Origin of the sequence: Rikenella microfusus DSM 15922 (assembly GCF_000427365.1) — a bacterium.
In the GTDB taxonomy this organism is placed as follows: domain Bacteria; phylum Bacteroidota; class Bacteroidia; order Bacteroidales; family Rikenellaceae; genus Rikenella; species Rikenella microfusus.
In genome coordinates this window covers 1,856,925-1,914,595 of the sequence record NZ_KE386488.1, presented here as the reverse complement: position 1 = coordinate 1,914,595, position 57,671 = coordinate 1,856,925, and the positions used below count along the sequence as shown (strand labels likewise).

General features: G+C 58.9%; 40 protein-coding genes and 1 tRNA gene (2 of these 41 cut by a window edge). 19 read left to right on the top strand and 22 right to left on the bottom strand.

Annotated elements, in window-relative coordinates:
- The 5 genes from RIKMI_RS0108995 to RIKMI_RS0108975 form a co-directional block, all read right to left on the bottom strand.
- Positions 1 to 312, bottom strand: partial view of a hypothetical protein gene (locus RIKMI_RS0108995; protein ID WP_027291343.1) — the start only. The gene continues 432 nt to the left of window position 1, outside the view; only the first 312 of its 744 coding nucleotides appear in the window; it begins with the start codon at positions 310 to 312; the stop codon falls past the left edge of the window.
- A gap of 138 nt (positions 313 to 450) precedes the next feature.
- Positions 451 to 2,745 carry a PCMD domain-containing protein gene (locus RIKMI_RS0108990; protein WP_084135245.1) on the bottom strand — a complete coding sequence of 765 codons (2,295 nt, stop codon included), beginning with the start codon at positions 2,743 to 2,745 and terminating at the stop codon, positions 451 to 453.
- A 52-nt stretch (positions 2,746 to 2,797) separates the two neighbouring features.
- Positions 2,798 to 4,231, bottom strand: coding sequence for a DUF4493 domain-containing protein (locus RIKMI_RS0108985; protein WP_027291341.1), 1,434 nt, complete (start codon positions 4,229 to 4,231; stop codon positions 2,798 to 2,800).
- 43 nt (positions 4,232 to 4,274) lie between these two features.
- Positions 4,275 to 6,746, bottom strand: coding sequence for a DUF4493 domain-containing protein (locus RIKMI_RS0108980; RefSeq protein WP_027291340.1), 2,472 nt, complete (start codon positions 6,744 to 6,746; stop codon positions 4,275 to 4,277).
- A 190-nt stretch (positions 6,747 to 6,936) separates the two neighbouring features.
- Positions 6,937 to 7,200 (bottom strand): hypothetical protein, encoded by a 264-nt coding sequence (locus RIKMI_RS0108975; protein WP_027291339.1) that lies wholly within the window; start codon positions 7,198 to 7,200, stop codon positions 6,937 to 6,939.
- Between the two features lie 89 nt (positions 7,201 to 7,289).
- Between RIKMI_RS0108975 and trkA the strand changes: the two genes are divergently transcribed.
- From trkA to RIKMI_RS0108955, 4 genes are all read left to right on the top strand, one after another.
- Positions 7,290 to 8,630, top strand: a complete 1,341-nt coding sequence (gene trkA / locus RIKMI_RS0108970; RefSeq protein WP_027291338.1) for a Trk system potassium transporter TrkA — start codon at positions 7,290 to 7,292, stop codon at positions 8,628 to 8,630.
- A 17-nt stretch (positions 8,631 to 8,647) separates the two neighbouring features.
- A complete protein-coding gene (locus RIKMI_RS13600) occupies positions 8,648 to 9,745 on the top strand; it encodes an SGNH/GDSL hydrolase family protein (protein ID WP_037291772.1) in 1,098 nt (365 codons plus the stop codon).
- A gap of 9 nt (positions 9,746 to 9,754) precedes the next feature.
- Positions 9,755 to 10,768 (top strand): FAD:protein FMN transferase, encoded by a 1,014-nt coding sequence (locus RIKMI_RS0108960; protein WP_027291337.1) that lies wholly within the window; start codon positions 9,755 to 9,757, stop codon positions 10,766 to 10,768.
- Between the two features lie 423 nt (positions 10,769 to 11,191).
- Positions 11,192 to 12,088, top strand: coding sequence for a YegS/Rv2252/BmrU family lipid kinase (locus tag RIKMI_RS0108955; protein WP_027291336.1), 897 nt, complete (start codon positions 11,192 to 11,194; stop codon positions 12,086 to 12,088).
- A gap of 536 nt (positions 12,089 to 12,624) precedes the next feature.
- Here the strand turns inward: RIKMI_RS0108955 and RIKMI_RS0108950 are convergent.
- The 7 genes from RIKMI_RS0108950 to RIKMI_RS13595 form a co-directional block, all read right to left on the bottom strand.
- On the bottom strand, positions 12,625 to 13,863 hold the full coding sequence (locus RIKMI_RS0108950) for a YeiH family protein (RefSeq protein WP_027291335.1): 1,239 nt from the start codon (positions 13,861 to 13,863) through the stop codon (positions 12,625 to 12,627).
- Positions 13,864 to 14,219: 356 nt separating this feature from the next.
- The gene (smpB, locus tag RIKMI_RS0108945) at positions 14,220 to 14,675 is read right to left on the bottom strand and encodes an SsrA-binding protein SmpB (protein WP_027291334.1); all 456 of its coding nucleotides are present in this window, start codon (positions 14,673 to 14,675) and stop codon (positions 14,220 to 14,222) included.
- Positions 14,676 to 14,813: 138 nt separating this feature from the next.
- The gene (locus RIKMI_RS0108940; RefSeq protein WP_051214451.1) at positions 14,814 to 16,550 is read right to left on the bottom strand and encodes a tetratricopeptide repeat protein; all 1,737 of its coding nucleotides are present in this window, start codon (positions 16,548 to 16,550) and stop codon (positions 14,814 to 14,816) included.
- Between the two features lie 187 nt (positions 16,551 to 16,737).
- Positions 16,738 to 18,879: a polyribonucleotide nucleotidyltransferase gene (pnp, locus tag RIKMI_RS0108935; RefSeq protein ID WP_027291332.1), complete on the bottom strand. Its 2,142-nt coding sequence runs from the start codon at positions 18,877 to 18,879 to the stop codon at positions 16,738 to 16,740.
- A 147-nt stretch (positions 18,880 to 19,026) separates the two neighbouring features.
- A complete protein-coding gene (rpsO, locus tag RIKMI_RS0108930) occupies positions 19,027 to 19,302 on the bottom strand; it encodes a 30S ribosomal protein S15 (protein ID WP_027291331.1) in 276 nt (91 codons plus the stop codon).
- A 123-nt stretch (positions 19,303 to 19,425) separates the two neighbouring features.
- Entirely contained in the window at positions 19,426 to 22,074 is a 2,649-nt protein-coding gene (locus RIKMI_RS0108925; protein WP_027291330.1) for a cytochrome c biogenesis protein CcsA, read from the bottom strand.
- A 7-nt stretch (positions 22,075 to 22,081) separates the two neighbouring features.
- The gene (locus RIKMI_RS13595) at positions 22,082 to 22,834 is read right to left on the bottom strand and encodes a DAHP synthetase I family protein (RefSeq protein WP_051214450.1); all 753 of its coding nucleotides are present in this window, start codon (positions 22,832 to 22,834) and stop codon (positions 22,082 to 22,084) included.
- A 536-nt stretch (positions 22,835 to 23,370) separates the two neighbouring features.
- Here RIKMI_RS13595 and metH point away from each other — a divergent pair.
- The 4 genes from metH to RIKMI_RS0108895 all read left to right on the top strand — a co-directional run bounded on the left by metH (position 23,371) and on the right by RIKMI_RS0108895 (position 29,582).
- Positions 23,371 to 26,958 (top strand): methionine synthase, encoded by a 3,588-nt coding sequence (gene metH, locus RIKMI_RS0108915; protein ID WP_027291329.1) that lies wholly within the window; start codon positions 23,371 to 23,373, stop codon positions 26,956 to 26,958.
- A gap of 431 nt (positions 26,959 to 27,389) precedes the next feature.
- Entirely contained in the window at positions 27,390 to 28,397 is a 1,008-nt protein-coding gene (locus RIKMI_RS0108905) for a 2-hydroxyacid dehydrogenase (RefSeq protein WP_027291328.1), read from the top strand.
- A gap of 312 nt (positions 28,398 to 28,709) precedes the next feature.
- Positions 28,710 to 28,782 (top strand) — tRNA-Phe (locus tag RIKMI_RS0108900).
- Positions 28,783 to 28,880: 98 nt separating this feature from the next.
- Complete coding sequence (locus RIKMI_RS0108895) at positions 28,881 to 29,582, top strand: SMUG2 DNA glycosylase family protein (RefSeq protein WP_027291327.1); 702 nt, start codon at positions 28,881 to 28,883, stop codon at positions 29,580 to 29,582.
- Between the two features lie 1,117 nt (positions 29,583 to 30,699).
- Here the strand turns inward: RIKMI_RS0108895 and ppk1 are convergent.
- A complete protein-coding gene (gene ppk1 / locus RIKMI_RS0108890; RefSeq protein WP_027291326.1) occupies positions 30,700 to 32,760 on the bottom strand; it encodes a polyphosphate kinase 1 in 2,061 nt (686 codons plus the stop codon).
- Positions 32,761 to 33,033: 273 nt separating this feature from the next.
- On the opposite strand from ppk1, the gene feoB reads away from it, so the two are divergent.
- From feoB to RIKMI_RS13590, 3 genes are all read left to right on the top strand, one after another.
- Complete coding sequence (gene feoB / locus RIKMI_RS0108885; RefSeq protein WP_027291325.1) at positions 33,034 to 35,559, top strand: ferrous iron transport protein B; 2,526 nt, start codon at positions 33,034 to 33,036, stop codon at positions 35,557 to 35,559.
- 6 nt (positions 35,560 to 35,565) lie between these two features.
- Positions 35,566 to 35,751, top strand: coding sequence for a FeoB-associated Cys-rich membrane protein (locus RIKMI_RS14645; protein ID WP_084135242.1), 186 nt, complete (start codon positions 35,566 to 35,568; stop codon positions 35,749 to 35,751).
- A gap of 334 nt (positions 35,752 to 36,085) precedes the next feature.
- Entirely contained in the window at positions 36,086 to 37,198 is a 1,113-nt protein-coding gene (locus RIKMI_RS13590; RefSeq protein WP_037291769.1) for a GTPase, read from the top strand.
- 274 nt (positions 37,199 to 37,472) lie between these two features.
- Here RIKMI_RS13590 and RIKMI_RS0108870 read toward each other — a convergent pair whose 3' ends face one another.
- Positions 37,473 to 38,339: a nitroreductase family protein gene (locus RIKMI_RS0108870; RefSeq protein ID WP_027291324.1), complete on the bottom strand. Its 867-nt coding sequence runs from the start codon at positions 38,337 to 38,339 to the stop codon at positions 37,473 to 37,475.
- A gap of 86 nt (positions 38,340 to 38,425) precedes the next feature.
- On the opposite strand from RIKMI_RS0108870, the gene RIKMI_RS13585 reads away from it, so the two are divergent.
- Positions 38,426 to 39,457 carry a DUF1848 domain-containing protein gene (locus RIKMI_RS13585; protein WP_051214449.1) on the top strand — a complete coding sequence of 344 codons (1,032 nt, stop codon included), beginning with the start codon at positions 38,426 to 38,428 and terminating at the stop codon, positions 39,455 to 39,457.
- Between the two features lie 633 nt (positions 39,458 to 40,090).
- A complete protein-coding gene (locus RIKMI_RS0108860; protein ID WP_027291323.1) occupies positions 40,091 to 41,524 on the top strand; it encodes a carbon starvation CstA family protein in 1,434 nt (477 codons plus the stop codon).
- 621 nt (positions 41,525 to 42,145) lie between these two features.
- On the opposite strand, the gene RIKMI_RS0108855 is transcribed toward RIKMI_RS0108860, so the two are convergent.
- The 6 genes from RIKMI_RS0108855 to RIKMI_RS0108830 all read right to left on the bottom strand — a co-directional run bounded on the left by RIKMI_RS0108855 (position 42,146) and on the right by RIKMI_RS0108830 (position 48,907).
- Positions 42,146 to 43,222 carry an NADH:flavin oxidoreductase/NADH oxidase gene (locus RIKMI_RS0108855; RefSeq protein WP_027291322.1) on the bottom strand — a complete coding sequence of 359 codons (1,077 nt, stop codon included), beginning with the start codon at positions 43,220 to 43,222 and terminating at the stop codon, positions 42,146 to 42,148.
- A gap of 59 nt (positions 43,223 to 43,281) precedes the next feature.
- A complete protein-coding gene (locus RIKMI_RS0108850; RefSeq protein WP_027291321.1) occupies positions 43,282 to 44,457 on the bottom strand; it encodes a glycosyltransferase family 4 protein in 1,176 nt (391 codons plus the stop codon).
- An 811-nt stretch (positions 44,458 to 45,268) separates the two neighbouring features.
- Positions 45,269 to 45,784: a SixA phosphatase family protein gene (locus tag RIKMI_RS13580; RefSeq protein WP_051214448.1), complete on the bottom strand. Its 516-nt coding sequence runs from the start codon at positions 45,782 to 45,784 to the stop codon at positions 45,269 to 45,271.
- An 83-nt stretch (positions 45,785 to 45,867) separates the two neighbouring features.
- Positions 45,868 to 47,040, bottom strand: a complete 1,173-nt coding sequence (locus RIKMI_RS0108840; RefSeq protein ID WP_027291320.1) for a M20 metallopeptidase family protein — start codon at positions 47,038 to 47,040, stop codon at positions 45,868 to 45,870.
- A 31-nt stretch (positions 47,041 to 47,071) separates the two neighbouring features.
- Positions 47,072 to 47,809, bottom strand: a complete 738-nt coding sequence (locus tag RIKMI_RS0108835) for an MIP/aquaporin family protein (protein WP_027291319.1) — start codon at positions 47,807 to 47,809, stop codon at positions 47,072 to 47,074.
- 84 nt (positions 47,810 to 47,893) lie between these two features.
- Positions 47,894 to 48,907 carry a 4-phosphoerythronate dehydrogenase gene (locus tag RIKMI_RS0108830; protein ID WP_027291318.1) on the bottom strand — a complete coding sequence of 338 codons (1,014 nt, stop codon included), beginning with the start codon at positions 48,905 to 48,907 and terminating at the stop codon, positions 47,894 to 47,896.
- A 95-nt stretch (positions 48,908 to 49,002) separates the two neighbouring features.
- Here RIKMI_RS0108830 and RIKMI_RS0108825 point away from each other — a divergent pair, with 95 nt between their 5' ends.
- The 6 genes from RIKMI_RS0108825 to RIKMI_RS0108795 all read left to right on the top strand — a co-directional run bounded on the left by RIKMI_RS0108825 (position 49,003) and on the right by RIKMI_RS0108795 (position 55,607).
- Positions 49,003 to 50,568: a glycerol-3-phosphate dehydrogenase/oxidase gene (locus tag RIKMI_RS0108825; RefSeq protein WP_027291317.1), complete on the top strand. Its 1,566-nt coding sequence runs from the start codon at positions 49,003 to 49,005 to the stop codon at positions 50,566 to 50,568.
- 84 nt (positions 50,569 to 50,652) lie between these two features.
- Complete coding sequence (glpK, locus tag RIKMI_RS0108820; RefSeq protein ID WP_027291316.1) at positions 50,653 to 52,164, top strand: glycerol kinase GlpK; 1,512 nt, start codon at positions 50,653 to 50,655, stop codon at positions 52,162 to 52,164.
- A gap of 449 nt (positions 52,165 to 52,613) precedes the next feature.
- A complete protein-coding gene (locus tag RIKMI_RS0108810; protein ID WP_147288488.1) occupies positions 52,614 to 53,279 on the top strand; it encodes a hypothetical protein in 666 nt (221 codons plus the stop codon).
- A complete protein-coding gene (locus tag RIKMI_RS0108805) occupies positions 53,263 to 53,799 on the top strand; it encodes an RNA polymerase sigma factor (RefSeq protein WP_027291314.1) in 537 nt (178 codons plus the stop codon). The genes RIKMI_RS0108810 and RIKMI_RS0108805 overlap by 17 nt, the downstream gene beginning before the upstream one ends.
- Positions 53,796 to 54,134 (top strand): hypothetical protein, encoded by a 339-nt coding sequence (locus tag RIKMI_RS0108800; RefSeq protein ID WP_027291313.1) that lies wholly within the window; start codon positions 53,796 to 53,798, stop codon positions 54,132 to 54,134. The genes RIKMI_RS0108805 and RIKMI_RS0108800 overlap by 4 nt, the downstream gene beginning before the upstream one ends.
- 3 nt (positions 54,135 to 54,137) lie before the next feature.
- Positions 54,138 to 55,607, top strand: a complete 1,470-nt coding sequence (locus RIKMI_RS0108795) for a TlpA family protein disulfide reductase (protein WP_037291762.1) — start codon at positions 54,138 to 54,140, stop codon at positions 55,605 to 55,607.
- 605 nt (positions 55,608 to 56,212) lie between these two features.
- Here the strand turns inward: RIKMI_RS0108795 and dnaJ are convergent.
- Both dnaJ and RIKMI_RS0108785 read right to left on the bottom strand, forming a co-directional pair.
- Positions 56,213 to 57,397 (bottom strand): molecular chaperone DnaJ, encoded by a 1,185-nt coding sequence (gene dnaJ, locus RIKMI_RS0108790; RefSeq protein ID WP_027291311.1) that lies wholly within the window; start codon positions 57,395 to 57,397, stop codon positions 56,213 to 56,215.
- A 158-nt stretch (positions 57,398 to 57,555) separates the two neighbouring features.
- Positions 57,556 to 57,671 carry the 3' portion of a nucleotide exchange factor GrpE gene (locus RIKMI_RS0108785; protein WP_027291310.1) on the bottom strand. 466 nt of this gene lie beyond the right edge of the window, so only the last 116 of its 582 coding nucleotides appear in the window; the start codon falls outside the window, past its right edge; the stop codon is at positions 57,556 to 57,558.

Below are 57,671 nucleotides of genomic sequence, written 5' to 3'. Positions count from 1 at the left end.
GATCTGGAGCATGGTGCGTTCGTAGGTGAACGAAAGGCCCGCCGCAAGGTTGTTGGAAAACGCATAGCCGGCCAGCGGACGGACGGCGAACGTGTATCCCCGGCTGGAAAAATCTTTCAGCAGGCCGAACATCGTGTAATCGTCGTTATCGTGCTGCGTATAGGAGATGTTGCCGCCGAAGAACCACACGCCTTTGGGCATGAAGGTCTGCACGGTGATGCCGCGGTCGAATTTTTCGCGGGCCGCAGCCCCGCCGGTCGTCCCGCAGGCTGCGAGGACGGCCAGGAGCAACGCATATACGGTTTTTCTCATCGGTTTACTCGGTTCGTTTTTCGGTAATTTCGGTTTTCTGTCGGCACACGAAAAAGGCTCTCCTCCCTTCCAGCCCCGCCGCATTTCCCGGCGGAACGGATCCCGGAAAGCCTCGTTTCCGCTCGGTTAGTCATGTTGTCATCGACCGGCGGACAATCGCTCCGGCTCCCAAATCAATTCGAAATCGTCGATATACAGCGAGCTTCCCGCCCCTCCGCAGAAATCGTCGCTCAGGTAGCTGCACGTCGCACACATCACGATATGGTCCGGAACATCCGCCGAAGTATAGGTAATCTTGAATTCGAACGGTACGTATCCGTTCTGATCCGCACTGCCGGAAGTCGCCCCCGACATCAACTCGCCGTAACCGACCACCGTCGGCTTGTCCGGCCGTTTGGTCACGCCGCTCCCCCATTTTTCGAGACTGATGTAAATCTTGCACTGATCCATCTGCCCGATCAGTCCGGGATATTTGTTGTCGATATCAGTATCGATAGCCTGTGGAATGTATTTGTACCACCCTTTCAGGCCGAGGGGCCGCGCCGTATAAGGCTGCCCGTAATGGACAAAAGCACGCTGATCGTCTGAAGTAGTCGGAATACCGCTCACGGGGCCGAACGTACCGCTGTAAATCGTACCGGAAGCCAGACTATTGACCCCCATCTTAGAAACGGTATACGAAGTCATCCACAAAGAGGTGCCCGTGCGTGCCTCGTCACCCGTCACCGGCAATGTCACGTTTTTATTGAGTCCCATACTGCCCATGTACTTCCCGCCGGGATTCCCGGTCGCCCAGAAACGGGATTCGCCGGGAATATTCGGGTCGTACACATCGCTGGCCCCGTCGAACGAGCCGTAGGATCCTCCTTCGAAATCGAGATTGGGCAGTCCGGTCAGCGCATCCGTAGCGAACGCGGCCGTCGTGCCGGGCGTCAGGTCGTCGCCGACGGGCCGGAATTCGTAAAGCGTTTCCGGCGCCAGACCGCTCAGCAAAGCGCGGAAACTCTTTTCCGCCTCCTGAATATCAGCCTCGCCGACTGAGACGGTTTTCCACGCATTGTCTCCGGCACCCAGCTCGCGGTACTGGAAACCCAATCCCGTCGGAGTCTGATCCCCCATCCATTTGGCCGTCACATAAGCGTATCTGGCCCCCACGCCCGGCATGCCGTTCACCAGTTGGCCCGACATCGCCCCTCCCGTGGCGAAATCGCGCGCCACGGCCAATGTAACGGTCTGCGTCACCATCTGGTTATCGAAATCATAGACCTCGACATCGACGGCATAATTTCCCTCCGGCAACAATTCGCCGCCCGACTGCGCGGTATTCATCAGTCCGGAAAAGTCGAGCCACGTGTCGGTTTCGCCCACTACGGAGCCTTCGTCCCAGGTCATGATCCCCGCCAGCTGCCCGCGCTGCGCCTCGTCGGTCGCCATATCGTTGTCTCCGCCCAGCGTAACCTGCGCGGGCAGACCCCATTTGAGCAGCACATCCGCGCTTTCGTGGCGGACGCGGAGCCGCTGTATACCCGCATCGGCATGTACGTTCAGCCGTATCTGTCCGTTCCGGGTATCCACATTGGTCATCAGCGGTTCCCGGATATCGCCCCCGTCCGCACGGGTAACCGTCGGTACGGGCCGCGTCTGGTCTTTCACCCCGAACGGGAATTCGTACTCTTTCGTATCGGTCTTCACCGAAAGACGGAACATCGCCCCGCCGTCCGAAGGGTCGCCCGCCGTGTTCAGCTTCACCGTGAAACGGTAAAAATCGGCCGGCTCCGCGTCGGTTATCGTCCGGATATAGATCTGGCGCTTTTCGGGACTCTGCCGATTGACCGCCCGGAATATCAGCACGAACCGCCCTTTCTCGGTCTGGTCGATCCATCCGGTCTGCTGCGCATCGACTTCGGTCTGGGTGAAAGTCAGCGTGTCGCGGCCCGCGTAATCCTCGGTCGGCTTGACGACCAGGCTGTATTCCTGAAAATTTTCCCTGATTTCCTGAGCGAACTCGACGACCTGGACTTTGACGTTGAGCAGTTTGCAGACCATCAGCACCGGCGTATTCCGCCCCGCTTCGATCGTTACGGTTTCCGTACCGCCGTACCGGGGTTCGCCGAAAAGGGACGTTTCGGACGCCTCGGTATTGTCTTTGGCATGGACCGTATATACCCCTTCCCGGAGTTTGATCGTCCTCACGGTCCGGTGGTCGCCGTAATGAGCCACCGTATCGCCTTTCTGATCGACGATATCCAGCGTGTACCCCACGTCGTTGCGCACGGCCCCTTTCACCGTTACGGCGTCGTCCTCCCGAAACGAGAAAGAGATCGTCCCCTCTCCGCTGTCCAGGCCGCTGCGGGCACAGCCGACCATTCCGGCGAGCAACGCCAGACAGGCTATCCGCCCCATCGCATATGTCATATACCTCAAGTGCTTCATACCGGCTATTTCGTAATGAATCCGCCCCCTCCCGGAGGACGCCGACGCGGGGTTATTCGGTCAGGTAGATCGACAGGGTGGCCTCTTTCTCCGCCCCCGACGCATCGACCACCTTCAACCCGAACTCGTGCACAGCCGGTCCGTTGGTCGCCGGATCGGCTACTCCGCCCAGCAATTCCATCAGGCCGCCCACTCTGAACGTGTGCGTCGTTTTGCCTTTGATCGGCACGGCCGGATCGAGAATCCCGATCTCGGAATTGGCGAACATATTGACCCACCACATCTCTTCGCTGACGCCGTCCGGCTTTTCGGAAGCCGCCGGCGGGTTGGCGATGTCGAACGCCACGCCGCCCTCCAGCCCCAATCCGGGCAGCAACGACGCCAGAGCGTCCGATTCGATGGTCACATACAGCCGATCGATCCCTTTCGGGGCGTCGAAACGCACGTCGATTTCATTTTTGTCCGCCACCGACACCGTCAGCCTCTGGGATATATCGAACGCCGAACCGTTGAAATCGGCCCCCACGATCGCCAGGTCTCCCGTCTGGTCCCCGCCCCCTTCGTTCTCCCAATTGTCGTTGTTCGAACCTCCGTCGATCACTCCGTCCCCGTCCGGAATCTCGACCGTATGTTCCGAATCGACGGTGCTGTAATCCACCGTCACCGACGCCGACAGCTGGCCGCTCTGCTGGTAACCGATCCTGACTTTATGCCACTGCATGGCCTGCACGCCGGAGATAATCTCGGTCTGCCCCTCTCCGTTGCCGAGCGGCTGTCCGTCTTCTTTGCGGGTGCCGGTCACCTTGACGTACAGTTTCCCGTCCTCGGGCACTTTGAAATATCCGGCCCGGGTCTCCGAGGAAGACCAGATCAGATCCGCGCTCACTTTCTGGGCTGTCTCGTCGGTATAATCGAAATAGACCTGCACCTGCGGATTGTCCACCTTGTCGAGGAACTCCTGGTCGTACTCCACGGTCACTTTGACGTTGGCGAGTTTGCACACCAGCGAGACGTTGGTCAGTTCGGAGATACGCACGGTGAAATCCTGCACGCCGTAATAGTAGGGGGTCTCCCAGGCGGCCTGCGGCTCGTCCGTCAGGCTGGCCGCTTCGAGCTTGTATTTGCCCGAGGGGATCGTCACCAGCTGCCCTTCCACTTCGGCGAAGGTATTCCACCGGTAATCCTTGTCGTTGATATTGTCGTGCACGACGTTTTCGCCCTTGCTGTCGAGCACGGCCACCCGGAATGTCCCGACATCCGGTACCGCCGCGCCGTCGGCCTTGGTCTTCCCGTCGGATTCCACCACGATGAAATCGCCCTCGCGACCGAGCGACGAAACGCTCATCGTCCCGTAACGGTTTTCGTTCCCGCCCGTCGGGTTATACGGGTCTTTCGCCTCGACGCAGGAGGCCAGCAGGCCTCCTGCCGCCATAGCTATGGCGGCGAGCCGTATCCGGTTATATTTAGCGTATGTTTTCATGGCCATACCGTGATTTATCGTTGAAAAAGATACCCGGTCTGCGGGTTCCCTATTTAAATTCGTATCCTAATTCCACATTGTCGATCACCAGGACGTTTCCTACATGCGGTTTCCCGTCCGTCTGCTTCACGACAAGAGGGCTTGCCGGAACATCTTTCCCGCCGGAAGTCCCGACCGAGAGGTCGGCATCGGAGCTGAACAGCAGGCATAGCTCGGCTGCGGATTTGGAAGTGTCGTTATAGTCGAGCGTCAATGTCCGGGTCGTCATATTGTCCTGCTGCGCCGCCTCCTGCACCGAACCGGTGGCGATCACGGTTCCGTCGGCTGCCCGGACTTCCGCACGTACCAGAAATCCCGCCGTCCCCGACACGGGCGTAAACTGATACTGGAAATGCACGGTTGCGGGCCGCGAAACGAAAGCCGCCCCTTCGGCCATCGTCTCACCGGCAAATGCATCGTAGGCATACGCCTGGGTATGCTCGCCCGTGATACCCCAACTGACGCTAGTCCACCAATATGTCCATGTTTCGGTAGCGGCCGTCGGTTGGGTAAAGCTGTAATCTCCCAAAAACAGAATTGCCGCACTGGTATTCCTCGCACGCGATCCCACCTCCTTAGAACCGTTCGCACCGGTTCCCAATAACAATGATCCGGATTTACCCGCGTCGTCCCCTCCCGTTTTGGAATAGCATCCGCGCCCCCAGCCGGTCGTCCGGAGCTGCACGGCCTTACGATTGTAATTTCCCGGATTGTAAACCAATGTAGTTCCATTATTGGAGGATACGTCCGACACGGCGACATCGTTGCCCTCTCCGGCCGGATTCGGCGAAAGGGCCGTCTGCGAGGTGGTGAGCGGATTGCGCGTCGCCCACCCGGCCGGCGGCGCCTGTACCGTCACGCCCAAAGCCGTCGTAGCCGCCGCCTCGCTCCACCCCGACGCAAAACCGCCGTCCACGAGGCCCGGAACCGGCAGCGCCTCTTCCGTCCGCCAGGTATCGCTCCCCGTTTCCGGAACGATCTCTTTTCCGTTGGCGCTAATCCGGAACTGATATTCCGTATTCGCCTGCAACCCTTTCAATTCATATCGGGCGGCATAAAAACCGTCGCCTCCGACGGCCGCTTCGGTAACGGTCAGGTCGTCGCCTTCGACGGCGTCGTTCCAGTTTTCAGAGGCGGTTTTCCGATATTGCAACACGGGATGCGTGCCCGCGGACAAATCATAGTTGGCCCTGACCGTAAAGAAAGCGCGGGTAGCCCAGATGTCGGCAGCGGCTATACCGGCGAACCGGACCGTCGGCGCTTTGACTTCGGCTTTCACCACGCACGGCCCCGCTTCGGGCGACTGGCCGTAATTGTCGGTCACCTCGAACTGGAAATCGTAGGCCGCGGAACCGCTCTCCGCCGCTTTCATCGCGTCCGTGAAGTCGATAAACACGCTGGTGGAGATAGCGGCGTCTTCGGGCGAGTTCAACCCTTCGCTCCAGACGAAACCGGCCGCTTTGAGCTTGTCCCGCAACGGGTCGTCGCCGCCCAGTCCCGCCAGGTCGATCTCCGTAGCCCCCCCCAGTTCAGAAGCCAGCACGCCGCCCGCCCCGTCGTTCAACCGGATGACGAACGACGAAATCCCGCCCGGCGTCCGGGCGCTCAGGCTCCATTTCGGCACCTCGCCCTCGAACACGCTCTGCGCCGTACCGCTTACGAAGCCTACGGGTTCGACAGCAGGTTTATCCTTGGGCAGGAAATACCGCGGCACTTCGACCGTAATGTCTTTTTCCGGATTCAGTGTGGAGTCGGTACCGATCACGATCACCTGCGTGCTGCCCTGATCGGACGAGACCTTGAGTTTGAGCTTGTACCAGTCCGCCGCATCCGCTTTCGCCAACGGTTCCGGCGAAAAGACCAGCCGCTGCCCTTCTGCCGTCACGAGGTTGAAACGCATGCGCACGCTGCCGGGTTCAAAGAAACCGCAGCGGGTCTCGCCTTTTCCGAAACGCAACGAATCCGTACCCACGGTACGGATATCGACGGAATAACTCTGGTAATAGAAATCGAAATTATCGTCGAACTCGACCGAGATTTTGGCGGCGGCCAGTTTGGCCACCAGGTCGATATGCAGTTTGTCTTTGGATTTGACGACGAATTTCTCCTCTGCCCTGTATGCATAGGACTCGAACGCGGGAAAATCGATCCCTTCGGGTTTGTATTCGGCCACGATCTTATAGGCTCCGGGCGTGAATTTCAGCGTGGACGGCACGGACTCGAACGAAGCCCACCGCGCCAGGGTGTCCTCATGCGTATTGATGACATAAACCGCCAGGTCTTTGTCGGGATCGAGCGTCGGCTGCCCCGCTTTGGAGATCGCCTGCTCGTTTTCGGTATTGTCCAGCCCTACGGACAGGTACACCTCCGCGTCGCCTTCCGAGCCGAAAGGCGTATCGTCGCGCCGGGCGCATCCTGCCGCCACAACGGCGGCCCAGATCGTCATCAGCAGGATCCGAAGTCCGAATTTCTGTTTGCTCATCGATAGCGTTTTGGTGGCACAAAGCCTGCCAGAACCGACAGACATCCACTGAAAGCAAAGGTACGCGATTTTTCTTAACCTCCAACATTTCCTCCCGGAAACAGGGGGCAAATAACCCGTTCATCTGCAATATATTAATAGCAGGCTAACGTACCCGAAAATCAGACCACGAGTAGTCGTTTTATCAGTATTACCGGCAATCGCCCTGCGTGGAGCAACTGCCGCAGGAGCCGTCGCACCCTTCCGGGAAATAGGCTTTATTGCCCAGTCTTTCAGCCTCTTCCCGGCGTATCTGGGCCGAGGCGCACTCGATTCCGAGCCGCTTCATATCGCGGTTGCTCCCCACGTCGCTTTCGATAGGGTGCCCTTTGCGAATCTGGGTGATCGAAAGCCCCAGCACGAACAGGGCCAGTGCGACGATGGCGATCAGTATGGTTATCAGTGTCGTTGACATAATCTTGCGTTTAAAAAATTCACTGTCAGAATGAAAAGCAAAAATAGTGCATTTTTTCTCTAAATTTGTAACTCGTTACCCGAACAGACATGAAAATACTCATCGCCGGGGCCGGCGAGGTGGGCAGCCACCTCGTGAAGATGCTCAGCAACGAATACCACGACATCACGATCATCGACGACGACGAAAAGCGGCTCGACGAACTGACAGCCCTCTCGGACGTGCTGACCATCGAGGGGGACGTCACATCGTTCGACAGCCTCAAGCGGGGAGAGGTGCAGCGCTGCGACCTGTTCATGGCCGTGGGACCGGAGGAAAACACCAATATCCTCTCGGCCACGCTGGCCAAACAGCTCGGGGCGAAAAAGGCGATCGCCCGCATCGACAACGACGAGTACCTGAGACCCAACAACAAGGAGGTTTTCATCAACATGGGGATCGACTACCTGTTTTACCCGGAAAAGGTGGCGGCGCAGGAGGTCATCACCCTGCTGGGGCACTCCTCCACGTCCGAATATGTCGATTTCTCGGGCGGTAAGCTGTCGCTGGTGGTTTTCCGGCTCGACGCCTCGTCGCCGCTGATCGGCCATACGCTGATCGAAATCACGCGCGACCGCGAAAACCTGGAATACCGGACGGTGGCCATTTCGCGCGGCGGACGGACGATCATTCCCCGAGGCGAAGACTTTTTCGAAGAGGGGGACACGGTTTACGTCATTTCGGGCCGCAGCTCGGTGGGAGAGGTGATGGAATTTTCGGGCCGGCCGAATATCGAGGTCAAGAACCTGATGATTCTCGGCGGTTCGCGTATCGGACGACGCATCGCGCGGGAGCTGCAGGACGAAATCAACATCAAGCTGGTGGACTACAATCCCGAAAAGGCGTACAAGCTGGCGGAGATGCTGGACAAGACGCTGGTCATCGCCGAAGACGGCCGCAAAAGCGAAGTGATGATCGAAGAGGGTCTGGACAAGATGGACGCTTTCGTGGCCCTGACGGGACGGGCCGAGACCAATATCCTCGCGGCGATGCTGGCCAAACGGATGGGGGTCAAGAAGGTGATCGCCGAAATCGAAAACATGAACTACATCTCGCTGGCGGAAAGCATCGGCATCGACACGATCATCAATAAGAAACTCATTACGGCCAGCTCTATTTTCCGGTTCACGATGAATACGGACGTGCAGGCGATCAAGTGCCTGAACGGCTGCGACGCGGAGGTGCTGGAGTTCATCGTCAAACCGGGCAGCCCGGCCACGAAAGGCAAAATCAAACACGTCAATTTCCCGCGCGAGGCGATCGTAGGCGGCATCGTGCGCGGCGACAAGGCGCTGATCGCCACCGGGAACGTAGAGATCCGGGCCTACGACCGCGTGGTGGTATTCGCCCTGCCGAGCGCGATCGGCAAGGTGGGGGCGTTTTTCGGATAACCCGTATTTTTCAGGATATGAAACATCTTCTTTTTCCGATCCTGCCGGCCTTCATGCTTATGACCGGCTATGCACCCGCAGCCGCCGGACAGACGGTATGGCACGACCCGCTGGACTCCGCCGCGACCGGAGCCGGGGCGAATTGCATCCAGGGACGGGGATTCGCGCAGCGCGACTATGCCCGGCTGCCGGAACCGGCACGGGAAATCGTGCGCGACGCCGTATGGGGCCTTTCGCGCAACAGCGCGGGACTCTACCTGCAATTCACGACCGATTCGCCCGACATTACGGTGCAATACGAAGTAACGGGCGGCCATACGATGCCCCACATGCCGGCCACGGGCGTCAGCGGCGTCGATCTCTATAACGGGCGCGGCGAACGGTGCTGGGGCGATTATTCGTTCGGTTCGCCGATCACCTATTCGTACAAAGGACTGCCCGACACGTCGTCGGCCGCGACTTATACCCTCTACCTGCCGCTCTACAATACGGTGAAACGGCTCAGGGTGGGAACCCGTGAGGGGGCTTCGTTCGCATTCGTACCGGCCGACACGACCCGGCGGCCGATCGTGGTTTACGGGACTTCGATCGCGCAGGGGGCCTGCGCATCCCGGCCGGGCATGGCCTGGACCAACCTCCTGCACCGGGCGACAGGACTGCCGACGGTAAACCTCGGCTTTTCGGGCAACGGGCGGCTGGAACCGGAGGTGATCGCCTACGTGGCCTCCATACCGGCCGCCCTGTATATCGTGGACTGCATGCCGAACATGTACGTTCCCCAAGACAGCGTTTATACGCTGGTACTGAATGCGGTGCGTCAGTTCCGGCAACTGCGTCCGGACACTCCGATCCTGCTGGCCGAACACCCGGGATACGCCAACCGCAGAACGAACGCCGCCCGGCACGCGGAAGACGAGCGTGCAGACCGCGCGCAGCGCCAAGCCTATGTGCAACTGAAAAAAGAGGGGGTCAAAAACCTGTATTACCTCTCGCGCGAAGAGATCGGCATGCCGGCGGACGGGATGGTGGATCACATACATCCGTCGGACTACGGCATGGAGGCTTATGCGGACGCATACCATAAGGCTGTACGGAAGATACTGAAACTGAAATAACGCGATTCTATGAAACGATTTTTAAGCCTGCCGCTCCTGGGGGCGTTGGCGCTGGGAACGGCCTGCACGCCGAAGCCGAAATCTTACGCTACGGTGGACGGTTTTACGCAGGGCAGTACCTATCATATCGTCTACAACGACCCGCAGGGCCGCGACTTGCGTACCGACATCGAGGAGCTGCTGGAGGATTTCGACAATTCGCTGTCGGTCTATAATCCGAGTTCGCTGCTGACGCGGCTCAACGAAAACGACCCCGCCGCGGTTCCGGATCGATGGTTTACGGAGTGCCTGGCCATTTCGCACGGAATCAGCGAAGATACGGAGGGTGCGTTCGACGTGACGCTGCGACCGCTGATCGCGGCTTACCGCATCGGGACGGACGATACGCCGCACCTTTTGTCGCAGCGCGAAATCGACTCGATCCGGGTATTTACGGGCTATCGGAAAGTACGGATCGAAAACGGGCGGCTGGTCAAGGAGGATCCGCGGCTGGCGCTCGATTTCAATGCGATCGCGCAGGGGTATTCGTCGGATCTGATGGGGGCGATGTTCGATTCGCTGGGTATAGAGGATTATATGGTCGAAATCGGCGGCGAGATCCTTTGCAAGGGCCGCAACCCTTCGGGCGGGGAGTGGAAGGTGGGGATCGACCGCCCGGTGGAGGGCAATATGGTACCGGGCGAGGATTTGCAGACGATCCTGAAACTGACGGACCGGGGACTGGTGACGTCGGGCAATTACCGAAAGTTCGCTTACGATGAAAACGGAAACAAGGTGACGCATACGATCGACCCGCATACGCTCCGTCCGGCGGTGCACAACCTGCTGTCGGCGACGATCATCGCTCCGACGTCGGCGGTGGCGGACGGCTATGCCACGGCCTGCATGGTGATCGGGCTGGAAAAGAGCAAACAACTGCTGGAACGGCATCCGGAACTGGAGGGCTACCTGGTGTTCAGCCGACCGGACGGCTCGATGGGGGTCTATACCACACCCAATATCCGTAAACGAATCATTAAATAACCGTTCGTTTATTCTGCACATTGACGATAGAGTCCACTGTTCTTTCTTGTCAAAGAAAGAATCAAAGCAACTGTTCGGGTTTGGGAACACTGTTCATCCGAAACAACGGCCGTACCTGAAATTTGAAGTTCGGCCTGTCGCCCTCCCCCCGTGGCGCAAAGCGCCAGGGCGACAAGGCCGGCGGTTCTACGAACCGCAAAATACCGGGCTGTCTTTTTTACAGAAAAGGATACCCGCCAGCTCAGGCGATACATTGGCATCTCAAAAAGTTTGGCATCGTTTTCCTCCCGGTGTCTCGGCCGTACGAGTGGACTCGATGGCGCTCGGCTGCTACGTCGGCTCTTTGGTTCTTTCTTTTTAAAGAAAGAACGGTTGCCTCAATACCTAAAACAGTAGAATAAACGAACGATTAAATAGAGATTTATGAAGAACGCGATATTTCTTTACAATCCCATATCCGGCGAGGCCCAGACCGTCGGTCAGCTGGACCGTATCGCCATGTACTACCAGCGGGCCGGTTACGTATTGACCCTGTTCCGCATCACCCGCGACCGGGGTCTTTCGAGCCTCTCCGCCCTGGTCGCCGAACTCGCTCCCGACCACCTGCTGGCAGCCGGAGGCGACGGCACCATCAACCGGCTCGTCAATTACCTGAAACATAAAAACATCGTCATTCCCATCGCCATCCTGCCGATGGGCACCGCCAACGACTTCGCCCACCTGATCGGCATGCCGGACAACCTGCCCGATGCCTGCCGCGCCATATTGAACGGGAAAGTACGCTACCTCGACATGGGGCGCGTCAATAACCGCTATTTCATCAACGTGCTAAGCTGCGGCCTGTTCACGGAAGTTTCCCAGAAGACTCCGACCGCACTTAAAAACACGTTCGGTAAACTGGCCTATTATTTCAGCAGTCTCAGCGAACTGCCGTCGTTCCGGAAGATGAATATCGAAGTGACGGCCGACGAAATCGCATTCAAGGGAAGCTGCCTGCTGCTGCTGGTCTTCAACGGCCGTACGGCCGGCAACCTGAAGCTGGCCAAACATTCGAGCGTCGAAGACGGACTGCTGGACGTACTCATCATCCGGGGCGAAAATATCGTCGAAAACATCAAGAACGTATTCCATTTCCTGGTCAAAAAGAAAGACGCAGCCTACCCCAGCGACATCGTCTATTTCCAGACACGCCGACTGCATATCGAAAACGACCAGCCCACGACGGACATCGACGGCGAAAAAGGGCCGGATTTCCCGCTCGATATCGAATGCCTGCCTGCCAGCCTGCCGATCATCGTCCCGCAGGAACCGGAAGAATAATTCGCGCGTAACGTCGCTATAAAGCAGCCAGACGATATACGAACCGGCGAATATATACGACTTGACCCTATTTTATTCGGAAATATCTCTTTCAGGCTTGTACTTGATAGAGTTTCCGGTCTTCGATGTCTCGGCGCGCGTCCCCCTGCGCGCCCTGTTGGCTCGCCCGCGACCGAGACAGCCGTCCGGAAACCGGAACAAGCCGAATAGGGATACTTCCGTTTTTATCTGCATACCTGATTCACCGTATCGCTCCCCTTCGCGGAATACAATTTCCAGCCCTCCTGTGCCGGGGACGTCGCAGGGCAGGTCGGGAATATCCTTGCACGGCTTTCGGGAAAGTCGTATGATAATAAATATACCAAGGCGCGAATATTCCCCGATCGGCTTTCCTGACGGCTTCCAGCGTCAGGAAAGCCGAAACAGCCTGCAAATCAGGCAGGACAACAGGGTAAAAGCCGCGTTATACTTACCCTACAAAAAGGCGGTACGTGCCGGTTGGCACAGTACCGCCTTTTCTTTTTCGACGGAAAAGCCTAATCGCTGATATGGGCGAACAGCAGGTAAGCCACGATCAGGGTCAATACGATATTGAAACCCTGCGCGATCAGAAAACCCCATAACGGTTTTTTGAAACTCTTGTTGAAAATATCCTTGAACCGGGTCTCCAGTCCGATGCAGACGAAAGCGATGGCGAAGAACGTCCCTTGCAGGTTTTTGGTCACCGCCCCCACGCTTTTAGCCGTTTCGAGCGGCATGGCGAAACTGAAAATCAAAGAAGCCAGCACAAAACCCAGCACGAATTTCGGGAAACGTTCCCACAGCACGCCGGCCGTCGGTTTTTCGCGATGGTCCTTGCCTTTGTACGACCAGTAAATCGAGATGGCGAACGCAGCCAACCCCAACAATACGTTCTGCGAAAATTTCACGATCACGCTGTATTTTTCGGCCGTTTCGCCCAGCACCGACCCGGAGGCCACGACGGCCCCGGTCGTGTCGATCGTACCGCCCATCCAGGCACCGGCCACTTCGGGCGTGAGGCCCATCCATTTGGCCAGATAGGGCATGAAATACATCATCGGGATGGCCACGACGAGCACCAGCGAAATCACATACGACAATTTTTTGCTGTCGCCTTTGATCGCCCCGCAGGTGGCGATGGCGGCGGACACGCCGCAGATGGAAACGGCGCTGGCCAGCATGGTGGACATTTCCCGGTCCACGCCGAGCTTCCGGGCGACCCAATACCCGAAGTTCCACACGCAGAACACGACGACGAGCGCCTGTATCAACCCAAGCGCACCGGCCTGCATGATTTCGCCGAAAATAACGGTGGTTCCCAGCAATACGAGACCGATCTTGACATAAAATTCGCTCTGCAATGCGGGACGCATCCATTTCGGAACGCCGACGGTATTGCTGATAAGCAGGCCGAGGGCCACGGCGAAAAATACGCTTTCGAGTCCGGTGGTATCTTTAATGACAGGCGAGGAGGCTATGTACTGAGCGCCTAACGCGACGGCGAAAATCACGAGCAGAGAAGGCAGTATCCCGCGTGCGGGCCGGCCGAGTATCTTGCAGGCGGCATACACGATCACGAACAGTCCGGCGATAAGGATAACGATGTTCTGCCAACTGCCGAGGGTATCGAGCGTCTTGGGCATGGTGGGCATCCAATCGGGCATTACGATGGCTAAAATCATAATGATCAACCCGGCACCCACGGCAAGCCAGTCTTCGGTCTTAAAATGGTTCAATAGTCGCTGTCTGGTCATCTATTCTTAGGTTTAATCGTTCATTTATCCGTACTTTGATGTTCGAGGGTACTGTTCTCTTTGTTCACAAAGAGAACCAGAAAAACTTTTTGAGATGCTTGCGCATCTCCTGAGCCTGCCGGATACCTTTTCCTTTGAAGGTTTGTTCTGTAATGGATAGGGGGCTATATGGCAGGGTTATGCCCCATTAGCCCCCTATCCATTACAGAACAAAGGGTACCTCAATGCGAGAGGATTGCGGAGCCTGAGGCGTAGCACAGCTGCTCGAAAGTTTCTTTGGTTCTTTCTTTTCAAAGAAAGAACGGTTGCCTCAAACCTAAACAGTACGAATAACTGAACGGTTTTACAGTTAATAATCAGCGTTTCATGGCTCGGTCCATATCCCGTTTGGCGTCCTTTTCCTTGAGATTTTCCCGTTTATCGTACTTTTTGCGTCCCCGCGCGAGGCCGATCGCCAGTTTCGCCAGCCCCCGGTCGTTGATAAAGAGACGCAGGCCCACCACCGTCAGTCCTTTGTCCTGCAAAGCCCGCTCGATTTTTGCGATCTCCTTGCGGTTCAGCAACAACTTACGGTCGCGTTTCGGCTGATGGTTATTGTAAGTACCCCAGTGATACTCCGCGATATTCATCCCATGGACATACAACTCGCCCCGATGCAGGTAGCAATAGCAATCCACCAGGCTCGCCTTGCTCATCCGCACCGACTTGATCTCCGTTCCCGTCAGCACGATACCCGCCACCCACTCTTCGAGAATCTCGTAATCGAAAGTAGCACGCTTGTTCCGGATCGATATTTTATTCTGTTCGGCCATGATTTCGTGTGCAAAGATAACTATAATCGACAATCGGACAGTACGCTCAAATACCTAATCGCCCTCCATAAAAACAGTATGCCCGGTACCGCATACAGTACCGGGCATACCCGCTGAACCTCTCGGTCAGAGAACCGATTAGTATTTCATTTTCGCTTTAACCTTCACGATTTCAACGAACTGAGCGTGTTCGAAGAATTCGTAGAAGTTCACTTCGGTAGCAGCCAGTTCGGCAGCTTCCGGATTCTGGGCGATAGCGGCTTTCAGGTTAGAAACCAAAGCGTTCGCGTCGCCTTCCTGTGCAGCGATCACCGCTTTCACGTAGTTGGCACGCCAGGTATTCATGCCGGCCAGCTGCTGTTTGGCTTTAGCAACATTACCGTTCAGCAGTTCGGCCAGAGCCTGGTTGTAACCGTCGAGCGTACGGGCGGCGGCAGCGTAGTTGCCGTTAGCCAGTTCGACGAGGCCCTTGTTGTATTTGGCTTCCGGAGCCGAAGAGGCAGCGAAGAATTTGGCGGCTTCGGCTTTCTTGCCTTCGGCCAGAGCAACGACGCCCAGGTTGTTGATGACGTTCGGGTCGGTGTTGTTCAGCGAAGCGGCTTTCAGGAAAGCGGCTTTGGCACCGGCGTAGTCGCCTTCGTTGGCCAGAACCACACCCAGGTTGTTGTAACCGCGGTAGCAGTTGTACTTTTCAGCGGCAGCCTTGTAGATTTTGGCTTTGGTAGCGTTGTCGGTGTAAAGAGTAGCCGCGAACAGCATCTCTTCCACGTTCAGCTTGTTGATGTCGGTAGCGACGGCTTCTTTCAGTTCGGCGTCGGTCAGACCTTCCACCTGAACGTTAACGGTCATTTTCGAACGGCGCAGTTCCGGCAGGATCTTTTCAGCCAGCACTTTGAAAGCGGCGCTCATGTTCTTGATTTCGCGGTTGCGCACCTGCGGATCGCTGTACATCGACAGCACCTGAAGGATCAGGGCCTTGTCCGGAATATCCGATTTTTCGACCAGTTCCTTGAAGCCTTCCCAGTCTTCGCCCATCGCGTTCACGTCGAACTTGGTATCGACCGGCATCTTGTCTTTCTTGAACTTGGCGCTCACGGCTTTCTGGGTCGAGGTACCACGATCTTTCGACAGTTTGTCGTTGAAAGCCAGCGGGCCGTCCGGCGAAGCGTAAGCCTGCGTGTAAACGTCGCCTACTTTCTTCTTGGCGTCGCCCGAGTTGGCGATGATGAAATCCTGCAAAGCTTTGATGTCTTCTTTGGCCAGCTGGCTCGAACGGACATTGGCACGGTTGATCACGAACATGATCTTGGCCGATTCCGAAATGTTGGTCACGCGCTGGAAAGCGTCCGGAGCGATGGCTACTTTCGCGTAGTTGTCGGCCATGAGCTGCAACGAGCTTACGCCGTTGGCAACCACGATCGGAGTCTTGTATTCGGTGAAGTTCTTGATCTTCTTACCGCGTTTGAGACATTTGGCTTCCGCCTTCAGCACGAGCTGCGACAGACGCATCGACGGGTTGTACGGGATAGCCACGTCCATGGTGAACGAACCGCCCGAGTTGGGAATCACGGTATAGTTGTCCTGCACCTTTTCCCCCTGAAGGAATTTGGGTTCGCCGGCATATTCGGTACCGTCGATGGCCGAAACGATCACCGGGGTAACTTTCAGTACGCCGTATTTGTGGAATGCTTTGGCCGGAATGTTCACCGTAATGGTGGTCACGGCGTTGTCGCCCTTCAGGGTGACTACTTCCGGAGCGCAGGTAACCGTAATGCCCTGTGCGGTCTTCTTCATCATCTTGCTGAAGCAATTACAGCTGGTGAGAAGAGCCGACGCAGCGATAACCGCGAGACTGATGTTTAAAAACTTTCTCATAATCAGTTAATTGTTATTTAATTGGTTTTTATTGTTTTCTATCCACTCCCTCCAATGTTACACAAAGCTACGAATTTATTCCGAAAAATTCTTTAGGAATTCTCAAAAACTTCTTTTATGCTTTCCCTCGGGCTCGGATACCCGTCGCTTCGTGCCTGCACCGTTTCCGAAGTTTCTCTTTTACTTTTTACTGCCCTTTTTCGAGCAACGCTTTGCGCGAAAGTTTCAGCTTGCCGTTTTTGGGATCGACCGCGATCAGTTTCACGTCCATCATGTCGCCTTCCTTGATGCCGGTCTCTTCCATGGTTTCGAACCGACGGTGGGCGATTTCCGAAATGTGCAGCAGGCCGTCCTTGCCCGGAAGTATCTCGACGAACGCTCCGAAAGCCACCACCGATTTCACTTTGCCGTGATAAACGGTCCCTACTTCCGGTACGGCGGTCATCCCTTTGATCTTGGCGATGGCCGCTTCGACGCCTTCCTTATCGGCTCCGAACACGTCCACTTTCCCGATTTCGCCCTCTTCGGTGATGGTGATGGTCGTGCCGGTCTCCTTCTGCATCTCCTGGATCACTTTACCGCCCGGTCCGATCACGGCCCCGATAAAGTCTTTCGGAATGGTGATCTGAACCATGCGCGGCACATGGGGTTTGTAATCCTCGCGCGGAGCGGCGATGGTTTCGGTCAGTTTGCCGAGGATGTACATCCGGCCCTGGCGGGCCTGTTCGAGCGCGGCGGCCAGCACTTCGTACGAGAGGCCGTCCACCTTGATGTCCATCTGGGTGGCGGTGATGCCGTCGGCGGTGCCTGTCACCTTGAAATCCATGTCGCCCAAGTGGTCTTCGTCGCCCAGGATGTCCGAAAGGACGGCCACTCGGCCGCCTTCGGCGATCAGCCCCATGGCGATCCCCGATACCGGTTTTTTGATCTTCACCCCGGCATCCATCAGGGCCAGCGTCCCGGCGCATACCGTAGCCATGGACGACGAGCCGTTGGACTCCAGAATGTCGGACACCACGCGAATGGCATACGGGCATTCGGCCTCGGAGGGAATCATCGGTTTGAGTGCGCGCAGCGCCAGGTTGCCGTGTCCGATCTCCCGGCGCGACAAACCCCGTGCCGGACGCGCCTCGCCGGTCGAGAAAGGCGGGAAATTGTAGTGAAGAACGAATCGTTCGGTCCCTTCGCGCAGGACGTCGTCGATCATTTTTTCATCAAGTTTTGTGCCAAGCGTTACGGTTGTCAGCGACTGCGTTTCGCCGCGCGTGAAAACGGCCGAGCCGTGCGGGGCGGGCAGGTACCCTACTTCGCACCATATCGGCCTGATCTCGTTGGTCTTGCGGCCGTCCAGCCGGATCCCCTCGTTCAGGATCATGTTGCGCATGGCCGGCTTGAGCGAGTAGTCGTGGAAGTAACGGCGGATCATGCTCTCTTTGGCCGCGCGTTCCTCGGCGCCGTACTGCTCCTCGAATCCGGCGAGATACTGTTCCAGGATTTCGTCGAAGCGGTCGCTGCGTTCGTGTTTGGGCAGTTGGCTCTTGGCCACTTCGTACACTTTGTCGTAGGTAGCGCCCGCCACGGCGTCGCGCAGCCCCCAATCGTTCTGTTCGTGGCAATAGGCGCGTTTTTCGGTTTTGCCTACCTCCTGCATCAGTTCGAGCTGGGCCCGGCACTGTTTCTTGATCTCTTCGTGGGCGAATTTGATGGCGTCGAGCATCACGGCTTCGGACACCTCTTTCATTTCGCCTTCGACCATCATGATGTTGTCGATCGTCGCGGCGACCATGATGTCGAGGTCGCAGGCGCCGCCTTCCATCTGCGAGAAGGTCGGATTGATGACGAATTCGCCGCCGATACGGGCCACGCGCACTTCGGAGATCGGGCCGCCGAACGGAATGGTCGAAACGGCCAGCGCCGAAGATGCCGCCAGTCCCGCCAATGCGTCGGGCTGGATGTCGGGATCGGCGGACAGCAGGGTCACGGTCACGAAGACTTCGGCATGATAGTCGCCGGGGAAGAGCGGCCGCAGGGCGCGGTCGATCAGGCGCGACACGAGTATTTCGTAGTCCGACGGACGCGCTTCGCGTTTGAGGAACCCGCCGGGAAAACGGCCGTTGGCCGCGTATTTCTCTTTATATTCTACGGAAAGGGGCATGAAGTCCACATCCTCTTTGGCGTCTTTCGCCGCTACGACGGTCGCCAGCAGCATGGTGTCGCCCTGACGCACGACGACCGCGCCGTCGGCCTGTTTGGCCAGTTTGCCGGTCTCGATCTCGATGGTACGCCCTCCGCTGAGTTCGATGTTCTTTTTGGTTGCGTTGTAATACATGGGTTATCTGTTGTTTTTCCTTGAAAATTTGGGGACTAAGATACAAAAAAAACGGCCCCCGCAAATGCGGGAAGCCCATGATTCGTAAAAAAGACGACGGTTTCCCTGCAAAAGGCAAAGAAACCGTCGCTCTTCGTTGAAATAAACCTATTTACGCAGACCCAGCGCTTTCACGATGGCACGGTAACGTTCGATATCGGTTTTCACCAGGTAATCGAGCATGCTGCGGCGTTTACCCACCAGTCTCAGCAGGGCGCGCTGCGTGTTGTAGTCGTGTTTGTGTTGTTTGAGGTGTTCGGTCAGGTGCGCGATCCGATACGAGAACAGCGCGATCTGGCTCTCGGCCGAACCGGTGTCGGTAGCGGCTTTGCCGTAGTTCTGAAACAGTTCCTGTTTCTTTTCGGTGTTGATGTAAGTGCTCATGTAATTATACGGTCTATTAATTAGAAGCGGGGCAAAGGTAACACATTTTTCCCGACTTCCAATTCCCTGAGGCCGAAAATTCCGTCCGCCGCCGTTCATCCCCCCCACAATGCCGGAACCGGATTACTCCCGCCCGGACAGGTTCCGTTTTCTCCAGGCCAGCACAGCGATCGCTGCCGCTATCCCGTACACCACCCAGATCGCGTACAGCGCGGGCGGCGCCGAATCGGCCCCGTAGGAGTGCATCCCGCTCAGGTAATAGTTCACTCCGAAAAAGGTCATCAGCACCGCGCCCAGTCCGACGACGGTCATCAGACCGAACAGATAATCTCCGCCGCGCCGCAGGGCCGGCACGAACCGGGCATGGAGGATGAACGCATAGACGATCATCGTGATCAGCGCCCACGTCTCTTTCGGATCCCAGCCCCAGTAACGCCCCCACGATTCGTTGGCCCATACGGCGCCGAGAAACGTCCCGGCGGTAAGCAGCACCAGCCCCACCGTCAGGGCCATTTCGTTGATGACGGTCAGTTCGCGGATCTGCGCGTCGAGCCGTCCGGCGTTGCGGGCCGTCTTGCAGGCCATGATCAGCAGCGAGATCAGCCCCAACAGGAATCCGATGCCGAAAAAGCCGTAACTGCCCGTTATGGCGGCCACGTGTACCAGCAACCACGGCGACTTGAGCACCGGCACCAGCGGCGTGATCTCCGGATCCATCCAGTTCAGTGTCGAGACGAACATCAGCACGCCCGAAAGGAATGCGGCCAGCGCCATGGTCATCCGCGACCGCCGCCCGAAAGCCAGCCCCGCGACCGCCGTGGCCCACGCCACGAAGATCATCGACTCGTAAGCGTTCGACACCGGCGGCCGGCCGGCTATATACCAACGCAGTCCGACACCGAAGGTCTGTCCGAGGAAAACGACCGCGATGACGCCGGTCAGCACGCCGACCGCGATCCGCCACCCTTTCGAGGGATCGACCATCCGGAAAATCAGGGCGAGGATCAGCAGCAGCCCGAAACCCATGTAAAAGAATCCGGCCCATTTGAACAGATTCAGCCGGTTATAAAGCATTTCGGCTTCGATCCGGTCCCGGTCGATGTGGTAAGTTTTCGCTTTGGCGTTCTGGTAGGTGGCGATCATCCCGGCGATTTCGACCGGAACGCTCCAGTCGCCCGATTCGATCGATTTCACGGACTCGGTGGCGAACCACGGGAAAATTTTGCTCACGAACATCGAATCCTGGCCGGCGAACACGCTCAGGTCGTCGCCCGGCGAGTACCACGCGTCGTTGTTGTCCAGCGTCCCGTCGTGCGGGAAAATGGCCAGCATCTGCCCGGCGAACAGCGCGTTGATGATGTTGATCTTTTCGTCCAACTTGAGCAGCTCCTTGTCGTACTTGTTCCGTTCGCGCACGGGTTTGGCGTACACCGCCTCCACTTCGTCGGCGAAGATATAGTTCCCCTCGTCGTCCAGCACGTCGATAAAGGCCAGACAGCCCGACTCCGCCTGTTCTTCGTCGATCCCCGTCTTGCGGAGCAGCGCCTCGCTGCCCACGTCGATCATCGGGATGCGGCTCCATATCTGGGGCTGGGTGACGATGCCGATCAGCACCTGGTCGGGATTCAGCCCCTCGTACCTGTCGCCCCGGTATATCTTGCGCAGCAGCTTGGCCGCATAGGTGTCCACCGGCTCGATACGCCCTTCGCGGCTCTGCACCATCAACCGGCCGAAAGCGGCGGCGGTCTCTGGACTGACAGCCGTCTCGGCAGCGTACAAACCGGCCATTTTTTTCTCCCGGCGGCGGTCTATCTTCCGCCGCTGCGACGGTTCCGGCTCCACTCCCTCCGGCATTTCGGCCGGCAGCCCCGCGGCTTCCCACTCGGACTCCGCATCGCGCAGGGCGGCTTCGGCATGTTCCCGTTCGATCTGCTCCATTTGCCGCCGGGCATTGGCCTCCAACTCGGAGAGGGTCAGCGTATCGACCCGCTGCTGGGCCGCCGCCCCCTGCCAACCGCCGAACAGGAGCAGCGCCGCAGCGGCCGCCGTCGATTTGCGCCCCAGCATCCGGGCGAGCGTCCGGAAACGGGAATGCTTATGGAACAGCGAAAGGATCATCCCTCCCATCAACAGGACATAGCCGAAATAGGTAATGAACGTGCCCGTGCGGTCGCGATTGACCGAGAGCACCGTTCCCAGCTCGTCGGGGTCGTAGCTCGACTGGTAGAGCCGGTACGCCCCCACATGGAGCACGTTGTTCATATAGATATTCTCCCGTCGGTCGGGATACCCTTCCCGCCGCACCACCACGTCGCTTTCGAACGACGAGGGGCTGTGCGAACCCGGATAGCGTACCAGCCGGAAATCGGTCAGTTCGACGCTGAAGGGCAGGGTTTCGAGCACCTCGGCCGGATTCGCAGGGTCGAGCAACGCATCGGAGCTTTCCCCTTCCCGGATATGCATGATCCCTTCGCGGCCGGTCAGGTGCGTAACGAACGCCCCCAGCAGGATCACGGCAAAGGCGTAATGAAAGACCAGCGTCGCCCATTTACGCTGTCGGAGGAGACGCTGCCGGGCCGCGACGCCGACGAAATTCACGACCAGCAGCGCCTGGAGCAGGTAAAAGAGCCAGTTGTCATAGACCCAGTGCCGGGCCGCCGGCGTGCCGTATTTGCTTTCCACGAAAGTGGCCGCGGCCATCGCCGCCGCATAAAGCACGAGCATCACGGCCATCGCGGGATAGGAGACGAGTATCCGGATCGTTTTTTTCATATACGGTCTATTCTGTCAGTTTCAGGTCCTGGAACATATGGCCGACCTCTTCGGGGGTCAGCTGCTGCGCCGCGTCGCTCAGCGCGGCGGCGGGATTGCAGTGGGACTCGATGAACAGGCCGTCGAATCCCAACGACAGGGCCATGCGGGAGACGTAGGGTACGAGCCTGGCCTGCCCGGAGATATGGCTGGGATCGCAGACGACCGGGATATCGGGCCGCTGCGCCTTGAGCCAAAGCGGGATGCTCCAGATCGGGTTGTTGCGGAAAATATCTTTCTCCCAGGCGCAGAATCCGCGGTGGATGGCTACGATGCGCCCTTTGATGCCGGCGCGTTCCATACGCTCTATGGCGCCGAGCCACAAGGCCGAATCGGGAGCCACGGGGTTTTTGATATATACGTCGATGTGGCACCCGCGCAGGGCGTCGGCGATGTCCTGCACGTCGAAAGGATTGGTGGCGGTGCGCGCCCCTATCCACGCGATGTCCATGCCCGCTTTCAGCAGCAGATCGGCGTTGCGGGCGCTGTTCAGTTCGGTGGCGATGCGCATGCCGTAGGTGCGCCTCGCTTCGGCCATCCATTCGAGTCCTTCGGCCCCCACCCCTTCGAAGCATCCGGGACGGGTGCGAGGCTTCCAGAGTCCGGCCCTGAATGCCGTGACTCCGCATGCGGCGAGCCCTTCCGCCGTTTTCAGCACCTGTTCGCGGTTCTCTGCGCTGCACGGGCCGCTGACGATGATTTTATCCGAGACGAGTTTCATGTTTGGTGTTAGTTTTTTGAGGGTTAAAGGTACTGTTTTGTCGCGGGAATCTCCAAAGGCGGGAACAAAAAAGCGCACGATATATGTTTCGGTCGGCATACCCGTTATCCAAAAACGGGAAATGATCTCCCCGAACGGCCCTGCGATGCCGCCGGGCACTCCGGCCGGGAGTCGCTTTCGTCCGAGAGGGCGGCGGGGCCGAAATATTTGAAATTCAGGTGTGCATATAAATAGGGTGCAAGGTATATACTCACCATAGAGAAGCCGTACATACTCTTCCTAAAATCAAACCCGATTATATACTTGGATATACCGATCGGTTTTCACCAGAGTTTTTTCGGCCCGCGCCGCTGCCCCTCCCGACGGTGCCAGCCGTCCGGCGCGAAGCCGACAGAGGGAAATTGACCACCGGTCCGGCATACCAAAACGTATAATCGGGCGATCAAAATATACGCTTCCGGACACCGTATGGCTGCCGCCGTATTTATTCACCCTAAATAGAAGATTGTTATCTTTGCAAAATATTTTTAAAACTTATGAAACGGAATATCGGTGAGGAGATCCGCAAACGGATACTGGTGCTCGACGGCGGGCTGGGAACATTGATACAGGCGCGTAAACTGGCCGAGGCCGATTACGGCGGCCACGCGGGATGCAACGACTATCTGGTCATGACCCGTCCGGACGTGATCGGGGAGATTCACGCCGCTTATCTGGAGGCCGGGGCCGACATCGTTTCCACCGACACGTTCAACGCCAACCCGGTGTCGCTCAAGGATTACGAACTGCAAGAACGGACCTACGAAATCAACCGGACCGCCGCGGCCCTGGCCCGCGGCGTCGCCGACCGTTTCGAGGCGCAGGACGGCCGTCCACGCTTCGTGGCCGGCTCCGTAGGCCCGACCAACCGGAGCGCGTCGATGTCGCCGGACGTGAACAACCCCGGTTTCCGCAACATCGCCTTCGACGAACTGGCCGCCGGGTACGCCGACCAGATGCGGGGCCTTATCGACGGCGGGGCCGACGCGATACTCATCGAGACCGTTTTCGATACCCTCAACTGCAAAGCCGCCATCTACGCCCTCCGCACCCTGATCGGTAACGAGACGATTCCGCTGATGGTCAGCGGTACGATTACCGACGCCAGCGGGCGCGTGCTCTCCGGACAGACCGTCGAAGCGTTCTACGCCTCGGTGGAGCACGGCGGCCTGCTGAGCATCGGGCTGAACTGCGCATTCGGCGCGCGACAGATGATGCCCTACGTCGAACGGATCGGCCGGGTGGCGAAAATGGCGGTTTCGGCCCATCCTAACGCCGGGCTGCCGAACGTCATGGGCGGCTACGACGAGAGCGCGGAACATATGGCCTCGTTGATCGAAGAATACCTGCAAGCCGGACTGCTCAACATCGTCGGCGGCTGCTGCGGCACCACGCCGGAACATATCCGGGCGATTGCCGAAATTGCAAAAAAATACAAGCCGCGAGCCTATCGCGCTCCGCAGGACAACGGGGGAGCCACGGTGCTGTCCGGATTAGAAATTCAGAAAGTGGAGCCTGCGGCCAATTTCGTGAACGTCGGCGAACGGACCAACGTGGCCGGTTCCGCGAAATTCGCCCGCCTGGTTCGCGAACGGCAGTTCGCCGAGGCGCTGGCCGTGGCCGCCGAACAGGTCGAGGGCGGAGCGCAGGTGATCGACGTCTGCATGGACGCGCCGCTGATCGACGCGTCGCAGGCGATGACCGAGTTCCTGAACCTCGTGGCTTCGGAACCGGAAATCGCGCGGGTGCCGGTGATGATCGACTCGTCGGACTGGCGGGTGATCGAGGCCGGACTTCGCGTGACGCAGGGAAAATCGGTGGTCAATTCGATTTCGCTCAAAGAAGGCGAGGCGAAGTTCCTCGACCACGCCCGCACGGTACGGGCCTTCGGCGCCGCCGCCGTCGTGATGCTTTTCGACGAACAGGGACAGGCCGACAGCTACGAACGCAAGATCGAAGTGGCGGAGCGGGCCTACCGACTGCTGACCGGCAACGGCTTCCCGGCCGAAGACATCATCTTCGACCCGAACGTACTGGCCGTAGCTACGGGGATCGAAGAACACGACGATTACGGACGGGCCTTTATAGAGGCCACCGCGTGGATCAAGGCGAACTGTCCCGGAGCGAAGGTGAGCGGCGGGGTGAGCAACCTTTCGTTCTCGTTCCGGGGCAACAATCCGGTGCGCGAGGCGATGCACTCCGTGTTCCTCTACCACGCCACGCGGGCCGGGATGGATATGGGCATCGTGAATCCATCGATGCTCCGCATCTACGACGACATCGATAAGGAGTTGTTGGAATTGTGCGAAGACGTGATCCTGAATCGGCGCCCGGACGCGGCGGAGCGGCTGACGGCCTATGCCGAAACGCACTCGGCCGATGCGAAAACCGGCGGAGCGGCGACAAGACACGACGCCTGGCGCGACGGCACGGTCGAAGAACGGATCATACATGCGCTGGTCAAGGGGATCACGACCCACATCGAAGCCGACACGATGGAGGCTTACGAAAAATACGGATCGGCGATCGAAGTGATCGACCGGGTGCTGATGGTCGGCATGGGGCAGGTCGGCGACCTGTTTGGCAGCGGCAAGATGTTTCTGCCGCAGGTGGTCAAGTCGGCGCGGGTGATGAAACAGTCGGTGGCGGTGCTCGAACCCTTCATCGGAGCGGGCGAAACGGTCGAACAGGGGGCCAAACTGCTCATCGCGACCGTAAAGGGCGACGTGCACGACATCGGCAAGAACATCGTTTCGGTGGTACTGGCCTGCAACGGCTACCGGATGGTCGATCTGGGAGTGATGACCCCTCCGGAAAAGATCGTCGAGGCGGCCGTGGCCGAACAGGTGGACGCCGTGCTGCTGTCGGGGCTGATTACGCCGTCGCTCGAAGAGATGCGCATCGTGGCCGAACAGTTCGAGCGGGCCGGGCTGAATATCCCGATCTGCGTGGGCGGCGCGACCACATCCGAACTGCATACGGCGGTGCGTATCGCCCCGTCGTACAGCGGACTGGTGGCCCACTCGACCGACGCGTCGAGTTGCGCCCGACTGGTGAACAACGTCCTGAAAGAGTACGGTTTCCACCAGCGATACCGGGAGAAACAGGAGGCGATCCGCCTGAAATACGCCGAAATGAACGCGGCCCGCGAATTGCGGCCGCTGGCCGAGGCGCGGGCGCACAAGCTCCGGCTCGACTTCAACGACCAGACCGTCACCGTGCCGAAACACCTCGGCAAGCGCGTGCTGACCCGTTATCCGCTGGAAAAGATCGCGCAGCGGATCGACTGGACCTATTTCTTCATCCAGTGGGACTTGGCGGGACGTTATCCGGCGATTTTCGACCATCCGACCAAAGGCGAAGAGGCCCGGCGGCTGTTCGACGACGCACAGGCGATGCTGCGCCAATTGATCGCCTCCGGCAAAGTACGGGCCGATGCGGTAATCGGTATCGTGCCCGCCCGCAGCGAGGGGGACGACATCCTGATCCGGGGCTGCGTCCACGGCGACGGCTCCGCGTGCGGCTGCGGCGCGCCGGAAATCCGGTTCGCCTGCCTGCGCAGCCAGAACCCGAAAGAGGAGACGAACCTCTGCCTGGCCGACTTCGTGTCGCCGGGGCCGGCGGCCGGATTGCCGCAGGACCATGTGGCGCCGTTCGCGCTGGGCGTGACGTGCGACTACCGCGGAGATTCGGACTACGAGAATATCATGGCGCGCATCCTGTGCGACCGGTTGGCGGAGGCTTTCGCAGTGGAGGTGTCGGCACTGCTCCGCGACGAACTCTGGGGGTTCCCGGAGGGGTCGGAAGGGGCCCGCATCGCGATGGGCTACCCTTCGGCGCCGGACCACAGCGGCAAACGGCTGATCTTCGACCTGCTGGACGTGGAGTCGGAAATCCCGCTGCGACTGACCGAGAATTTCATGATGGAGCCTACGGCGGCGGTTTCGGGGATCGTTTTCGCGCACCCGGCGGCCGATTATTTCCACATCGGGACGGTCGATAACGAACAATTAGCGGACTATGCCCGCCGATCGGGCCGAACGGTCGCGGACCTGCGCCGGATGATGCCGAACAACGTGCTGTAAACAGCAGGACGGAGCTTGCGGGACAGATGCGGGAACGGAGGGTCGGAAAGCGCCGGGCTTCCCATGAGGAGGCGCCCGGCCCATTGCTGACACGGAAATTTAGTCTTAACCCTACGGTTAATTCTATCGGTCAGGACCAGCGTGGACTGCTTGCAGGCCTACGCCGGGGGTGGTTCCGGCCTGACAATGGGGAATTTACATCAAACCATACGGTTAAACATAAATCTCCGCCCGACCGGAAGGTTGCACAGGCCCAGCCTCCCGCAACGAAGGCCCGGTACCGCTCGGTATTCGATCCGGGCTGCAACTACCCCGTCCCCCGCAGCCTGCGGATGCGAAACCTGATTTTTAACATTACATCATACATTTCGACTCCGGTACGGTATCCTTTTTGCAGAGAGTACGGTACGTCGGCAACAAATCGCAAAAACATGACCACTAAAATCGCATTTTTCGGAGCCAAACCCTACGACCGGGAGTCGTTCGACCAGGCTAACGAAGCCTTCGGCTTCGATATCCGCTATTACAAGGGACACCTGACGGAAGAGAGCGCCGTACTGGCCAAAGGGGCGGCCGCAGCGTGTATCTTCGTGAACGACACGGCCGACGCTGCCGCCATCCGTGCCCTGAAAGAACAGGGTGTACCGTTGATCGCGCTTCGCTGCGCCGGATTCAACAACGTGGACCTCGACGCGGCGGCACGGAACGGGATCGCCGTCGTGCGGGTACCGGCCTATTCGCCCTATGCCGTGGCCGAACATGCCGTAGCCCTGATGCTGGCCCTCAACCGGAAAATCCATCGGGCTTACTGGCGCACACGGGACGGGAATTTCTCGCTCCACGGCCTGATGGGATTCGACATGCACGGCAAAACTGCCGGTATCGTAGGCACCGGTAAAATCGCCCGAATACTGATCCGGATCCTCCGGGGATTCGGTATGGAGGTATTGGGATACGACCTCTACCCGGACGAGCGGTTCGCACGGGAAGCAGGCATGACTTACGTTCCGCTCGACGAGCTGTACGAACGTTCGGACATCGTTTCGCTGCACTGCCCCCTGACCGAACAGACGCGTTACATGATCGACGAGGAATCCATCGGCCGCATGAAGCCGGGCGTGATCCTCATCAATACGGGGCGCGGACAGCTGATCCGCACCAACGCCCTGATCGAAGGCCTCAAAGAGAAACGGATCGGTGCCGCCGGGCTGGATGTGTACGAAGAGGAGGGGGAATATTTCTACGAAGACAAGTCGGACAAGATCATCGACGACGACACGCTGGCCCGCCTGCTGTCGTTCAACAATGTGATCGTCACCTCGCACCAGGGGTTCTTCACGCGCGAGGCGCTGGCCAATATCGCCGAAACGACGCTCGCGAACATCCGGGACTTTACGGACGGGAAAACGCTCGCGAACGAGGTGAAAGGAAGCAAATAAGAGCCTGTTTAAAACTGTTGCCGGCCGAAAAACAAACGGTGTAAATGACGATAGGAATTTATTTGGGTAACTATATGCGACTTTACCCGGAATCGGGAAACGATCTTCCCAACCGGCCCTGCGGTGCCGCTCGGCACAAGGGGACCGGGGTTCTTTTCTGCTCAAGGAGGCGGGCGCGAGCCGAAATATACTGAGAATCAAGTATACATATAAACTTAGGGTAAAGTCGGATATAATTACCTTCATTTTTTTCGCCGGAAATTTGGAAACTCGGAAATTTTGCCTACCTTTGCACTGCAATCGAAAAACGACGGTGCCATAGCTCAGTTGGTAGAGCAAAGGACTGAAAATCCTTGTGTCCCTGGTTCGATTCCCGGTGGCACCACTTTTCGGAAAAAAGACCCTTGAATATCAAGGGTCTTTTTTTTCGGGTAATGCGCCGGGTTCCGTATCTTGTCCGGAAATCCGCACAAAGTCTGACCGATGGCACGAACATTCGCCGACCGCATCATCGCATTCAACCGCAGTCTGGATTATCCGGACGGTCTTCCGGCAGGATTCCGGGTCGTAAACCCGTTTCGCGAAAATCCGGAGACAGTACAGGCTATGGAAAGATTCTACCGAAAATATTACGACGATGCGCAACCGCGCCGCTTCATCGTCGGAATCAACCCCGGCCGGCACGGAGCCGGCGTGACCGGGATCCCGTTCACCGACACCAAACGGCTGGAAAGCGTCTGCGGCATTCGTATGGAATCGGAGCGTTCCCACGAAGTGTCGTCCGTTTTCATCTACGACATGATCGCCGCATATGGCGGGGCCGAGATTTTTTACCGGAATTTTTACATCAATTCGCCTTTCCCGCTGGCGATCGTCCGGGAAACCGCGGATGGCAAGCGACTGAACGCCAATTATTACGATACGTCAGATCTGTTCCGGGCGACGGAAAATTTCATGATCGCTTCGTTGCGGGAACAGGTCGGTTTCGGTTTGGATACCTCCGAAGTTTTCGTCCTCGGCCGGAAAAATGCGGATTGCATCGACCGGATGAACCGCAAAGCCGGACTGTTCGGCCGCCTGACCGTATTGGAACATCCGAGGTATATCGAACAGTATAAGTCCAAAGAGAAACGGGAGTATATCGACAAATATATCCGTGCACTGGGCGGCCCGGAACAGATCTGAAAAAGCCGCAGGCAATCATAAGTAAGTATTGCCCAAAACCGGAAAAATCTCTTGAACAGCCCTCCGAATCCGAGCGGGACGCCATGTCGATTTTGATTGTATGGCTAAACATGAGTTTCCGCATCAGCGGGTAGCCCGCAGCCTCCCGCAGTGGAGGTTTAGTGCCGACCGGCATACGATCCAAACCGTAACTGCTCGCTTTCGCTGGCTTCGGACCAGGAAAACATACGCGCAGGCAGTCGGATAACTGTAGGTTTACAAAGTATTCCCGGTTTTTTACATTGGTGTCGAAGTACGGACAGAGGCTGCCGACCCGGGAATGTGCGATTTTTTTGCTTACTTTTTTGGTCGCGCAACCGACGCAGCAGCCGAGAGCCATCGGGCTTGCACGAATGGCTGAGGCGCCAGGAGGAACCGAGCAGCGTACCGAGGCCAGAGGCCGTTTACGGACTATGGCGAGGCAGCGCGAGGAAGCCACAGGCAAACCGTAGGTAAAAAAGTAAGTGCCCCGCCGGCATGAGGCGTGCGGCACAGCCGGTGTCCCCGCGGCATGAGCGGGTGAAGAAAAAAAATAAACGCCCGTCAGCGAAAGACATACAATTAATCCTACGGTTAAACCATTTTGCCCATTCGGCTTTACGCCCACCCCCCGAAGCCGCAAAAGCGGCTTGGGCGCGAAAGCCGGCGATTCGGAAGAATCGCATGAATAAAAAACGGTACGGTTAATTTGCAGACTAAAGCCTGGAGCCAGCGAGGGCAAAACCGTAGGTTGCAGCCCTACGCCGGGGGTGGCTCCGGACTGACTAAGGAGAACATGGCGATTAACCATACAGTTAAAATATAAGTTTCCGCATTAGCGGGCGGGCCGGACGCCTCCCCCACGGGAGGCCGGTGCCGCCCGGCACTCGAACCGGACTGTGCTCCTCCCCTGCCCTCGCTGGTTCCGCGATGTAGCCTGCGAATAAAAAACACGATGTTTTATGCAGAAACCCCAAGAGCGACCTGCGCCCCTCCTGGGAATGGCCAATATTCCGGGACATGGCGCCCTACGGTATCGCAAAGCCGATCGGGAGACCGTCCGTCTTGCGATAATATCCGTATATGCTTACCTCCGGAATCATTCCAGCGAAGCGTAATAATCGTACAGGGCGACCTGCGAACGGACACGTTCCGCAACCGGAATTTCCTCTCCGTCGCCCCGGTAACGGTTCGACAGCGGATCCTGCAAATCGCGCGCCTTCACATTATCGTGCCACTGGATCGAAAAGACCTTTTTCAGTACGGCCTGTATTTGCTTGTCCAAAATCGGAACGATCACCTCCACCCGCCGGTTCAGGTTCCGCGTCATCCAGTCCGCGCTGCCGATAAAGACTTTTTCCTTGCCTCCGTTGCAGAAGATGAAAAGCCGCGCATGTTCCAGATATTTGTCCACAATGCTGATTCCCCGGATATTTTCGCTGATCTCCTCCACGCCCGGCATCAGACAGCACGCCCCCCGGATAACGAGCCGCACCTTGACACCCGCCGCGCTCGCCTTGTAGAGCCGCTGGATGATCTTCTCGTCCGTCAGGCTGTTGCATTTCGCATAGATATACGCCTTTTTCTTCCGGCGGGCGTTGTCGATCTCCGCGTCGATCAGCTCCTCGAAACTTTTGCGCATGTTGAACGGCGATACGAGCAGTTGCCGCGTATCCATATGCTTGTAGCTCGTTTGCAGGAATTCGAATACCTGCCGCGCGTCTTCCGCGATCTGCGGGTTGGCCGTAAAAAGCGAAAAGTCGCTGTAAACGCCCGCCGTGTCTTCGTTGAAATTGCCGGTACCCACGTGCACGTATCCCTTGATCTTCGATCCTTCGCGTCGCTCTACCAATACCAGTTTGCTATGCACTTTCAGCCCCTCGATACCGTAGATCACCTTGATTCCGGCCTGCCGGAGCGTCTCCGCGTTCTCGATGTTGCGTTCTTCGTCGAAACGCGCCAGCAGCTCCATGAAAACGACGACCTTCTTGCCGTTCTTCGCCGCGTTGATAAGCGCCCGGATGATCTTCGAGCGGTCGGCCGTGCGGTAAAGTGTCATGCTGATACCCGTCGTTTTTGGGTCCATCGCCGCCTCGCGCAGGAAGTCGATGAAATGGTTGAACGTATAGTAGGGGTAATTGAGCAGGATGTCCTGCCGGCGGATCACGTCGATGATGCTCGAAAAGGGCCGGATGGCCGGATGCCGCAGCGGTACCGGGTTGCGGTACTCCAGCTCCGGCGCGACCTTCGGGAATTTCATCAGGTCGCGCATCAGGTGGTACCGTCCGCCGGGGCTGACATTGTCGCCGGCTTTGAGGCCCAGTTTGGCCGTGAGGGTCTCCAGCAGGTCGGCCGGCATCTTCTTGTCGTACACCATGCGTACCGGCCGGCCGTGCTTGCGTTTGTCGATCCCCTGTTCCATCTTTTCGACGATGCTTTTATTCACGTCGTCGTCCAGCGACATCTCCGCATCGCGCATGAACTTGAACGCGTAGGCTTCGATCCGGTCGTAATCGAACATGAAGAACACTTCGTCCAGACACAGGCGGATGATGTCGTCCACGAAGATGATTTCCGTCCGCCCCTCCGCCGAGGGCGGTAGCACGATGAAACGCGGCAGCGTGGCCGTGCCCGGAATCTCGACGACCGCGTAACGCACCGTCTGTTTGGGACCGGGACCGGTCATCCGGACGGCATGGTAAATGCGGCCGTCGCGCAGGAAAGGCAGTTTCGTGCTTTTGCGTACCAGAAGGGGTACCAGCAACGGGCTGATCCGGTCGGCGAAATAGTCCCGGCAGAAAGCCGCCTGGCGGTCGGTGAGCTTCGTTTCGTCCACGATGAATATCCCGTGGCTTTCCATCTCGGCGAGAATCTCCCGGTAGGTTTGTTCGAACGTGCGCTGCAATCCGTTGAGGCGGTCGTATATCCTGCCCAGCAGGGTTTCCAGCGTGTCGCCGCCCTGCATCTCTTTGGTGCGCGCTCCGCGCAGTAGCATCATCCGTTCGAGGTTGGCCACGCGCACTTTGAAAAACTCGTCCTGATTGTTGGAATAGATACCCAGAAACCGCAGCCGCTGGAGCAGCGGTACGCTGCGGTCCTGCGCTTCCTGCATGACGCGTTCGTTGAAGGAAATCCAGCTTAATTCCCTGTTGTACAGCATAATGAATCCGTTTTCGTTTCTTCCGACAAAGGTAAGGTACAAAAAAGCCGCCAAACAGGAGACGGTGTTAAAGAATTGTTATATCTACGTCTGGCCAATATTCCCCAATAATGGGGAGGCGGAATCCGGCTTATCCCCATAAAGAGGGATAGAGCAGACGGACGGAAACCGCTAACTTTGCACGTCGAGGGCGATGATCCGCGGTTGCTGCCGACGGCGGGGAATGCCGTTGCACCCGGCTTTCATTATCTTTGTCCTCCGCTAACGATGATTATGGAAAACGAGAATACATGCCGACGCTTGTCGGAATTATCTACCGCCGAGAGCGGCGTCATCACGAAAGTGCTCGGCCACGGGTCGTTCCGTAAACGTATTACGGAGATGGGATTCATCCGCGGCAAACGGGTGACGGTGATTAAAAACGCTCCGTTTCTGGATCCCGTCGAGTATGAAATCATGGGGTACCATATCGCCCTGCGGCGCAGCGAAGCGGAACTGATCGAAGTGACGGAAGACCGGGGTACGGACGAAACTGCCGCCCGTCCGCCGGTACAGGTGATCCGGGAAGACGAGACGGCCAACCGGTTCCGACACGAAGCCGGAAGAACGATCAACGTGGCGCTGGTGGGGAATCCCAACTGCGGCAAAACGTCGCTGTTCAACCTCGCCAGCGGTTCGCACGAGCGGGTGGGCAACTACAGCGGAGTCACGGTCGAGGCCAAAGAGGCCACGGCGCACCGTGGCGGTTATACCCTGCGGCTGGCCGACCTGCCGGGCACCTATTCGATCACGGAATATACGCCGGAGGAGCTGTACGTGAGGCGGCATATCCTGGAACAGATGCCGGACGTGGTGGTCAATGTGGTGGACGCCTCGAACCTCGAACGCAACCTGTTCCTGACCACCCAGCTGATCGACATGAACCTGAAAGTGGTGATCGCCCTGAACATGTACGACGAACTGACGGCCAGCGGCGCGAAGTTCGACTACGAAGCGCTGGGACGCATGATCGGGATTCCGATCGTGCCGACCGTCGCTTCCAAAGGCGAAGGGATCGACGGGTTGTTCGACCGCGTGATAGCGGTGTTCGAAGACAACGAACCGACGGTACGCCACATCCATATCAATTACGGGGAAGACATCGAACGAAGTATCTCCACGCTCCAGAACCTGATCTGGCAGGACTGCGACATCGTGGCGCACTATTCGTCGCGCTACCTGGCCATCAAGTTGCTCGAAGGCGACCGGGATACGCTCCGGTTGCTAGAGGGAACTGCCAATTTCGGAAAGATCGAAGAGACGGTCGCCCATGAAACGGCGCGGCTGGAGAAATTCTACAACGACCGGGCGGAAACGGTGATCGCCAATGCCCGGTACGGTTTTATCGCCGGGGCGCTGAGCGAGACCTTTACGCCGGGCACGGCCGACAAGAACCGCAAGGCCGCCCGCATCGACCGCATCATGACCCATAAAATATGGGGATTCCCGATCTTCCTGCTGCTGATGTGGGCGATGTTCCAGATTACTTTTTCGTTGGGCGAGATTCCGATGGGGTGGATCGAAAACGGCGTCGAATGGCTCGGCGAATGGGTTTCGGAGGCCATGCCCGACGGGTCGCTGCGCGACCTGCTGGTGGACGGGGTCATCAGCGGCGTAGGCGGCGTGATCGTCTTCCTGCCCCAGATACTGATTCTTTTCTTCTTCATCTCGTTGATGGAGGATACCGGTTATATGGCCCGTACGGCGTTCCTGATGGACCGCTTCATGCACCGTATCGGGCTGCACGGCAAGTCGTTCATCCCGCTGCTGATGGGGTTCGGATGCAACGTGCCGGCCATCATGGCCACGCGGACGCTCGAAAGCCGCAAAGACCGGATACTGACCATGCTGATTATGCCGTTCATGTCGTGCTCGGCGCGTTTGCCGGTCTATGTGCTGCTGATTTCGGCCTTTTTCCCGGACGGGCAGGGGCTGGTGCTGATGTCGGTTTACGTGATCGGCATCCTGGTCGCCGTGCTGTCGTCGTTGGCGCTCAAACGAATCCTGTTCCACAAGGAGGAGGCGCCGTTCGTCATGGAGCTGCCGCCTTACCGCATACCGACCGGGCGCAGCGTGGTGCGGCACATGTGGAGCAAAGGTTCGCAATACCTGCGTAAGATGGGGACGGTGATCCTGGTAGCGTCGATCCTGATTTGGGCGTTGGGCCACTATCCGCGGCCGAGCGAAGCGCAGCAGGCGGCGATGGCCTCTTCGCCGGAAGCAGCGGCGGAATGGCAGGCCGAAAATTCGTATATCGGACGGCTGGGGCATGCTATCGAACCGGCGATCCGGCCGTTGGGATTCGACTGGAAGATCGGAGTAAGCCTGCTGAGCGGTCTGGCGGCGAAAGAGATCGTGGTGAGTACCATGGCTGTGCTGAACAATCCGGTTGCCGAGGTCTCGGCGGATTCCGCTGCGACGGCCGACGGTCCCGGAGGGGCGGCTTTAACGAAAGAAGCGGCGGTATCGGACGATACGGGCGGCGATGACGAAGAGGTGGACGGTATGTTGGTACGCAGCCTGCAATCGCAGCGTTACGCGTCGGGCCCGAAAGCCGGGGAGCCTGTCTATACGCCGCTGGTGGCTTACGGGATGATGATCTTCATCCTGCTCTATTTCCCGTGTATCGCCGCGATCGCGGCGATCCGCAAGGAGGCGGGATGGAAGTGGGCGGTATTCACGATGTTTTATACCACGGGTCTGGCCTGGGTGGTTTCCTGCGCGATCTACCAGATCGGATCGCGCGTTTTCGGAGGATAGCGACTTATGAATCAGGATACGCTCGTATTGATTATCGTTGCCGTGTGCGTCGCGGTGGTTGTATGGCGGATCGTGCGGCGGGCGCGAGGACGCCGGGGCGGCTGCGGTTGCGGCTGTTCCGACGGTTCGGGACGGCGGGGAAGCGGTTGTTGCGGCTGTCCGTCGGACAACCTCGGAAAGAGAGGGAAATAGTTTTTCGGAGCATTGCCGTTGCTGTTTGTCGGACCAGTCCTCTTTACAGGGCCGGTCTTCTGCGGTTTTCGGTGTCGGGCCGCTGTCGTTTCCGATGCGGTATCGGGAGTATCCGGCCTGCGGTCGTGCCGATCCGAAGCCTCCGTTATCCTCCGGGGATGTATGGGGGCAAATATCCGGGTACAGGTTTGTTGGCATCGCGAATGCCCCGCTGTTTTCCTTACGGATATTGCCCGCGCAGGGCACAGGTCGATTCCGCTCAGGTTCGTTACCGGGCGGTACCGACTCCCCGGATAAAACGGGATAAAATCGTATAGTTACCTGAAAAAGTGATATGGGAAAGGAATCGTCGCCGCATATCGGCATCTACGGAGTGGCCAATGCCGGCAAAAGTACTCTGCTGAACCGCCTGACCGGACAACAGAGCGCGATCGTGTCGCCCCAGGCGGGCACGACCGCCGATCCGGTGAGGCGGTCGTTCGAGATCGCAGGTTACGGCCCGGTAGTCTTTATCGATACCGCGGGAATCGACGATACGGCCTCGGAACTGGGGCGGCTCCGGGTGCGAAAAACCTGGCAGACGCTGACCGAAGTCGATCTGGCGATCGTATTGCTGGTCGGCAGCGAACCTTCCCCGGCGGAAAGGCACCTGTTGGATACCGTCCGGGCGAACGATGTCCCGGCGTTGGTGCTGCCTGAACGGGCGGCGAACCTCTCGACGGACGAAATCCTGCGACGGGTGCGGGAAAGTATGCCGGAATCGTCGCAGTCGGTTCCCCCGTTTTTCGGAGAACGTCCGATCGCCGCAGGAGACGTGCTCGTTTTCGTCTGCCCGATCGACAGCGCGGCTCCGGCCGGCCGTCTGATCCTTCCCCAGGTACAGGCGCTCCGGGCGGCGCTGGACGCAAGAGCGGTAGCGGTAACGGTACAGCCCCCGCAGTTGCCGGAGGCGCTGGAGATGTACGCCCCCCGCTTAGTCGTAACCGACAGCCAGGCGTTCAGGGAAGTCGTCGCCATGGTCGGGAAACACCGTCCCCGGACGGAGGTTACCTCGTTCAGCGTCCTGCTGGCGGAACAGAAAGGGGACAAGGCGGTTTATACGGAAGGGCTGAAAGCGGTGGACGTTCTGAAACCCGGCGACCGGGTGTTGATTATCGAAAACTGTTCGCATCAGGCGACATGCGACGACATCGGACGCGCCAAAATACCCGGTTGGCTGCGGGAATATACGGGTGTCGGCGACCTGCGGTTCACGTTCGTCAGCGGTCGCGATCCGCTCCCGGCCGAGTTGTACGCGGTGCCCGGCTATTTCGCGCTGGCGGTACAGTGCGGCGGGTGCGTATCGACACGGCGGATGATCCAGTCCCGTATCCATGCGGCCCGGCGGAGCGGGGTGCCGATTACCAATTACGGCATGCTGATACGGAAATTGCAAGTACGAGGGTAGAGTTATATATACTTTGTATTTCTTTTACACCACCTGCGCTTTCGGCTCGCATCGCCCTCTCCGACGGCCGGAAACCGTCCGGTCAGAGCCGGTCGGGGCAATCGCTGCCGAACACGTTCAATATATCAAAATATAATCGGGACTCGGTAAAATCATCGGTTTCTCAGCACCTATCACTCCGTTCGCCGGCCGATCCTTTTTAGCCCGCACACGCCGATCGATTGCCCTCTATCCGGACTCCCCCGTCCGTAAAACGGCCGGAAAAGCCGGACAGTTACAGCCAGGTCACCTCGAGCGGCTTTTTGTCGATGTAATTCGAGAACCGGAAAGCCGGCACGCCCAACGCCATCCCGGCCTGTATTTTACGTCCTTTCAGCTCCAGCAAGGCATCGAATTTCCCTTTGCGGTCCTGTTCGACGGCCGAGCAGACGAACCCCGTATAGAATTGGGCGATACCGAGACTTTCGGCCATCAGCGACCCGTTTTCGTAAGCGAGGTTGGCATCCGCCTTTCCGAACCGCACTTCGGGCGGCGTGTGGATGAACAACACGGCGGCAGCCCCCCGCAGAACCAGATCGTTGCCTTTGGCCTGCTCATCGAGCAGGCGGTGGAACGTCGGCAGATAGCGATAGACTTGCGGCAACAGCCGTTTCAGGAGCGGTCTGAGCAACGGATTCTCCAATTTGCGCAGTACGCTGTCGTAGATGTCGAGCGTCAGGTTGGTGATCCGCCGCAGTTTCTCGGGATCGGTCACCACCGTGAAAGCCACCTGCTGCATGTTGCTGGCCGTAGGCGCACGGTGGGCCGCTTCGACGATCTGCTCCAGCTTCTCGCGGGGCACGGGTTCCTTGACGAAAGCCCTGTTCGAACGCCGCGCCTTGCACAGCAACATCACCTGTTCCGGCGAGGGAAGCGTTCCTCTTTCGATCGGATGCACCGTCCCGGCCGGGAAAGCCGAATGGCGCACCGAAGCGGTCGGGCAAGCCGCCACGCAGTGCCCGCAGACGATGCAATTCGCCGTGTGCTGCGTCCCGACCGCCCCGCGGGGTTCGGACTGAGTGAAAATACGGGACGGGCAGACAGCCACGCAACGGCCGCAGCGAACGCAGCTGACTTCGTTGATATCGAGAATGATCTCCATAGACATGTTTTTGTGGGTCGGTAAAGATAATCAAATAACGGATGACGAGGGCCGGTTGGTATCCGGGAAATGCCTAACTTGCGGTTATGATATGGGAAACGACGGACATAACGAGGGATAACGGAGAACCTGCGGCGGCATCGGCTCCGGTGATCGTATCGGCCAGTCGCGCTACGGACATTCCGGCTTTTTACGCCGACTGGTTTTTCGGACGGCTGCGGGCCGGTTATTCCGCGTGGATAAATCCGTTCAACGGAAAACGGACTTATGTGTCTTACTGCAAGACTCGGTTAATCGTCTTTTGGTCGAAAAATCCGGAACCGCTGCTCGACTGTCTGCCGCAGCTGGACGAACGGCATATCCACAGCTACATCCAGTTCACGCTGAACGATTACGAACGAGAGGAATTGGAACCCGGCGTACCGGCACTCTCCCGACGCATGGATGTTTTCCGTCGGCTGGCCGATCGGCTGGGGAACAGCCGGGTAATCTGGCGTTTCGATCCGCTGATCCTGTCCGACCGGACGGGGGTAACGGACTTGCTGGAAAAGATTTCGGCGATCGGCGACCGCTTGAAAGGGTATACGGAAAAGCTGGTGTTCAGTTTTGCGGACATCGCCGCTTACCGCGGCGTGAAGGCCCGGTTGTCGGGGACGCGCGGCGGCTGGCGGGAATTCGACGAGGCGGAGATGCGCCTTTTCGCCAGCGAACTGGCCGCCCTGAACCGTTCGTGGGGCTTCGAATTGTCTACGTGCGGAGAACGGATAGACCTCTCTCCGTTCGGGATCGGCCGCAACCGCTGTATCGACGACGAACTGATGATCCGGCTGTTCCCGCAGGACGAAACGCTGATGCGTTTCCTCGGCTGGCCGGAGCGGTATCGTTCTGCGTCGGCGTCCCGCCCGAACCCGAACCGGGACAAGGGCCAGCGCGAATGGTGCGGTTGCATACGAAGCAAAGACATCGGCGCCTACGGCACGTGCCGGCACGGTTGTCTCTATTGCTATGCGGCCCGCCGAAGCGGGCGGCCGGGACGTTGCGGTCTCCGTTCGGAGGGGTACCGGCCGGAGGCTTTGCAGGATGTGCTGCCCGGGCGTTCAATAAAGACGATCATGTAAATTGAAAGAATTATACGGCTTCGTCTCGTTTTATCCGGAAAGTCGCAAATTATTGCCCGATCATTAAACCTCACGGTTCATCGTATTGGCCGGGATGCTTGAGACCGCCGGAACTCTCTGCGACTTTACCTGAAATCATCCGCATACCATAATGATTTCTATACGCGCTTAATACAACAAACGAATAGCCGGAGGACGATAATAGCTCGCGGCTTGCGTTGCCTTTGACGGCTGAAAACTGTCAGAGGCGGAAAAGCTAAGACGGTTTACTACCGTACAGTACCGGCTGGTCCGAATATCCGCCTCCTTCAATCCGCATGGCATGCGGTCTCCCGCGCCGAACAACGGACAGACCGATCGAAGAATCACCGCCGGGATCCGTCAACTGCTTACCTCATGAAAAAACGGCGCCCCGCCAGGCATACCGTCCGCAAACCCGGACAGTCATGCACGCGGAGCGCCGCACCCCATACGAATATTTTTAAGAATAATTATTTATATAGGTTCATACCTCGGCTGAATAATAAGTCAAATACCATGCCACCGGCCCGCCGGTTGCAGAAAACGAGCCTGTACGGAACATCACGGCGCTGAAATCGGTATCTTTGCAGCGTTACAAACGGAAAACAAAACATGATTACTTTCCTGATCTGCCTGGGATTGCTCATCGCCTCCTATTTCACCTATGCCCGTTACCTCGAACGCCGGTTCGAGATGGATCCTGCGGCCGAAGTCCCCTCCGAAACCCTCCGCGACGGCGTCGATTACCTGCCGCTTCCGGTCTGGAAGACCTTTTTGATCCAACTGCTGAACATCGCCGGTCTCGGTCCCATCTTCGGGGCATTGCTGGGGGCCATGTACGGCCCTGTCGCTTTCGTGTGGATCACCGTCGGCTCGATCTTTATCGGAGCCTTGCAGGATTACGCCAGCGGCATGATTTCGCTCAAGGAAGGCGGTCTCAGCTTCCCGGAAATCGTCGGCAAATACATGGGCATGACCGTGCGTCAGGTGATGCGCGCCTTTACCCTGTTCCTGATGATACTGGTCGGAGCCGTCTTTATGGTAGGGCCGGCCGGTATCCTCGAAGGATTCACCGGCCTCACGCAGTCCGTATGGGTCTGGATCATCCTCGTCTATTATGTCCTCGCCACCCTGCTGCCCATCGACAAGATCATCGGCCGCTTCTACCCGGTCTTCGGGGCGGCGTTGTTCATCATGGCTTTCGGTATCCTCGGCGTGCTGATCTTCGGGCCGTACCGGATACCGGACCTTTCGGCCTCGTCGTTCGGCAATTTCACGGCCAACCCGGCGGGCCTGCCGATCGTACCCACGCTTTTCATCACCATCGCCTGCGGCGCGGTATCGGGATTCCACGCCACGCAGTCGCCGATGATGGCGCGGTGCATCACCAACCAGAGGCAGGGGCGTCCGGTCTTTTTCGGCGCTATGATTTCGGAAGGCGTCATCGCCCTGATCTGGGCAGCGATCGGAATGGCATTCTGGAACGGTACGGAAGGCCTGAGCGCGGCTCTGGCCGAGCACGGTAACAATGCCGCATGGGCGGTCGATATCATCACCAACACGACGTTGGGGAAAGCCGGCGCTTTCCTGGCCCTGCTGGGGGTGGTCGCCGCGCCGATCACCAGCGGCGACACCGCGTTCCGCTGTGCGCGGCTCATCGCTGCGGATTTCCTTCACATGGAGCAGAAACAGCTCCGCAAACGGCTCTATATCTCGGTACCGATCTTTCTGGTTGGAGTGGCGATTACGTTGATGCCGTTCGACGTGATCTGGAAATATTTCGCATGGGCCAACCAAGTGCTGGCGGCGATTTGCCTGTGGACGGTAACGGTTTACCTGGGCGTGCGGCGGCAACGCTGGATCATCGCTTTCCTTCCGGCCGCGTTTATGACTTTCATCGTATCGTTTTATATCTTCATCGCCGAAGAGGGGCTGCATCTGCCGTATTATACCGGGCTGGCCGTAGGAACAGCCCTGACAGCTGCGATCGTGGGAGTAATGGCGTGGTATCTGCGCTCGGTGCGGCGTGGGCGAATCGCGATCTGAGCCGGCAGGATATGAAAGCGGTACGGGGCGGCCGAAAAGGGCCGCCCCGTACCGCTTTTAGGAAATAACCATATACGTTTATCTAAAACCGTTTGGGTAAAGCATGTTAATCGTACGGTTAAATGGCAAGGATATACTTTGCGACCTTTCGGTCGGGCGGAGATTTATGTTTAACCGTATGGCTAATTCTATCGGCCGGAGCCAGTGTGGACTGTTTGCAGGCCTACGCCGGGGTGGTTCCGGCCTGATAATGGGAAATTTACATAAAACCATACGGTTATTTTTCATTCGGGTCGGGCGCACGGGAGGCCACGAGTAGTTATAGCCCGGCTGGAGTGCCCAGCAACACCGGGCCTCCCGTGGGAAGGCTTCCGGCCCGCCCGCTGACACGGAAACTTATATTTTAACCGTACCTTTTCGAATCCCGCCGTACCGGTTTTGTATGGCAAACGGTCGTATCCGTCTTCCGGTCGTCCGACTGTACTTTCCTGTGCGGTTATCGTCGTGATTCCCGACAGTCGGGCACCGATCCCCGGCTGCCCGAAACCGAGCCGACACTCCTTTACGCTATCCGGTTGCGAGTCCGGCGGCATAGGGGATGCAGAGACCGCAGACGCACGGTTATTTTCCGCTTGTTTTCGCCCGGGCATATTGTGCCGGCCATTTCATATCCTCATACAGTTCGGATGCGGCATGGAGCGGGAAATAAGGATCTCGTAAGAATTCTCGTCCCATCAGGATCAGGTCCGCCGCATCCGCTTCGAGAATTTCCTCGGCCTGTCCGGCTGTCGTAATCAACCCTACCGCCCCGGTTTTCATGCCGGTTTCGCGGCGGATACGCGCCGCGAAAGATACCTGATAGCCCGGTCCGGACGGAATTCTGGCATACGGCACCAATCCGCCGCCCGATACGTCGATCAGGTCTACGCCGTATTGTTTGAGCAAGTCGGCCAGCTCGACCGATTGTCCGATGTCCCAGCCTCCGTCCGCCCAGTCGGTCGCCGAAATGCGTACACAGAGCGGCAACGAGTCCGGAATGGCTTCGCGTACGGCCCGGACTGTTTCCAGCACGAGCCGCGCGCGGTTTTCGAAACAGCCGCCGTATTCGTCTGTGCGGCGGTTCGACAGAGGGGAAAGAAATTCGTGGAGCAGATAGCCGTGCGCCGCGTGGATTTCGATGATCCGGAATCCGGCTTCGACGGCACGCCGGGCCGCGCCAGCGAAGTCGCAGGCCACCAGCTTCGCCTCCTGGGCGGTCAGCGCCCTCGGAGCCGGCATATGGTCGCTGAACGGAATAGCCGAAGGAGCTACGGTACGCCAACCGCCGTCCTGTGCAGACAAGTAACGGCCGCCTTTCCATTCGGAGGCGATGCTTCCTTTACGGCCGGCATGGGCCAACTGGATACCCGCGGCACAGCCCTGGGCTTCGATAAAAGAGGCGATGCGGCGCAGCGCCGGAATATGGGCGTCGTCCCACAGGCCGAGATCGTCGGGCGTGATGCGTCCTTCGGGCCGTACGGCCGCGGCTTCGACGATGACGAGTCCCGCGCCGCCCACGGCGCGGCTTCCGTAGTGCACCAGATGCCAATCGTTGGCATATCCGCTTTTGGCGGAGTATTGGCACATGGGGGATACGGCGATCCGGTTCCGGAGGGTAACGGCCCGCAATGCGAGCGGAGAAAAAAGTTTGGTCGGCATGATGCGTTCGGTTGATAAACTATGCGTTACCGATTGCACATTTCATGCCGCAACGGGAATCAGCGGGCGTTTTCGATCAACAGCCGGTAATAAATGTCGGCACTGTATTGCCGTCTTGCCCGTTCCCGGCCGCAGCGTCCCAGTTCGTCGGCCAGCCGCGGCTCGTCGGCCAGCCGCGAAAGACAGGCGGCCAGCGCAGAGGCCGATCCGGACGTATAAACGGCTCCGCACCTCCCGTAATCCACGATCTGAGGCAGCCCGGCCAGGTCCGGTACGACGACCGGGGCGCCATAGTACATCGCTTCGACCACGGCCAACGGGAAACCTTCGTACCACCGGCTCGTCACCGCTACGGCCAGCGCTCCGGCGTAAAGGTCGGCCAACTCCTCTTTGTTTAACTGGCCGAGCATCCGCACGTTTGCCGGTATTTCCGGCAACCGGTATCCGTCGGCCGGCTGCCCCGCCACGCGGAATTCGAGGGCGGGCAGCAGGCGGGCCGCTTCGAACAGCAGGTCTGTCCCTTTTTCCCGGTTCAGTCGCCCGGCATAGGCGATATAGCGTCCGGATCGGAGGGGTAATTCTCCGGACGTTCCGGTCGCGGGCAGGGGCATCGATGCCGGGTCGATACAGTTCGGGATCACGGCGAAACGGTCGGCCGGGATGCCGGTATAACGGCTCAATACGTCGCGCTGAAAGTCCGAGAGGGCGAGGAACCGATCCACGTTATGCGGGAAATATCTTTCGGTGCGGCTCCACCACCCGCGCAGAGCGTAGCCGAAACTTCCGGCAAGGCTTCCTTCGCACCGGCGGGCGAAGCAGTTCCATTCGCGCCCGGCGCTTTGTCCGCACCGCTCGCAGATGCCGCCATTCGTGTAGAATATGCCGGTCGGACATACCAACCGGTAGTTGTGCAGGGTCATCAGCACGCGGACGCCGTTTTTTTTCAGTACGGGCAATACGGCGGGGGAGATGACGGGGTACAGATTGTGGATGATCGCCGTATCGGGCCGCTCTTTTCGGACGAGTTCCCGAATTTCGCGCACGGAACGGCGGTTGTACAGGGCGGAAAAAAGCGAGGCGAACCGTCCGAACCGCCAGTTCCGTATCTCGTCGTAGGACCGTTCGTACATCACGACGCTGTGTCCGCGGCTTTCGAGCAGGTGCCGTTGGAAGGCGACGACGCCTTCTTCGCCGCCGCACCGGCTGTACCGGTTATGTACGATCAGAAATTTCATCCCATTCGCAAAGATAGGTCTTTTTCATTGTGTTCGGGTGCTTGTTTCGCCTCCGGGTTGCCTGAGGGTTTTCTCCTTGCGCCTCGGACATTCGAACGGATTCGATGGCGCCCGGAGATTGCGTCGATTCTTCGTGCTATCTCGTCAATGTCCGTAAAAGGTCTCGGGGCTCAGTATGCCGCTCGTTTTCCTTTTACCGCTTACCCCAGCCCGCGAACGGTCTCTGGATTTGCCGGCAGTGTCGGTTTTGAAAAAAAGTACGGTTAAATGATAGGGATATGTTTGCGACCTTCAGGTCGCGCGGGCCGCAGCCTCCCGCAGCGGAGACCCGCTCACTCGCACAGCTCGTTCCCGGTCCCCGCAGGCTGCGCCCCTCGGCAAACAACAGGACTGTTAATCGTATATTCGCAGCTCACCGCTATACTCGTTTATCGGGAAAAGGTTACCGACCCGGGAATGTGCGATTTTCCGATCCGACGGGAGTCGGGAGCGGGGAATCGCATTCCCGGCGACTTTTTGCTTACTTTTTTGGTCGTGCAAAAAAGTAAGTGCCCGTCGGCATGAGACGTATAGAAAAGAGTGCCCCGCGGTATGAGCGTGCGAAAAAACAAACGCCTGTCGGAGAAAGCTATACAATTGAACCTACTGTGCAGTTTGCAGGCAAAGACCGGAACCGGCGTGGACGACGAATGTCGATTTTCGCTACGCTCGTTTTATCGCATTCGATCAGATGCCGATCCGAAAGGATCCGTGCAGGTCGCATATGCCGAAAAACTTTCGTGCTTCCGCCTCCTCTGTTCTGGAAGGGCGGTTATACCGAGGCGGCAATCAGGTATCGTTCCATTTCGCCTTCCGCCGCATACAGCTCTTCCCACCGGGCATCGTCCGGCAGGTCGAACGCCACGCACGCCGCATCCCCCTTGCGCATCAGGTATTCTCCCGCCGGGACTCCCGTCAGCGACGCCAGCAGTTCCGATACCGCCGGATTATGGCCCACCGCCATGGCGCAGGAGACTTCGTCCGGGAGAGAGCGGACGATCGTATCGAGATAAACGGCAGGGCCTCCGCGATACAACTCCGCAGTCTCCGCATACCGCTCGGCTCCGACACCCAGCACGCTGGCCCATATCCGGGCCGTCTGCGCCGCCCGCGGCGCCGCGCTGGAAACGATCCGTTGCGGGAAGACGACCTCCGGCAACGCCGCGAAATGTTCCGCGACGGCCCGGACACGCTCCTCCCCCGCGGGAACGAGCCGTCGTGCGAAGTCGCTGCCGGCCTCGAAAGAAGATTGGGCCGCGCCGTGACGGACGATATAGAGTCTTTTCATAACCTATATCAAAGTATATAATCGGAAAACGGAAAAATAAGTCCGGCCCGCTCCGGTTCCGAGAGGCGGGCGAATGGAAAATGTCAGGCCCTGGGGTCAGAAATCTTCAGCGCCATGGCCGCCAGCATCGCCACACCGTAGGGAATCGCGCGTTCGTCGGCCACGAACGCCGCATTGTGGAGCGGCGTTTCGCATTCCACGCCCCAGCGGAAGAATACCGACGGATAGCGCACCGAATAGGAACCGAAATCTTCGGCCGTCATACGCCGCGGAATATCCGCGAAAGCGCCCTCTCCGAAAGTTTCGCCGATAACATCCCGCGCCACGGCCGTCAGTCTTTCGTTATTCAATACGCACGGATAGCCTACCAGCAGATCGACTTCCGCCGTGCAACCGTAAGCGGCGGCCGTATGTTCCGCCACCTCGCGGATGCGCCGGTGCGCCTGCGTCCTCCACTCCTCGTCCATCGTGCGGAATGTCCCTTCGATCTCCACCTTGTCCGGGATGATATTGGTCGCTCCGTCGGCGATCACCCGCCCGAAGGACAGCACGGACGGCGTGAATGCGTAATTGTTGCGGCTGACGATCTGCTGCATCGCCACGATCATGGCCGAAGCGGCCAGCACCGGGTCTTTCAGCAGATGCGGCAGGGCGCCGTGTCCTCCCTGGCCATGCACGACGATATGGATCTCGTCCGTCGAAGCCATGAAAGTACCGCTCCGCACCCCGATTCGCCCCACTTCCAGTTCCGGCGACACATGCCCGCCCACGAACGCCCGCGGCTCCATGCCGTCGAACACCCCCTCCTTCAGTACCAGGGAGGCCCCCCCCGGCCAAAGTTCCTCGCCCGGCTGGAACAATCCCAGGACCGTTCCTTCGAACCGCTCCCGGCGCTCGTTCAGTAAGACTAAAGCACCCAGCAGCGCGGCCGTGTGCATGTCGTGCCCGCAGGCATGCATCGCCCCGTTCGTGCAGGCGAACGGCAACCCCGTCGCTTCGGCGATCGGCAGCGCGTCCATGTCGGCCCGCAGGACGACCGGATGCCGCGCATCGGCCGTGCGGCCGTCGATACGGGCCAGTACGCCTGTCCCGGCCACCTCTTCATACGGAATATCGTACTGGTCCAGCACCCGGCGGATCAGGGCCGAAGTCCAGTGTTCCTCGAACGAAAGCTCCGCGTTCCGGTGTATCTCCCGCCTCCACTGCGTAACTTGTGCCGCGAGCCTTTGCGCGGCCTCAAAAATACCGTTGTCCATAAGTGTCGCTAAGGTACGTATTTTTCTCCGTTCAGATTCCCGAAAACAGCAGTGCGGCTGCCGCCGCTCCGCACAACGGCCCCAGAACGGGAATCCACGCATAACTCCACCGGCTGCTCCCTTTCGTCCCCATCGGCAGCAATGCGTGCATCGCGCGCGGGGCCAGATCCCGGGCCGGATTGATGGCATAGCCGGTGGTACCGCCCAACGAAAGACCGATCGCCCACACGATGAAAGCGACGGGCAGCGCGCCCACGGAGCCGAGGCCGACCGGTAATGTCGTACCGTCGTCCGGAAGGGTCAGATTGCCGTCGGAGATGTAAAACACGGAGAAGATCAGCACGAAAGTGGCGATCATTTCGCCCGCGAAATTGAACCGCCGGTCGGCGATGGCTGGCGAAGTGCAAAACAGGTCCAGCTTCGAGGCCGGATCCTCCGTTGCTTTCAGATGCGCGTAGTAGAACAACCAGACGAGCGCGGCTCCGGCGGCCGCTCCGATCAGCTGGGCGGCGACGTAGCCGGGCACGGCGCTCCACGCGAACTGGCCGGTGAGTGCGAATCCGAGCGTTACGGCAGGGTTGAGGTGCGCGCCGCTGAAAGGGCCGGCGACGACCACGCCGACGAAAACGGCGAGCGCCCAGCCCGTCGTGATGACGATCCATCCGCCGCCGCGGCCTTTGGTGCGTTCGAGCACGACATTGGCCACGACGCCGTTGCCGAGCAGGATCATAAGCAGGGTGCCGAGCAGCTCGGCGACAAAAGGTGTCATGACATCGGTCTTTTCAGGGTTGCGCGGTATGGTTTGTTCCGGGCAGGAAGGGCGGACGGCCGATGCCGCAGGCTGCATACCGGCTTAAAAAAATTCTTTCCGGAACCGGTAATCGCCGCGCAGCTCCTCGAACCGTTCGGGCGTTGCTCGCAACGCCGCGTCGTCGGTCCCTATATCGTAATAATCCGGCATACAGGCGGCGATTCCGTCCCAGGTCAGGTCTGTCCGGGGACACTGTGCCGGCAAGCCGGCAGGATACCAGTCCCCGGATATGGGCAGATTCAAAAACGATGCCACCGTACGCACCGTCATCGCCGTCCCCATCGCTTTGCCCTGCAACGAATAGCCTGCGATGTGCGGCGTGGCTATCGCCGCCGCCGACAACAACTCCCGGTCGATCTGCGGCTCGCGGTTCCACACGTCGATCGCCGCGCGCGACACGCGGCCGCTGCGCAGCGCCTCCTTCAACGCCGCGTCGTCCACCGCCTCGCCCCGCGAACTGTTCAGGAAAACCGCGCCCGGCTTCATGGTCTCGAAGAATTCGCGGGAGGCCATTCCCCGCGTCGTATCGTCCAGCAGGACATGCATCGTGACGACATCCGCCCGTTTCAGAAGTTCGGGCAGCGCTACGAAACGTTCCGTTCCCGGTTCCGCACGCCGTACGCGCGGAGGATCGCAGCAGACGACATCGAAACCGACCGTCTCCGCCGCCTCGCGGACGGCGGTTCCCACGTTGCCCGCACCGACGATGCCCAGCGTGGCGCCTTCCGGCCTCGCCCCCAGGGCCAGCAGAGCGGCGAACACCCATTGCAGCACGCCCCGCGCGTTGCATCCGGCCGCCGTAGCGACCCGGATTCCCCGGCTGCGGCAATAGTCCGTGTCGATATGGTCATAACCGATGGTAGCCGTGGCGATCAGCCGTACCCGGCTGCCGGCGAGCAACGCCGCGTCGCATCGCGTCCGGGTACGGACCACCAGTATATCCGCGTCCTTCGCGGCCGCGGCATCTATTTTTGCGCCGGGACGGTACGCCACCTCGGCGTACGGCTCGAACACGCCCCGTATAAAAGGGATCTTATCGTCGATTACGATTTTCATACTCCCAAATGTACTACTTTTCCCGGTTCGGTCTCCCGCGGGCGCCTATGGCGCAGATTTTGCAATTCCCGGTCCATATCAAAATACGGATGATTATGAACAGAGACAATACGGTGCGGGCGCTGGAAGACAGGGAACGGATATGGGACGTCGCGGTGATCGGCGGCGGAGCCACGGGACTCGGCGTGGCAGTGGATGCGGCCACGCGCGGTTACAGCGTCGTGCTTTTCGAACAGGAGGATTTCGCCAAAGGGACATCGAGCCGGAGTACCAAACTGGTGCACGGCGGGGTACGTTACCTGGCGCAGGGCGACGTGGGGCTGGTGTTCGAAGCCCTGCGCGAACGAGGCCTGTTGCGGCGGAACGCGCCGCATCTGGTCGAAAACGAAGATTTTATCATCCCGTGCTACCGCTGGTGGGAAAAGCCGTTTTATACGATCGGCCTGACCGTTTACGACCTGATGGCGGGACGGTTGGGGCTGGGCAAATCGCTGCCGAAAAAGAGATCGACCGTACTGAAACTGATTCCGACTCTGAAACCGGATGGGCTGCGGGGAGGGGTGTCGTACCACGACGGGCAGTTCGACGACGCACGGCTGGCGGTGAATCTGGCGCAGACCGCGACGGACGCGGGCGGCATGGTGATGAACTACGCCCGGGTTACCGGCTTGCTCAAAGGGGCAGACGGTACGGTGAACGGCGTGCGGGTCGAAGACCGGTTCACGGACAGGACTTATGATGTGCGGGCCGGGGCGGTCATCAACGCTACGGGCGTTTTCGTGGATTCGATCCTCGTGATGGACAATCCGGAAGACAAACCGATGGTCAGGCCGAGCCAGGGGATACACGTGGTGCTCGACCGCTCGTTCCTCGGCGGCACGAGCGCCGTCATGATTCCGAAAACGGACGACGGGCGGGTGCTGTTCGCCGTGCCGTGGCACGGCAAGGTGATCGTCGGAACGACCGACACGCTGCGCGAACATCCGGAACTGGAGCCCCGTCCGCTGGAAGAAGAGGTGAACTTCATCCTCGACACGGCCGGACGTTACCTGATTCGGAAACCGAAGCGGAGCGACGTGCTGTCGGTATTCGCCGGCCTCCGTCCGCTCGCGGCCCCGAAAGAGGAAGGCAAAAGCACGAAAGAGATCTCGCGGAGCCACAAAATCATCGTATCGCCGTCGAAACTCGTCACGATCACGGGCGGCAAATGGACGACTTACCGTAAAATGGCAGAGGATACCATAGACCGGGCGATCCGGCTGAATCTGCTGCCGGATCGCCGATGCGAAACGGCGCACTATCCGATTCACGGCTATCATGAGCCGACGGATTTCGGGTCTCCGCTCTATTTTTACGGGTCGGACGAGCAGAAAGTGCTGGCGATCAAAGCGGAACGTCCCGATCTGGGCGAAAGGCTGCATCCGGACTATCCGTACACGGGGGCCGAAGTAGTCTGGGCCGTACACGAAGAGATGGCCTACACGGTCGAAGACGTGCTGGCACGACGGCTGAGGATGTTGTTGTTGGATGCCCGGGCGGCGATCGCGATGGCTCCGGCGGCGGCCCGCCTCATGGCGCAGGAGCTGGGGCGCGACGAACGCTGGCAACAGGAGCAGGTACGGGAGTTCACCCGTCTGGCGGAGGGGTATCTGCTGAAATAACATACCGGGGAGCGGCCTGCGGCACAGGCCCGGCGCAGTCCGGGCTTCCGCGAAGACCGCTCCATATTTAAATCGCTTTGAATCATGACAACCGAAATCACCCGCAAATACGTTCTCGCCCTCGACCAGGGAACCACCTCGTCCCGGGCTATTATTCTGAACCACGACGGGACCGTGGTCGCATCGGCGCAGAAACCCTTCGAACAGCTATTCCCGCGCCCGGGCTGGGTCGAGCACGACCCGTCCGAAATCTGGTACACCCAGTCGTCGGTAGCTGCCGAAGCGGTGGCCAAAGCCGACCTGACGGGGCTGGACATCGCCTGCATCGGCATCACCAACCAACGCGAGACCACGATCGTCTGGGACCGCGAGACTTCGCTCCCCATCTACAACGCCATCGTCTGGCAGGACCACCGTACGGCGGCCTATTGCGAGCAGCTGAAACAGGCCGGAAAAACGGAAACGATCCGAAAAAAAACGGGACTGATTCCCGATGCCTATTTTTCGGCTACCAAAATCAAGTGGATTCTGGACAACGTGGAGGGAGCACGCGAACGGGCCGCGAAGGGAAAACTCTGTTTCGGAACGGTCGACAGCTGGCTGGTGTGGAAATTCACGCGCGGACGGGTACATGTCACGGACGCGAGCAACGCCTCGCGCACCATGTTGTTCAACATCCATACGCTGGAATGGGACAAAGAGCTGCTGGCTCTGTTCGACATTCCGGAGTCGATGCTGCCCGAGGTCCGCGACAGCAGCGAGATTTATTGCGATACGGCCACGACGCTCTTTTCGACCAAGATTCCGATCTCCGGCATCGCCGGCGACCAGCAGGCGGCTCTGTTCGGGCAGCTATGCACGGAACCGGGCATGGTCAAGACCACTTACGGTACGGGATGTTTCATGATGACCAATACGGGGGACAAACCGGTCGTCTCGAAAAACAACCTGCTGACGACCGTCGCCTGGCGAATCGCAGGACGGGCGACTTATGCGCTGGAGGGGAGCGTTTTCGTGGGCGGGGCGGTCGTCCAGTGGCTCAGGGATGCGCTGCATGTGGTAGGATCGTCAGCGGAAACGGAGAAGCTGGCCGTATCGGTGCCGGACAACGGAGGGGTATATTTCGTACCGGCCCTGACGGGGTTGGGAGCGCCGTACTGGGACCAATACGCGCGGGGTACGATCGTCGGCATCACACGGGGTACGACGGCTGCGCATCTGGCCCGGGCGGCGCTGGAAGGGGTCGCTTACGAGGTGTACGACATCATGGGAGCGATGGCCGGCGACGTGGGCGTTTTGTCGAAAGAGATGCGCGTGGACGGTGGGGCGGTAGCGAACGACTTTCTGATGCAGTTCCAGGCGGACATTTGCCGGGGCGAGGTGTTGCGCCCCGTGGTGCTGGAATCGACGGCGATGGGAGCGGCGTTCCTGGCCGGCCTGGCGGTGGGGTATTGGCGGAACATCGCGGATCTGCAAAAAATATGGAAACTGGACCGGGCATTCGGTCCGTCGATTCCGGAAGAGAAGGCCGAAAAACTGCTTCACGACTGGCACCGGGCCGTGAAACGCTCCGAAGGCTGGGTGGAAGAGTCGTAATGAATCCGGTACTCGCACCGGACTATCTCTGGCAGGCCCGCCAAAGAGACAGTGCGTTCGCCGGAAAAGCTGCGAAATGAGTCGATAAAAGGGACTATATACGACTTTACACAAACTTTCTGATAATTCCGTTTCGGCTCCGCGCCTTATGCCGTCCGGCGCGGCGCCGATCGCGGGGAAGCTCGCATCCTGGTAATTTATTATATTTGGTATATCAGTGTATGTAATCGGGTAGGGTAAAAGTCGTATATATTTATCTCCGATTGTATATTCCGATGTATCCGCAGCTTTTCGGTTCGTGCCGCCCTCTCCCGCCGGGCCGGCCGGAATTCTTCCGAGTATATCTTCGGGTACAAAAAAATCAGAATAAATTTCACTTGCCGGCATCCGAAACGACGGGCCGCTGCGTCTTACATGCAGAAAGACAAAATCCCAAAATGCAGAATACGATGAAAAAAACAATGCTTTGCACCCTGCTCGGCCTGGGGATGATATTCGGAAGCAGCTCCGCCCTGCTGGCAGAAAACCCCGCCGGAACGCTTCCCCTTCCTACGGCGGGCGACACGACGAGCCTGACGGTACCTGCCGATACGCTGGCCGCGCCCGCAGCCCTGCCGACACCCCCTGCCGCCCGGATCAAAACCGACAGCCTGCTGACCGCGCTCGGCGACCGCGTGGCCGATCTGGAGCAAACCGTACGGCAAATCCGCAACGCGGCCTACGACCGCGCCCGAACCGACCTGAACGGCGACCATGTGGCAGCCGTGCTGATCGTCGCACTGGTCATGGCCGCCCTCGTGATCGTCGTCTTCATCAGCCAGAAAGCCCGCTACCGCAGGCGGGAAAAAGAGTACGAACTCGAACGCCTGCGGATCGAACGCGGCGAACAACTCCCGGCCGACATCCGGACCGAACTGCCCGTAACGGTTTTCATCCGGCGGCTGCTGATCGTCGCGATTTGCGGTTTCGCCCTGCTTGCCTGGGTCGGCGTTGTCAATACCGGATATATACGGTTCTTTTCAGGTCTCCTGCTGTGGGCGCTGATCGCCGGAGTGGGTTACGCCGTGATCTATTTGTTCCGCCTGTACGTACAGCGTCGTGACGACAACCGATAAATACAATCCCGTCGGGGAACTGCTTCTTGTGCAGCGGGTCAGGCGGTCGGGCGACCGCGCCGCTTTCGGGAGGCTGGTCGAACGGTACCAGTCTCCCCTGAGACGTTACCTGACCCACCTGACTGCGGGCGACCGCTTCCGGGCCGATGATCTGGCACAGGAGACCTTCTTGAAAGCATTCACCTCCATCCGCCAGTTTTCCGGTCTGGGATCGTTCCGTGCGTGGCTGTTCCGCATCGCTTACCGCACTTTCCTCGACAACTGCCGGAGCCGGCGGCCGTCGCAGGAACTGGACCAGGTAACCGCCGGATGCGAAATGTCGGCCGAAAATACTATCTTGCAGAGTGCTTTGGCCTGTCTGGACGATACCGAACGGAACGTGATCCTGCTTTCGGCCGTCGAGCAGCTCTCGCACAGCCAGATCGCCCATGTGGCGGACATGCCGCTCGGCACGGTCAAAAGCGTCGTGGCACGGGCGAAATCGAAATTGAGGGAATACCTGAAAAACGAAGAACTATGAAACGAAACCGGATACAGAACGATCCGCTGGAAGGGCTGCTGGCCGCCGCCCGCCGGGAACGCGTACCGGACGACGGGTTTACGCAGCGAATCATGGGACATATCGAACCTGTCCCTCCGTCGCGCAATTCCTACCGGATTCCGACTTTCGCCACGGCTTTCGCCTCGGTCATGCTGATCGTATGGATGGCCCTGTCCGGCTTCGACCCGGCCGGCCTGACGGGACGGTTGGAACGGTACGGGCAGCGGGGAACGGAAATACGCCTGGCTCCGGTAAGCTGGCAGATTCCCCGTACGGAAAAAGCCGTCGGGAATCAAGCGGAAACCAATCTTTAGCTTATGCGAATCCATAAACTGGCGCCTGTCGTCTGCGCGTCCATGTTGCTGGCCGCGTGCGGCAACGAAAAGAATTCGGAAGGACAACGCACCGTTGTCGCCGGGGAGGTAATCAACCGTACGGAGGAAGATCCGAACGTCGTTATCTGGAATCTCTGCGACCCGATCGTGAACGAACGGATGGGGCAGCGGCTGGCCGACGACGGTTCGTTCCGGTTCGAGACGGACGGGATCACCTGCCTGCACAACGCCACGCTCGTTTGCGGCGATTTCATCAATTTGTTCGTCGCTCCGGGCGATTCGGTACACCTGACCATCGACGCCGCGAAAATGCGGACGGGCGAACCGGGAGCCGTCCGTTTCGGCGGGGCGCATGCGGAAGACAACGACCGGTTGTCTGCGATCATGGACTATGCGTACGACTGCCTGTACAATTGTCCTGAACCGTTGTCGCTGGATTTCAATGCCGCTCCCGAAGCGATGCTCGTCCGGATTCGGGAGCGGACAGGGCAAACGTCGGATTCGGTAGAGGCTTATGCCCGGCGCGCAGGCATCGTGTTGGACGACACGCTGCGGGATTTCGTCCGCCGGGACCTGATTTTCGCTCTGGCCAATCAATTGCTGGAGTACAAATACGACGACCCGCAGGAGCGGCTGGCCCTGTTCGGCGATCCGCTTTTCGGCATCCACGATACGGCGAATTTCCGTTCGATGATGTATCCTTATCATCTGCTGGCTTATATGCAGACGAAGATCGAGGCCGATACGGCGGTCGCCGCAGCCTGGGAGCGGCGCGAGCTGGCGCAAATGGTTCGGGGAGGGATTCGTATCCTGTCCGACGAGCCGGCCACGCGGAGCCGCGACGTGATGATGTGGCAATTCCTTACGGATCGGATCGACCAGAATCCGGAACTGTACGACTCGGTGCCGGAGCTGAAATCGGTCTTTACGGACCCGTCGCTGGGCGAACGGCTGGAAGCATGGGCAGGCCGGCTGAAAGCGGCCCCTGTGTTTCCGGACATGCCGGTGAAGGGGGTGGCTTACCTCGCGGCTGACAGTACGGTCGTCGAGGTGCCCGAAGGGGACATATTCGCTTACCTGACGGCGAAATATCCGGGGAAGGTGCTCTATATCGACGTGTATGCCACGTGGTGCGGCCCGTGCCGGGTCGAGATGAAAGAGGCTCCCGCACTGCACAAGCTGATGCAGGGCAAGGATGTTGTATTCGTGAACCTGTGTCTGGCCTCCGACCGCGAGACATGGCTCCGGTTCGTGGCGCAGCAGAGGCCGGAGGGGGAAAATTACTGGTTCGACGAGGATGCGACGAACCTGTTCACGGGAACGTATAGTTTATCGGGTTATCCGACGTACATCCTGGTGGGACGCGACGGAAAGATCGCCACGATGAAAGCGGAACGGCCGTCGGCGTTGGCGCAGGCGTCCGAACATATCGACGATCTGCTGGCCCGGTGATTCGTTGCCGTTTATCCCGACCCGATGATATATTTTGAGGTAAAGTATATACGACTTGACCTTATTTTATACGAGCGCTTTGATTTTCAGTATATTTCGGCCCGCGCCCACCCCCGAAGCGGCGTAGCCGCTTGGGCGCAGGGCCGGTTGGGGAGATCGTTGCCCGGTTTGGGGTCAAATACGCTTATCCACTCGATATACTACCCATAGTTCTCACCGGCGCTTTGCGACTCGCGTCGCCCCCCGACGGCTGAAAGTCATCCGGCGCTGAGCCGAAATGAGGTTATGGGGAAGCTGGTGTAAGGTTGTATATAGTCGCCCTAATGAATCCCAATTTGCAGGATTTCCCTCCTTTCGTCTCCGTGCCGTCCGGCACGGGGCGATGCAAGCCCGGCAAACGATCCGAAAAGGTCGGCGCGAGCTGGAGAATGACGGGTACTTTAAGGTATATAATCCGGGTCGGACATACAAATAAATAGAGTAAAGTCTATATACTTACCTCCAAATATACACCGCCTAAAGGGCAAGGGGCCTTGAGGAGTTTCCTCAAGGCCCCTTGCCCTTTAGGCGTGCCCCCGCTCTTAACGGTCGGAGCGGTTTGTGTGTCAAGACATGAAATAGTTCCGCATCCGTTCGAACAGATTACGCGTTTTGGCCGATGCGGCCGGTTTGAAATTGTCCGAAGCGCGGAGTTTTTCCAACGCCTCCTTTTCGGCCGGGGAGACATGCGCCGGGATGTGGATGTCCACGACGACCAGCAGGTCGCCCGTTCCGTAACCGTTCACGTCCGGAATCCCCTTGCCGCGCAGCCGCAGCACGCGACCCGCCACCGTGCCGGGTTCGATCTTGATACGCGCCTTGCCGTCCACCGTCGGAATCTCGACCGAAGCGCCGAGAATAGCGTCCGCCACATTGAGCGGCAGGTTGTATATCAGGTCGTTGCCCTCTCGTTTCAATTCCGGATGCGGCTCTTCCTCGATCACCACCAGCAGGTCGCCGTTGATGCCGCCGTGCCGGGCCGCATTGCCTTTGCCCGACACCGAAAGCTGCATGCCCTCGCCGACGCCGGCGGGAATATTGATCTCCACGACCTCTTCGCCCTTGACAGTCCCGTTCCCATGGCATTTCGGACACGGAGCGGTGATCGTCTTGCCGCTTCCTCCGCAGGTCGGACAGGTCGTCGTGGTCTGGGTACGTCCGAAAAACGTATTGACCACCTGCGTCACATGTCCCGAACCGCCGCAGGTAGAACAGGTCGCATACGAATTGCTGTCTTTCGCCCCCGTGCCGCCGCACTGGTCGCACGCGATGTCTTTCTTGATCTTGAGTTTTTTGGTCGTTCCTTTGACGATTTCGGCCAGCGTCAGCCTGACTTTTACGCGCAGGTCGCTGCCCCGGCTCACCGTCCCGCCGCCGTATCCGCCCGAAGTTCCTCCGCCGCCGAAGCCTCCGAAACGGCCTCCGCCGAAGATGTCGCCGAAGCGCGAGAAGATGTCCTCCATCGTGAATCCGCCGTATTCGCCTCCGAACCCGCCGAATCCGCCCGCACCGCCGGCTGCTCCGCCCATGCCGGCATGGCCGAACTGGTCGTAACGCGCCTTTTTGTCCGGATTGCTCAGCACGTCGTACGCTTCGGCGGCCTCCTTGAATTTCTCCTCGGCGTTCTTATCGCCCGGATTTTTGTCCGGGTGGAACTGGATCGCGGCTTTGCGGTACGCCTTCTTGATCTCTTCCGGCGACGCGTCGCGGCTCACGCCCAGCACTTCGTAATAGTCTCTTTTATCAGCCATTATCGTAATCTAATTCTTTTTATCGTTCGATTATTTTGCTGCCGGAGCCAGCGGGGGACGGCTTGCAGGCCTGCGCCGGGGATGGCTCCGGCCCGCGCGGCTCACTTCGTGCGCCGCAGGAAATCGGTAATCAGGAACAAATAATCGAACGGATGCAGTTATTCTCCCACCACCACCTTCGCAAATCGCAGCACCTTGTCTTTCAGCATGTAACCCGTCTGTACCACGTCGATGACCGTGCCTTTTTTCTCCGCGTCGTCCACGGGTACTTTGG

Excerpts from the sequence above, each read along its gene's own strand:
- RIKMI_RS0108990 (WP_084135245.1), bottom strand. The coding sequence starts at position 2,745 with ATGAAGCACTTGAGGTATATGACATATGCGATGGGGCGGATAGCCTGT.
- RIKMI_RS0108985 (WP_027291341.1), bottom strand. The coding sequence starts at position 4,231 with ATGGCCATGAAAACATACGCTAAATATAACCGGATACGGCTCGCCGCC.
- RIKMI_RS0108980 (WP_027291340.1), bottom strand. The coding sequence starts at position 6,746 with ATGAGCAAACAGAAATTCGGACTTCGGATCCTGCTGATGACGATCTGG.
- RIKMI_RS0108975 (WP_027291339.1), bottom strand. The coding sequence starts at position 7,200 with ATGTCAACGACACTGATAACCATACTGATCGCCATCGTCGCACTGGCC.
- trkA (WP_027291338.1), top strand. The coding sequence starts at position 7,290 with ATGAAAATACTCATCGCCGGGGCCGGCGAGGTGGGCAGCCACCTCGTG.
- RIKMI_RS13600 (WP_037291772.1), top strand. The coding sequence starts at position 8,648 with ATGAAACATCTTCTTTTTCCGATCCTGCCGGCCTTCATGCTTATGACC.
- RIKMI_RS0108960 (WP_027291337.1), top strand. The coding sequence starts at position 9,755 with ATGAAACGATTTTTAAGCCTGCCGCTCCTGGGGGCGTTGGCGCTGGGA.
- RIKMI_RS0108955 (WP_027291336.1), top strand. The coding sequence starts at position 11,192 with ATGAAGAACGCGATATTTCTTTACAATCCCATATCCGGCGAGGCCCAG.
- RIKMI_RS0108950 (WP_027291335.1), bottom strand. The coding sequence starts at position 13,863 with ATGACCAGACAGCGACTATTGAACCATTTTAAGACCGAAGACTGGCTT.
- smpB (WP_027291334.1), bottom strand. The coding sequence starts at position 14,675 with ATGGCCGAACAGAATAAAATATCGATCCGGAACAAGCGTGCTACTTTC.
- RIKMI_RS0108940 (WP_051214451.1), bottom strand. The coding sequence starts at position 16,550 with ATGAGAAAGTTTTTAAACATCAGTCTCGCGGTTATCGCTGCGTCGGCT.
- pnp (WP_027291332.1), bottom strand. The coding sequence starts at position 18,879 with ATGTATTACAACGCAACCAAAAAGAACATCGAACTCAGCGGAGGGCGT.
- rpsO (WP_027291331.1), bottom strand. The coding sequence starts at position 19,302 with ATGAGCACTTACATCAACACCGAAAAGAAACAGGAACTGTTTCAGAAC.
- RIKMI_RS0108925 (WP_027291330.1), bottom strand. The coding sequence starts at position 22,074 with ATGAAAAAAACGATCCGGATACTCGTCTCCTATCCCGCGATGGCCGTG.
- RIKMI_RS13595 (WP_051214450.1), bottom strand. The coding sequence starts at position 22,834 with ATGAAACTCGTCTCGGATAAAATCATCGTCAGCGGCCCGTGCAGCGCA.
- metH (WP_027291329.1), top strand. The coding sequence starts at position 23,371 with ATGAAACGGAATATCGGTGAGGAGATCCGCAAACGGATACTGGTGCTC.
- RIKMI_RS0108905 (WP_027291328.1), top strand. The coding sequence starts at position 27,390 with ATGACCACTAAAATCGCATTTTTCGGAGCCAAACCCTACGACCGGGAG.
- RIKMI_RS0108895 (WP_027291327.1), top strand. The coding sequence starts at position 28,881 with ATGGCACGAACATTCGCCGACCGCATCATCGCATTCAACCGCAGTCTG.
- ppk1 (WP_027291326.1), bottom strand. The coding sequence starts at position 32,760 with ATGCTGTACAACAGGGAATTAAGCTGGATTTCCTTCAACGAACGCGTC.
- feoB (WP_027291325.1), top strand. The coding sequence starts at position 33,034 with ATGGAAAACGAGAATACATGCCGACGCTTGTCGGAATTATCTACCGCC.
- RIKMI_RS14645 (WP_084135242.1), top strand. The coding sequence starts at position 35,566 with ATGAATCAGGATACGCTCGTATTGATTATCGTTGCCGTGTGCGTCGCG.
- RIKMI_RS13590 (WP_037291769.1), top strand. The coding sequence starts at position 36,086 with ATGGGAAAGGAATCGTCGCCGCATATCGGCATCTACGGAGTGGCCAAT.
- RIKMI_RS0108870 (WP_027291324.1), bottom strand. The coding sequence starts at position 38,339 with ATGGAGATCATTCTCGATATCAACGAAGTCAGCTGCGTTCGCTGCGGC.
- RIKMI_RS13585 (WP_051214449.1), top strand. The coding sequence starts at position 38,426 with ATGATATGGGAAACGACGGACATAACGAGGGATAACGGAGAACCTGCG.
- RIKMI_RS0108860 (WP_027291323.1), top strand. The coding sequence starts at position 40,091 with ATGATTACTTTCCTGATCTGCCTGGGATTGCTCATCGCCTCCTATTTC.
- RIKMI_RS0108855 (WP_027291322.1), bottom strand. The coding sequence starts at position 43,222 with ATGCCGACCAAACTTTTTTCTCCGCTCGCATTGCGGGCCGTTACCCTC.
- RIKMI_RS0108850 (WP_027291321.1), bottom strand. The coding sequence starts at position 44,457 with ATGAAATTTCTGATCGTACATAACCGGTACAGCCGGTGCGGCGGCGAA.
- RIKMI_RS13580 (WP_051214448.1), bottom strand. The coding sequence starts at position 45,784 with ATGAAAAGACTCTATATCGTCCGTCACGGCGCGGCCCAATCTTCTTTC.
- RIKMI_RS0108840 (WP_027291320.1), bottom strand. The coding sequence starts at position 47,040 with ATGGACAACGGTATTTTTGAGGCCGCGCAAAGGCTCGCGGCACAAGTT.
- RIKMI_RS0108835 (WP_027291319.1), bottom strand. The coding sequence starts at position 47,809 with ATGACACCTTTTGTCGCCGAGCTGCTCGGCACCCTGCTTATGATCCTG.
- RIKMI_RS0108830 (WP_027291318.1), bottom strand. The coding sequence starts at position 48,907 with ATGAAAATCGTAATCGACGATAAGATCCCTTTTATACGGGGCGTGTTC.
- RIKMI_RS0108825 (WP_027291317.1), top strand. The coding sequence starts at position 49,003 with ATGAACAGAGACAATACGGTGCGGGCGCTGGAAGACAGGGAACGGATA.
- glpK (WP_027291316.1), top strand. The coding sequence starts at position 50,653 with ATGACAACCGAAATCACCCGCAAATACGTTCTCGCCCTCGACCAGGGA.
- RIKMI_RS0108810 (WP_147288488.1), top strand. The coding sequence starts at position 52,614 with ATGAAAAAAACAATGCTTTGCACCCTGCTCGGCCTGGGGATGATATTC.
- RIKMI_RS0108800 (WP_027291313.1), top strand. The coding sequence starts at position 53,796 with ATGAAACGAAACCGGATACAGAACGATCCGCTGGAAGGGCTGCTGGCC.
- RIKMI_RS0108795 (WP_037291762.1), top strand. The coding sequence starts at position 54,138 with ATGCGAATCCATAAACTGGCGCCTGTCGTCTGCGCGTCCATGTTGCTG.
- dnaJ (WP_027291311.1), bottom strand. The coding sequence starts at position 57,397 with ATGGCTGATAAAAGAGACTATTACGAAGTGCTGGGCGTGAGCCGCGAC.